The sequence below is a fragment of the Pseudomonas marginalis genome (assembly GCF_001645105.1).
In the GTDB taxonomy this organism is placed as follows: Bacteria; Pseudomonadota; Gammaproteobacteria; order Pseudomonadales; family Pseudomonadaceae; genus Aquipseudomonas; species Aquipseudomonas petroselini.
In genome coordinates this window covers 1-55,325 of sequence record NZ_LKEG01000057.1, presented here as the reverse complement: position 1 = coordinate 55,325, position 55,325 = coordinate 1, and the positions used below count along the sequence as shown (strand labels likewise).

General features: G+C 59.9%; 58 protein-coding genes and 3 pseudogenes (1 of these 61 running past the window's edge). 32 read left to right on the top strand and 29 right to left on the bottom strand.

Annotated elements, in window-relative coordinates:
- The 4 genes in view from AO064_RS27365 to AO064_RS27350 are tightly spaced (at most 29 nt apart) and all read left to right on the top strand, a layout consistent with a single transcriptional unit that may run on beyond the window.
- Positions 1 to 465 carry the final stretch of a GntT/GntP/DsdX family permease gene (locus AO064_RS27365; RefSeq protein WP_122256107.1) on the top strand. The gene continues 885 nt to the left of window position 1, outside the view, so the window shows 465 of its 1,350 coding nt (coding positions 886-1,350); the start codon falls outside the window, past its left edge; the stop codon is at positions 463 to 465.
- A 26-nt stretch (positions 466 to 491) separates the two neighbouring features.
- On the top strand, positions 492 to 1,352 hold the full coding sequence (locus AO064_RS27360) for a MurR/RpiR family transcriptional regulator (RefSeq protein WP_064055190.1): 861 nt from the start codon (positions 492 to 494) through the stop codon (positions 1,350 to 1,352).
- Between the two features lies 1 nt (position 1,353).
- The gene (locus AO064_RS27355) at positions 1,354 to 2,817 is read left to right on the top strand and encodes an N-acyl-D-amino-acid deacylase family protein (RefSeq protein ID WP_064055189.1); all 1,464 of its coding nucleotides are present in this window, start codon (positions 1,354 to 1,356) and stop codon (positions 2,815 to 2,817) included.
- Between the two features lie 29 nt (positions 2,818 to 2,846).
- Positions 2,847 to 3,215 carry a glyoxalase superfamily protein gene (locus tag AO064_RS27350; protein WP_010206499.1) on the top strand — a complete coding sequence of 123 codons (369 nt, stop codon included), beginning with the start codon at positions 2,847 to 2,849 and terminating at the stop codon, positions 3,213 to 3,215.
- Positions 3,216 to 3,338: 123 nt separating this feature from the next.
- Here AO064_RS27350 and AO064_RS31950 read toward each other — a convergent pair whose 3' ends face one another.
- Positions 3,339 to 4,202, bottom strand: coding sequence for a methyl-accepting chemotaxis protein (locus AO064_RS31950; protein WP_370636473.1), 864 nt, complete (start codon positions 4,200 to 4,202; stop codon positions 3,339 to 3,341).
- A pseudogene (locus tag AO064_RS31945) lies at positions 4,194 to 5,123 on the bottom strand (methyl-accepting chemotaxis protein); the annotation flags it as partial. The pseudogene AO064_RS31945 and the gene AO064_RS31950, both read right to left, overlap by 9 nt.
- A 387-nt stretch (positions 5,124 to 5,510) precedes the next feature.
- Between AO064_RS31945 and bamJ the strand changes: the two are divergent.
- Positions 5,511 to 6,128, top strand: a complete 618-nt coding sequence (gene bamJ / locus AO064_RS27340; protein ID WP_015885846.1) for a BamJ family beta-barrel-assembly machinery protein — start codon at positions 5,511 to 5,513, stop codon at positions 6,126 to 6,128.
- A gap of 192 nt (positions 6,129 to 6,320) precedes the next feature.
- Here the strand turns inward: bamJ and AO064_RS27335 are convergent, their stop codons facing one another.
- The 3 genes from AO064_RS27335 to AO064_RS27325 all read right to left on the bottom strand — a co-directional run bounded on the left by AO064_RS27335 (position 6,321) and on the right by AO064_RS27325 (position 8,176).
- Positions 6,321 to 6,578 carry a PA4570 family protein gene (locus AO064_RS27335; RefSeq protein ID WP_003194088.1) on the bottom strand — a complete coding sequence of 86 codons (258 nt, stop codon included), beginning with the start codon at positions 6,576 to 6,578 and terminating at the stop codon, positions 6,321 to 6,323.
- A gap of 158 nt (positions 6,579 to 6,736) precedes the next feature.
- The gene (locus AO064_RS27330) at positions 6,737 to 7,078 is read right to left on the bottom strand and encodes a zinc ribbon domain-containing protein YjdM (RefSeq protein ID WP_015885845.1); all 342 of its coding nucleotides are present in this window, start codon (positions 7,076 to 7,078) and stop codon (positions 6,737 to 6,739) included.
- Between the two features lie 129 nt (positions 7,079 to 7,207).
- On the bottom strand, positions 7,208 to 8,176 hold the full coding sequence (locus AO064_RS27325; protein ID WP_015885844.1) for a polyprenyl synthetase family protein: 969 nt from the start codon (positions 8,174 to 8,176) through the stop codon (positions 7,208 to 7,210).
- A 239-nt stretch (positions 8,177 to 8,415) separates the two neighbouring features.
- Between AO064_RS27325 and rplU the strand changes: the two genes are divergently transcribed.
- From rplU to AO064_RS27290, 7 genes are all read left to right on the top strand, one after another.
- Positions 8,416 to 8,730 (top strand): 50S ribosomal protein L21, encoded by a 315-nt coding sequence (gene rplU, locus AO064_RS27320; RefSeq protein WP_007950961.1) that lies wholly within the window; start codon positions 8,416 to 8,418, stop codon positions 8,728 to 8,730.
- A 34-nt stretch (positions 8,731 to 8,764) separates the two neighbouring features.
- Positions 8,765 to 9,022, top strand: a complete 258-nt coding sequence (rpmA, locus tag AO064_RS27315) for a 50S ribosomal protein L27 (protein WP_003176049.1) — start codon at positions 8,765 to 8,767, stop codon at positions 9,020 to 9,022.
- A 193-nt stretch (positions 9,023 to 9,215) separates the two neighbouring features.
- The gene (gene cgtA, locus AO064_RS27310; RefSeq protein ID WP_015885843.1) at positions 9,216 to 10,439 is read left to right on the top strand and encodes an Obg family GTPase CgtA; all 1,224 of its coding nucleotides are present in this window, start codon (positions 9,216 to 9,218) and stop codon (positions 10,437 to 10,439) included.
- A gap of 111 nt (positions 10,440 to 10,550) precedes the next feature.
- The gene (gene proB, locus AO064_RS27305) at positions 10,551 to 11,669 is read left to right on the top strand and encodes a glutamate 5-kinase (protein ID WP_026013771.1); all 1,119 of its coding nucleotides are present in this window, start codon (positions 10,551 to 10,553) and stop codon (positions 11,667 to 11,669) included.
- 15 nt (positions 11,670 to 11,684) lie between these two features.
- Entirely contained in the window at positions 11,685 to 12,149 is a 465-nt protein-coding gene (locus AO064_RS27300; RefSeq protein ID WP_015885841.1) for a CreA family protein, read from the top strand.
- 101 nt (positions 12,150 to 12,250) lie between these two features.
- Positions 12,251 to 12,733, top strand: coding sequence for a glutathione peroxidase (locus AO064_RS27295; RefSeq protein WP_043205883.1), 483 nt, complete (start codon positions 12,251 to 12,253; stop codon positions 12,731 to 12,733).
- Positions 12,734 to 13,006: 273 nt separating this feature from the next.
- Complete coding sequence (locus tag AO064_RS27290) at positions 13,007 to 14,110, top strand: NADH:flavin oxidoreductase (protein WP_046035191.1); 1,104 nt, start codon at positions 13,007 to 13,009, stop codon at positions 14,108 to 14,110.
- Here the strand turns inward: AO064_RS27290 and AO064_RS27285 are convergent.
- Both AO064_RS27285 and cysZ read right to left on the bottom strand, forming a co-directional pair.
- Entirely contained in the window at positions 14,079 to 15,281 is a 1,203-nt protein-coding gene (locus AO064_RS27285; RefSeq protein ID WP_015885838.1) for a glycosyltransferase family 4 protein, read from the bottom strand. The two genes, AO064_RS27290 and AO064_RS27285, sit on opposite strands and share 32 nt — an antisense overlap.
- A 54-nt stretch (positions 15,282 to 15,335) precedes the next feature.
- Positions 15,336 to 16,103, bottom strand: coding sequence for a sulfate transporter CysZ (gene cysZ / locus AO064_RS27280; RefSeq protein WP_064055188.1), 768 nt, complete (start codon positions 16,101 to 16,103; stop codon positions 15,336 to 15,338).
- 295 nt (positions 16,104 to 16,398) lie between these two features.
- On the opposite strand from cysZ, the gene trxB reads away from it, so the two are divergent.
- Positions 16,399 to 17,361, top strand: coding sequence for a thioredoxin-disulfide reductase (gene trxB / locus AO064_RS27275; protein WP_046035192.1), 963 nt, complete (start codon positions 16,399 to 16,401; stop codon positions 17,359 to 17,361).
- A 280-nt stretch (positions 17,362 to 17,641) separates the two neighbouring features.
- Here the strand turns inward: trxB and AO064_RS27270 are convergent, their stop codons facing one another.
- On the bottom strand, positions 17,642 to 17,983 hold the full coding sequence (locus tag AO064_RS27270) for a HopJ type III effector protein (RefSeq protein WP_064055187.1): 342 nt from the start codon (positions 17,981 to 17,983) through the stop codon (positions 17,642 to 17,644).
- Positions 17,984 to 18,188: 205 nt separating this feature from the next.
- On the opposite strand from AO064_RS27270, the gene AO064_RS27265 reads away from it, so the two are divergent.
- Positions 18,189 to 18,734, top strand: a complete 546-nt coding sequence (locus AO064_RS27265) for a hypothetical protein (protein ID WP_208602921.1) — start codon at positions 18,189 to 18,191, stop codon at positions 18,732 to 18,734.
- 43 nt (positions 18,735 to 18,777) lie between these two features.
- Here AO064_RS27265 and AO064_RS27260 read toward each other — a convergent pair whose 3' ends face one another.
- Genes AO064_RS27260 through AO064_RS27235 form a run of 6 tightly spaced genes read right to left on the bottom strand, consistent with a single transcriptional unit; the run spans position 18,778 to position 22,011 of the window.
- Positions 18,778 to 19,347 (bottom strand): hypothetical protein, encoded by a 570-nt coding sequence (locus AO064_RS27260; protein WP_082893994.1) that lies wholly within the window; start codon positions 19,345 to 19,347, stop codon positions 18,778 to 18,780.
- A gap of 46 nt (positions 19,348 to 19,393) precedes the next feature.
- The gene (locus AO064_RS27255) at positions 19,394 to 19,705 is read right to left on the bottom strand and encodes a DUF1244 domain-containing protein (RefSeq protein ID WP_064055185.1); all 312 of its coding nucleotides are present in this window, start codon (positions 19,703 to 19,705) and stop codon (positions 19,394 to 19,396) included.
- Positions 19,706 to 19,721: 16 nt separating this feature from the next.
- Positions 19,722 to 20,099, bottom strand: a complete 378-nt coding sequence (folX, locus tag AO064_RS27250; RefSeq protein WP_043205882.1) for a dihydroneopterin triphosphate 2'-epimerase — start codon at positions 20,097 to 20,099, stop codon at positions 19,722 to 19,724.
- Positions 20,100 to 20,101: 2 nt separating this feature from the next.
- Positions 20,102 to 20,662 (bottom strand): GTP cyclohydrolase I FolE, encoded by a 561-nt coding sequence (gene folE, locus AO064_RS27245; RefSeq protein WP_064055184.1) that lies wholly within the window; start codon positions 20,660 to 20,662, stop codon positions 20,102 to 20,104.
- A gap of 20 nt (positions 20,663 to 20,682) precedes the next feature.
- On the bottom strand, positions 20,683 to 21,393 hold the full coding sequence (gene folM, locus AO064_RS27240) for a dihydromonapterin reductase (protein ID WP_064055183.1): 711 nt from the start codon (positions 21,391 to 21,393) through the stop codon (positions 20,683 to 20,685).
- Positions 21,394 to 21,450: 57 nt separating this feature from the next.
- Entirely contained in the window at positions 21,451 to 22,011 is a 561-nt protein-coding gene (locus AO064_RS27235) for a putative antibiotic biosynthesis monooxygenase (protein ID WP_064055182.1), read from the bottom strand.
- Between the two features lie 302 nt (positions 22,012 to 22,313).
- On the opposite strand from AO064_RS27235, the gene AO064_RS27230 reads away from it, so the two are divergent.
- On the top strand, positions 22,314 to 23,183 hold the full coding sequence (locus AO064_RS27230) for a MerR family transcriptional regulator (protein ID WP_244159548.1): 870 nt from the start codon (positions 22,314 to 22,316) through the stop codon (positions 23,181 to 23,183).
- Positions 23,184 to 23,185: 2 nt separating this feature from the next.
- Here the strand turns inward: AO064_RS27230 and AO064_RS27225 are convergent, their stop codons facing one another.
- A complete protein-coding gene (locus AO064_RS27225) occupies positions 23,186 to 23,791 on the bottom strand; it encodes a hypothetical protein (protein WP_015885828.1) in 606 nt (201 codons plus the stop codon).
- A gap of 61 nt (positions 23,792 to 23,852) precedes the next feature.
- Positions 23,853 to 24,320, bottom strand: coding sequence for a PAS domain-containing protein (locus AO064_RS27220; RefSeq protein ID WP_015885827.1), 468 nt, complete (start codon positions 24,318 to 24,320; stop codon positions 23,853 to 23,855).
- Between the two features lie 129 nt (positions 24,321 to 24,449).
- Here AO064_RS27220 and AO064_RS27215 point away from each other — a divergent pair, with 129 nt between their 5' ends.
- From AO064_RS27215 to AO064_RS27200, 4 genes are all read left to right on the top strand, one after another.
- Positions 24,450 to 24,911 carry a flavodoxin gene (locus AO064_RS27215; protein WP_015885826.1) on the top strand — a complete coding sequence of 154 codons (462 nt, stop codon included), beginning with the start codon at positions 24,450 to 24,452 and terminating at the stop codon, positions 24,909 to 24,911.
- Positions 24,912 to 25,157: 246 nt separating this feature from the next.
- Positions 25,158 to 25,940, top strand: coding sequence for a class II aldolase/adducin family protein (locus AO064_RS27210; protein ID WP_064055180.1), 783 nt, complete (start codon positions 25,158 to 25,160; stop codon positions 25,938 to 25,940).
- Positions 25,940 to 26,845: an alpha/beta fold hydrolase gene (locus tag AO064_RS27205; protein WP_064055179.1), complete on the top strand. Its 906-nt coding sequence runs from the start codon at positions 25,940 to 25,942 to the stop codon at positions 26,843 to 26,845. The genes AO064_RS27210 and AO064_RS27205 overlap by 1 nt, the downstream gene beginning before the upstream one ends.
- Positions 26,846 to 27,018: 173 nt before the next feature.
- The gene (locus tag AO064_RS27200; RefSeq protein ID WP_064055178.1) at positions 27,019 to 27,930 is read left to right on the top strand and encodes an SDR family oxidoreductase; all 912 of its coding nucleotides are present in this window, start codon (positions 27,019 to 27,021) and stop codon (positions 27,928 to 27,930) included.
- Between the two features lie 161 nt (positions 27,931 to 28,091).
- On the opposite strand, the gene AO064_RS30840 is transcribed toward AO064_RS27200, so the two are convergent.
- Positions 28,092 to 28,244, bottom strand: a complete 153-nt coding sequence (locus AO064_RS30840; protein ID WP_156521581.1) for a hypothetical protein — start codon at positions 28,242 to 28,244, stop codon at positions 28,092 to 28,094.
- Between the two features lie 169 nt (positions 28,245 to 28,413).
- Between AO064_RS30840 and AO064_RS27195 the strand changes: the two genes are divergently transcribed.
- The 3 genes from AO064_RS27195 (at position 28,414) to AO064_RS27185 (ending at position 34,321) form a co-directional block, all read left to right on the top strand.
- The gene (locus AO064_RS27195) at positions 28,414 to 30,204 is read left to right on the top strand and encodes a DUF1302 domain-containing protein (protein WP_082893992.1); all 1,791 of its coding nucleotides are present in this window, start codon (positions 28,414 to 28,416) and stop codon (positions 30,202 to 30,204) included.
- A gap of 26 nt (positions 30,205 to 30,230) precedes the next feature.
- Positions 30,231 to 31,589, top strand: coding sequence for a DUF1329 domain-containing protein (locus tag AO064_RS27190; RefSeq protein ID WP_064055176.1), 1,359 nt, complete (start codon positions 30,231 to 30,233; stop codon positions 31,587 to 31,589).
- 230 nt (positions 31,590 to 31,819) lie between these two features.
- Entirely contained in the window at positions 31,820 to 34,321 is a 2,502-nt protein-coding gene (locus AO064_RS27185) for a helix-turn-helix transcriptional regulator (RefSeq protein WP_064055175.1), read from the top strand.
- Here AO064_RS27185 and AO064_RS27180 read toward each other — a convergent pair.
- Positions 34,318 to 35,193, bottom strand: coding sequence for a helix-turn-helix domain-containing protein (locus tag AO064_RS27180; RefSeq protein ID WP_064055174.1), 876 nt, complete (start codon positions 35,191 to 35,193; stop codon positions 34,318 to 34,320). The genes AO064_RS27185 and AO064_RS27180 overlap by 4 nt on opposite strands.
- Before the next feature lie 138 nt (positions 35,194 to 35,331).
- Between AO064_RS27180 and AO064_RS27175 the strand changes: the two genes are divergently transcribed.
- On the top strand, positions 35,332 to 36,234 hold the full coding sequence (locus tag AO064_RS27175) for a DMT family transporter (protein ID WP_064055173.1): 903 nt from the start codon (positions 35,332 to 35,334) through the stop codon (positions 36,232 to 36,234).
- Positions 36,235 to 36,337: 103 nt separating this feature from the next.
- On the opposite strand, the gene norR is transcribed toward AO064_RS27175, so the two are convergent.
- Positions 36,338 to 37,882, bottom strand: a complete 1,545-nt coding sequence (norR, locus tag AO064_RS27170; protein ID WP_064055172.1) for a nitric oxide reductase transcriptional regulator NorR — start codon at positions 37,880 to 37,882, stop codon at positions 36,338 to 36,340.
- Between the two features lie 147 nt (positions 37,883 to 38,029).
- Between norR and hmpA the strand changes: the two genes are divergently transcribed.
- From hmpA to ptaA, 8 genes are all read left to right on the top strand, one after another.
- Positions 38,030 to 39,211, top strand: a complete 1,182-nt coding sequence (gene hmpA, locus AO064_RS27165; RefSeq protein ID WP_064055171.1) for an NO-inducible flavohemoprotein — start codon at positions 38,030 to 38,032, stop codon at positions 39,209 to 39,211.
- A gap of 239 nt (positions 39,212 to 39,450) precedes the next feature.
- Positions 39,451 to 39,957: a disulfide bond formation protein B gene (locus AO064_RS27160; RefSeq protein WP_015885815.1), complete on the top strand. Its 507-nt coding sequence runs from the start codon at positions 39,451 to 39,453 to the stop codon at positions 39,955 to 39,957.
- A 792-nt stretch (positions 39,958 to 40,749) separates the two neighbouring features.
- Positions 40,750 to 41,691 (top strand): ubiquinol oxidase subunit II, encoded by a 942-nt coding sequence (gene cyoA, locus AO064_RS27155; protein ID WP_043205874.1) that lies wholly within the window; start codon positions 40,750 to 40,752, stop codon positions 41,689 to 41,691.
- 3 nt (positions 41,692 to 41,694) lie between these two features.
- Entirely contained in the window at positions 41,695 to 43,713 is a 2,019-nt protein-coding gene (gene cyoB, locus AO064_RS27150) for a cytochrome o ubiquinol oxidase subunit I (RefSeq protein WP_015885813.1), read from the top strand.
- A gap of 3 nt (positions 43,714 to 43,716) precedes the next feature.
- Complete coding sequence (locus AO064_RS27145) at positions 43,717 to 44,343, top strand: cytochrome o ubiquinol oxidase subunit III (RefSeq protein ID WP_010206435.1); 627 nt, start codon at positions 43,717 to 43,719, stop codon at positions 44,341 to 44,343.
- Positions 44,343 to 44,684, top strand: coding sequence for a cytochrome o ubiquinol oxidase subunit IV (gene cyoD, locus AO064_RS27140; protein ID WP_010206434.1), 342 nt, complete (start codon positions 44,343 to 44,345; stop codon positions 44,682 to 44,684). The genes AO064_RS27145 and cyoD overlap by 1 nt, the downstream gene beginning before the upstream one ends.
- An 11-nt stretch (positions 44,685 to 44,695) precedes the next feature.
- Complete coding sequence (cyoE, locus tag AO064_RS27135) at positions 44,696 to 45,583, top strand: heme o synthase (RefSeq protein ID WP_015885812.1); 888 nt, start codon at positions 44,696 to 44,698, stop codon at positions 45,581 to 45,583.
- Positions 45,584 to 45,742: 159 nt separating this feature from the next.
- The gene (gene ptaA, locus AO064_RS27130) at positions 45,743 to 46,837 is read left to right on the top strand and encodes a pyoverdine biosynthesis transaminase PtaA (RefSeq protein ID WP_064055170.1); all 1,095 of its coding nucleotides are present in this window, start codon (positions 45,743 to 45,745) and stop codon (positions 46,835 to 46,837) included.
- A 50-nt stretch (positions 46,838 to 46,887) separates the two neighbouring features.
- Here the strand turns inward: ptaA and AO064_RS27125 are convergent, their stop codons facing one another.
- The 4 genes and pseudogenes from AO064_RS27125 to AO064_RS27115 form a co-directional block, all read right to left on the bottom strand.
- Complete coding sequence (locus AO064_RS27125; protein ID WP_064055169.1) at positions 46,888 to 47,607, bottom strand: hypothetical protein; 720 nt, start codon at positions 47,605 to 47,607, stop codon at positions 46,888 to 46,890.
- A 15-nt stretch (positions 47,608 to 47,622) separates the two neighbouring features.
- On the bottom strand, positions 47,623 to 47,778 hold the full coding sequence (locus AO064_RS30835; protein ID WP_156521580.1) for a hypothetical protein: 156 nt from the start codon (positions 47,776 to 47,778) through the stop codon (positions 47,623 to 47,625).
- Between the two features lie 43 nt (positions 47,779 to 47,821).
- Positions 47,822 to 49,075, bottom strand: coding sequence for a 2-aminoadipate transaminase (locus tag AO064_RS27120; RefSeq protein WP_064055168.1), 1,254 nt, complete (start codon positions 49,073 to 49,075; stop codon positions 47,822 to 47,824).
- Positions 49,076 to 49,164: 89 nt separating this feature from the next.
- Positions 49,165 to 49,467: pseudogene (locus tag AO064_RS27115) on the bottom strand (LysR substrate-binding domain-containing protein); the annotation flags it as partial.
- A gap of 171 nt (positions 49,468 to 49,638) precedes the next feature.
- Between AO064_RS27115 and AO064_RS27110 the strand changes: the two are divergent.
- Positions 49,639 to 50,667 (top strand): amino acid ABC transporter substrate-binding protein, encoded by a 1,029-nt coding sequence (locus AO064_RS27110; protein WP_064055166.1) that lies wholly within the window; start codon positions 49,639 to 49,641, stop codon positions 50,665 to 50,667.
- A gap of 12 nt (positions 50,668 to 50,679) precedes the next feature.
- Here AO064_RS27110 and AO064_RS27105 read toward each other — a convergent pair whose 3' ends face one another.
- The 6 genes and pseudogenes from AO064_RS27105 to AO064_RS31415 form a co-directional block, all read right to left on the bottom strand.
- Positions 50,680 to 51,690 carry a sensor domain-containing diguanylate cyclase gene (locus AO064_RS27105; protein ID WP_064055165.1) on the bottom strand — a complete coding sequence of 337 codons (1,011 nt, stop codon included), beginning with the start codon at positions 51,688 to 51,690 and terminating at the stop codon, positions 50,680 to 50,682.
- 191 nt (positions 51,691 to 51,881) lie between these two features.
- Entirely contained in the window at positions 51,882 to 52,190 is a 309-nt protein-coding gene (locus AO064_RS27100; protein WP_064055164.1) for a helix-turn-helix domain-containing protein, read from the bottom strand.
- A 10-nt stretch (positions 52,191 to 52,200) separates the two neighbouring features.
- Positions 52,201 to 52,542, bottom strand: a complete 342-nt coding sequence (locus tag AO064_RS27095) for a type II toxin-antitoxin system RelE/ParE family toxin (protein WP_183143926.1) — start codon at positions 52,540 to 52,542, stop codon at positions 52,201 to 52,203.
- Positions 52,543 to 52,734: 192 nt separating this feature from the next.
- A complete protein-coding gene (locus AO064_RS27090) occupies positions 52,735 to 54,624 on the bottom strand; it encodes an alkaline phosphatase D family protein (protein ID WP_064055163.1) in 1,890 nt (629 codons plus the stop codon).
- A 111-nt stretch (positions 54,625 to 54,735) separates the two neighbouring features.
- Positions 54,736 to 54,942 (bottom strand): hypothetical protein, encoded by a 207-nt coding sequence (locus tag AO064_RS27085; RefSeq protein ID WP_064055162.1) that lies wholly within the window; start codon positions 54,940 to 54,942, stop codon positions 54,736 to 54,738.
- Between the two features lie 130 nt (positions 54,943 to 55,072).
- Positions 55,073 to 55,222: pseudogene (locus tag AO064_RS31415) on the bottom strand (MlaA family lipoprotein); the annotation flags it as partial.
- Positions 55,223 to 55,325 lie beyond the last annotated feature (103 nt).

Genomic DNA, 55,325 nt, shown 5'->3' with positions numbered 1-55,325 from the left:
GAGTCGATCCTCACGTTCACCAATGAATGCCTCGCGCCGACCGCGAGCATCACCTTGCTGGTGGGGGCGGGGGGCGGCTTGAACCGGATCCTGGTGGACGCCGGAGTGACTAACGAAATTCTTGGTCTGGCCCACGCGTTCCACTTGTCGCCGCTGGTGATGGGGTGGCTGTTTGCCGCGTTGATGCGGATCGCCACGGGCTCGGCCACCGTTGCCATGACCACCGCCTCTGGTGTTGTAGCACCGGTCGCCATGGGCCTGGGTTATCCACACCCCGAATTGCTGGTGTTGGCCACCGGTGCGGGCTCGGTGATCTTTTCCCACGTGAACGACGGCGGCTTCTGGCTGATCAAGGAATACTTCAATATGACGGTGATCCAGACCTTCAAGACCTGGACCGTGCTGGAGACGTTGATTTCTGTGGTGGCATTCGGTCTCACCTACGGCCTGTCTCTTGTTTTATGAGCCTCATTTTGTAACCCGGAGACCCCATGGACATCCTCTACCAGATCCGCGCCCGTCAGGATTCCTTCAGCGCCGGCGAAGGGCGTATCGCCAAGCTGATGCTCGATGATGTGGGCTTTGCCGCGTCGGCCAGCCTGGAGGCATTGTCCCAACGGGCCGAGGTCAGCACGGCCACCTTGTCGCGGTTCGCGCGCAGTGTGGGGTGTAGGGACTTGCGTGACTTGCGCCTGCAATTGGCGCAGGCCAGTGGGGTCGGCAGTCGCTTCCTCGACCCTGCGGGGTTACCGGAGCAATCGGCGTTTCATCGGCAGATCCTGGGGGATATCGAGGCGACGTTGCGCCAGCACTTGTCCGGGTTCAACCAGGCGAGCTTTGTTGATGCGGTCAACCTGCTGGGCAAGGCGCGGATGATCCATGCGTTCGGTATGGGCGGCCCGTCGAGCCTGTGCAGCGATGAGTTGCAGGTACGGCTGGTGCGTCTGGGCTATCCGATTGCCGCCTGTCATGACCCCGTGATGATGCGTGTCACGGCCGCGACCCTGGGGCCGGAGCATGCGCTGATCGTGTGCTCCTTGACCGGCCTCACCCCCGAACTGCTGGACGTGGTGGAACTGGCGCGCAACTACGACGCGCGCATCGTCGCCATCACCCTTGCGGATTCACCCTTGGCGCAACTGGCAGATGTGCTGCTGCCGCTGCAACCGGCCGAAACCAGCTTTATCTACAAACCCACGGCGGCGCGCTACGGCATGCTGCTGGCCATCGACCTGCTCGCTACCGAGCTGGCCTTGGCCCTGCCGGACGACAACCAGGAGCGCCTGCGCCGGATCAAGCTGGCCCTGGACGATTATCGCGGTGGCCCTGACAGCCTGCCGCTTGGAGACTGAAATGAAGTACGACACGTTGATACGCCAGGCGCTGATCATTGATGGCAGCAACACGCCCGGCTATGTCGCTGATGTGGGGCTGCGCGACGGGCGCATCGAAGCGATTGGCGATTTGTCGACGGCCATGGCCGAGCATGAAGTTGACGCCACCGGCCGCGTGTTGGCGCCGGGGTTCATTGACGTGCACACCCACGACGACACGGTGGTGATCCGCCACCCGCAGATGTTGCCCAAGCTCAGCCAGGGCGTGACCACGGTGATTGTCGGCAACTGCGGCATCAGCGCGTCGCCTGTGAGCTTGCGCAGCGATCCGCCGGACCCGATGAACCTGTTGGGCACGCGTGAGGCGTTTGTTTACCCGCGTTTTGCCGATTACCGGGCTGCAGTAGAAAGCGCACATCCTGCGGTGAACGTCGCGGCGTTGATCGGCCATACCGCGTTGCGCAGCAACCACATGGACGACCTGCACCGCACCGCCTCGGCGGATGAAATCGCCGCCATGCGCGTGCAGTTGCAAGAGAGCCTCGAAGCCGGCGCCCTCGGTTTATCCACAGGCCTGGCCTACGCCAGTGCATTCAACGCCGAGACCGACGAAGTGCTGCAACTGAGTGAGGCCCTCACCGCGTTCGGTGCGGTGTACACCACCCATTTGCGCAGTGAATTCGAACCGGTGCTGGAGGCGATGGACGAGGCGTTTCTGATCGGCCGACATGCCAAGGTGCCGGTGATCATTTCCCACCTCAAATGTGCCGGTGCCGGTAATTGGGGGCGTAGTCCGCAGCTGTTGGCGTCGCTGGAACGGGCGGCGAAAACCCATCCGGTGGGCTGTGATTGCTACCCCTATGCCGCGAGTTCTTCGACCCTGGACCTCAAACAAGTGACGGACGCGTTTCGTATCACCATTACCTGGTCGACGCCGTGCCCGGCGATGGGCGGGCGCGATTTGCAGGAGATTGCCGCTGAGTGGGACGTTTCGTTGATGGACGCCGCACGCCGGCTACAACCGGCAGGGGCGGTGTATTACGGGATGGACGAGGCGGATGTGCGGCGGATCCTGGCGCATCCGTTATCGATGGTGGGGTCGGATGGTTTGCCTGAGGATCCGTTCCCGCATCCGCGTTTGTGGGGCGCGTTTCCACGGGTGCTGGGGCATTTCAGCCGCGATGTGGGGTTGTTCCCGTTGCACACCGCTGTGCACAAGATGACCGGCTTGTCCGCGGCGCGTTTTGGCCTGGCTGATCGGGGTGAAATCCGCGAGGGACACTGGGCTGACCTGGTGTTGTTCGACCCGTTGCGCGTGCGTGATGTGGCGGACTTCAAGGAACCGCAGCGCGCGGCCGAGGGCATCGATGGGGTGTGGGTCAACGGCGTGTTGAGCTACAGCGACGGGCAGGCGAATGGCCAGCGGCCGGGTCGTTTCCTGGCACGCAGTGGGGATTTGCGTCGTGGGTTTTCGTCTCTATAGTGGGCGTTCTCATAAACGGAGCGGTCACCATGCACTTAGGAAAAGTCACCCCCATTCTGCGAATTTTCGACGAGGCCAAGGCCTTGGAGTTCTACGTCGACTTCCTGGGGTTCAAAGTGGATTGGCAGCATCGTTTCGAGGCGAATTTCCCGCTGTATTTGCAGGTGTCGCTGGGCGAATGTGTGCTGCATTTGACTGAGCACCATGGCGATGCCTCGCCGGGTGCGGCGGTGCGGATTCAAGCGCAAGGCGTGGATGCCTATCAGCAACAGTTGGCGGGCAAGGACTATCGGTATGCCAAGCCCGGGGTTGAAGAAACGCCTTGGGGATCGCGGGAGATGAGCATCAAGGATCCGTTTGGAAATCGGGTGGTGTTTGTCGAGGAAGGCGAGGGCTGAAGGGCAAATCGCAGGCAATAAAAAACCGCCTGGGTAGGGCGGTTTTTTTGCAATCCCCGTGAGTGGCTGGGGCTGTTTGCCTGTGGCGAGGGAGCAAGCTCCCTCGCCACAGGGATTGCGGTTTTATACCCGGAAGTGACTGACCATCTGCTGCAGTTGGCTACCCAACCGCGCCAGTTCCACACTCGACTTGGCCGTCTCATCGCTCGCCGTAGCAGTCTGCTCCGACACATCACGCACATTCACAATGCTGCGGCTGATCTCTTCCGCCACGGCGCTTTGCTGTTCTGCGGCGGCGGCGATCTGCTGGTTCATCGACTGGATGTTTGACACCGTACGGGTGATGTTCTCCAGCGATACACCGGCCTTGCGCGTCAGCTCAACGCTGCTGTCGGTGAGGCTGCGGCTGTTGTTCATCACGTTGGCCACTTGCTGGGTGCCGTTCTGCAAGCCGGCGACCAGGCCTTCGATTTCCTCGGTGGATTTTTGCGTGCGCTGGGCCAGGCCGCGCACTTCGTCAGCCACCACAGCAAACCCACGGCCGGCTTCACCGGCACGCGCCGCTTCAATCGCCGCGTTGAGGGCCAGCAGGTTGGTCTGTTCGGCCACAGCCTTGATCACGTCCATCACGCTGCCGATCTTGTTGCTCTCTTGTTGCAGGTGGGTCATGGCATCGGTGGAACGGGCCACTTCCGCGGCCAGGCGCTCGATCTGAGCGATGGCTTCAGCGACCACTTTGTCGCCTGCGCGGGCTTGACCATCGGCATCTGCGGCGGCCAGGGACGCCTGTTCGGCGTTACGCGCGACTTCCTGCACAGTGGCCGTCATTTCGTGCATCGCGGTGGCGACCTGATCGGTCTCGATCTTCTGGCTGTTCACGCCGGCGCTGGTTTGCTCGGTCACCGCCGACAACTCTTCAGCGGCGCTGGCAATCTGCGTCACGCCGTCGCGAATACCGCTGATCAATTCGCGCAGGGTAGTGCCCATGCGCTGGATGCCTTGTTGCAGCACGCCCAGTTCATCACGGCGCGTGACCTGGATGTTGTGGCTCAAGTCGCCGGAGGCAATGCGTTCTACCACGGCCAGGGTTTCCTGGATCGGTCGGGTGATCTGGCGGGTGATGACCCATGCGGCGATGACGCCAACCAGCAGCGCCAGCAAGGTGCTGATCAATTGCAGGCTACGGGCCTGGGCGCTTTCGGCATCGCGGCGGTTCAGTTGAATTTCGTACAGCTTGTCGCTGATGGTGACGATGTCGGCACCCTGTGTGGTCATCTCGGCACGGGCGGTGACGATGTTGGCGTTGGCTGCCTTGTAGTTCTGCACGGCCGTGCGGTAGGCGCCAAGGGCTGTTTCAAGCGCAGTCAAAGCGCTTTGCTCGCTCGCACCGAATACGGCGCTGAGACCTTTCAAGCCACTGATGGCTTTTTCAATTTGTGCGGCGGCACGGGCTTCGGTGTCCGGGCTGACGTTGGCGATGTAGCCCCGCACTTCATAGCGGGCCAACATGAACTCTTCTTTGGCTCGTGTCACGGCCTGGAATTGGCTGAAACGCTCCGGGCTTTCGGGCATCTGCTGCACTTTGGTGTCCAACGCTTCGATCTGTGCGTTGGCGATATCGGCCTTGTCGCCCATCACCTGGCGAGAGGCATTGCCGTTACGGTAGGCCTCACGCATTTTGTTCAGGGACTGTTGATAGGCGGTAATGACGCCTTTCTGCTCGTTGAGCAGCTTGAGGTTTTCCGGGCTCTTGAAGCTGTCCAGGAGTTTCTGTTGCTGGGCCGCGAAAGCATCCAGGCTGGTCTGTACATTCTGGGCCACGGCTTCGTCGCCGTTGGCGAGCATGTATTGCAGGCGCACGATTCGCAGTTTGGTCAACGACGCGTTGAGCTGGGTGATATCACTCATCCAGTTACTGCGGTCGATCAGGCCGCCGAGGCTGGTCCAGCCGGTGAGGGCCAGGATCGAGGTGAGGACGAGCACCAGGCCGAAGCCCAGGCCGAGTTTGAGGTTGACGCTGATGTTGCCGAACCAGCTGTTCATTGAATGCTCCGCAGGAAAAAATGGGGGTGTGCTGGACGGTTATTGATTTTGGAGCCAGCTGCTGTGTAGGGCTGTATCGGCGACAAGAGATGAATCTGAAATGCTATTTCGTCGCAGAGCGACGAAGGGGTGCCAGCGCAGTGGCTGACGGGGGAGGGGGCTGATCATGGGCGGGTCTTGTGTGCTAGTCTGCGGGCCCTTTTAGTTCTGGATGGCGCGGGAAACCGTGCTGTCCTACAGCGGAGCCTCTTCATGTCCGAAGTTAATCTGTCCACCGACGAAACCCGCGTCAGCTACGGTATCGGCCGTCAGTTGGGCGACCAACTGCGCGACAACCCACCACCGGGCGTCAGCCTGGACGCGATCCTGGCTGGCCTGACCGACGCATTCGCCGGCAAGCCAAGCCGTGTCGACCAGGAACAAATGGCCGCCAGCTTCAAGGTGATCCGCGAAATCATGCAAGCCGAAGCGGCCGCCAAGGCTGAAGCGGCGGCTGGCGCTGGCCTGGCATTCCTGGCTGAAAACGCCAAGCGTGATGGCATCACCACCCTGGCTTCCGGCCTGCAATTTGAAGTGCTGACTGCCGGTGACGGCGCCAAGCCGACCCGTGAAGACCAAGTGCGTACTCACTACCACGGCACGCTGATCGATGGCACTGTGTTCGACAGCTCCTACGATCGCGGCCAGCCTGCAGAATTCCCGGTGGGCGGCGTGATCGCCGGCTGGACCGAAGCCCTGCAACTGATGAATGCCGGCAGCAAATGGCGCCTGTACGTGCCGAGCGAACTGGCTTACGGCGCTCAAGGCGTTGGCAGCATCCCGCCGCACAGCGTTCTGGTGTTTGACGTCGAGCTGCTCGACGTTCTGTAAGACCTGCTGATTTCTGTGGGTGTTGGGCTTGTGTGGGAGCGGGTTTGTCGTGGCGAGGGCGCATGCTCCCGCTCGGCTGCGCAGCAGTCGTCGGCAGTCAGGGGCGCTTCGCACCCCAGCGCAAGCAAGCGTGCTCGCCACAACAAGCCCACTCCCACATAAGGCCCGTACTCACAGAATGTGCGTGGTGGTTCATGGATGGAACTTGCCATTCAGCTCCGTCGCCGGGCGCAACGCTCGGGCATAGCAGAACAGAAACAGATTACGTACCACCTCCTTCAGCACCCCAGGTTCACTCGAGCTCAGCCCGTTGACGTCCAGGTCGCCCTGGTCCTGCAGTTCATTCAGCGCTTCTTCTTCCAGTACCGCACAGACTTCACCGGTTTCCCGATGCAGGATCCGCAGGTAGGGGTGTGGGCGGTCCAGCCAGGCATCTATCAAATAAGTCATGGTCGTTCTCCTTGATGAGTTCAATGAGAATAATTCTTATTCGTAGAATAGCAAGTACCTATTGGCGATTTGTGTTTTTTTCTGTGTGGATATTGCGTTCGATCAACGGGGAGGGCGAAACGCCATCCCGCGGCGGGCGCGGGATGGAAGCAACAGGTTCAGACTTTACGCACGAACTCGGACTTGAGCTTCATCGGGCCGATACCGTCGATCTTGCAATCGATATCGTGGTCGCCGTCGCACAGGCGGATGTTCTTGACCTTGGTGCCGACCTTGACCACCAGGGAGGTGCCCTTGACCTTGAGGTCCTTGATCACGGTGATGGTGTCGCCGTCCTGCAGGACATTGCCCACAGAGTCTTTCTTCACGGTTTCGTCGCTGGCCGTGTCGGCCTCGCCGCTGGCGGACCACTCATGGGCGCATTCCGGGCAGATCAGCTGGGCGCCGTCTTCGTAGGTGTATTCGGAATTGCATTTCGGGCAGGGTGGCAACGTGCTCACTACAGCTCCTTGAAAGTCAGGATGGCTAAAAGTCGCACATTATATAGGGAATTGAGCCAAGGCAGGGCGTGGTCTTGGATAGGTAATGCAAACTAAATGCGGGAGGGGCTTGCCCCCTCCCACATTATTTTAGTGCGTACGCGCGACCGCAAACTCGCTCAGCTCAACCAGGGCGTCCCGGTATTCGCTGGCTGGAAGGGCTTCCAGGCACTTGATCGCACGGGCCACGTAATCGCGTGCCAGTTGCGCGGTGTACTCCAGGGAACCCGACGCTTCGACAGCGGCACGGATGGCCTCCAGGTCTTCGATCCCGCCTTTCTGGATCGCCTTGCGCACCAGGGCAGCCTGTTCCGGCGTCCCTTCGCGCATGGTGTAGATCAGCGGCAAGGTTGGCTTGCCTTCGGCCAGGTCGTCACCGACGTTCTTGCCCAGGGTCTCGGCATCGCCACGGTAGTCGAGCAGGTCGTCCACGAGTTGGAAGGCCACGCCCAAGTGATCACCAAAGGTGCGCAGGGCTTCGGCCTGTTCGACCGTTGCGCCGCACAGCGCGGCGGCGCTGTGGGTGGAGGCTTCGAAGAGCATCGCGGTTTTGCCGCGAATCACTTCCATGTAGGTTTCTTCAGTGGTGCTGGCGTCGCGGACCTTTGACAGTTGCAGCACTTCGCCTTCGGCGATGATGCGCGTGGCCTGTGAAAGAATCTTCATCACCGGCATCGAGCCGAGTTCAACCATCATTTCGAACGAGCGCGAGTACAGGAAGTCGCCCACCAGCACGCTAGGGGCGTTGCCCCACATGGCATTGGCGGTCTCGCGGCCACGGCGCATGCCGGACATGTCGACCACGTCGTCATGCAGCAGGGTCGCGGTGTGCAGGAATTCGATAGTGGCCGCCAGCAGGCGCAGGTCATCGCCTTCGCGGCCCAGGGCCTTGCCACACAGCAACACTAATAAAGGACGCAGGCGCTTACCGCCCGCCGACGTAATATAGTCGCCAATTTTGGAGACCAGCGGCACTTTAGAAGTCAGCTGCTTCTTGATGATGCCGTCGACGGCGCTAAAATCGTCCGCGACCGCGCGGTAGAAAGCTTGGGGTTGCATCAGCGACAGTCGCTCCAGAAGGGTTGCGCGGCATGCTAGGACCCAGGCCCCCGGGTGTCAAGGCGCGATAGACGGCCACTTGCAAGCCTCCCATAGCTTGCGTACAATCGCGCACCCTGAACTTCCTGGGCAGCACCTGCCTTACGCAATTGCATTCGGGACGTCCATCCCATGCAGCCATGCCAGCCAATACCTCTTCTTATAAAGCGCTGGGTGAGCAGGATTATCGGAGAAATACCATGTCGTACGCAGTAATTGTTACTGGTGGCAAGCAATACAAAGTCGCCCCAGGTGAATACCTGAAGATCGAAAAACTGGAAGTCGCTACCGGCGAATCCGTTACTTTTGATCGCGTTCTGTTGGTCGCCAATGGCGATGACGTGAACATCGGCGCTCCAGTTGTTGCTGGCGCTACCGTTGTGGCTGAAGTGATCTCCCAAGGTCGTCACGATAAAGTCCGCATCATCAAGTTCCGTCGTCGTAAGCACCACATGAAGCGTATGGGCCACCGCCAGTGGTACACCGAGATCAAAATCACCGGTATTCAGGCTTAATTTCAGCCTAATTCCTCACTAGGAGAATTGACTCATGGCACACAAAAAAGCTGGTGGTAGTACCCGTAACGGTCGCGACTCAGAAGCCAAACGCCTTGGCGTGAAGATGTATGGCGGCCAGAAAATCATTCCGGGCAACATCATCGTGCGTCAGCGCGGCACCCAATTCCACGCCGGTTACGGTGTTGGCATGGGTAAAGATCACACCCTCTTCGCGAAAATCGAAGGCGTGATCAAGTTTGAAGTAAAAGGCGCTTTCAACCGCCGTTACGTGAGCGTTGTCGCAGCTTAATTGCGAGATCGCTGGAAAAGCCCTGTCTTGCGACGGGGCTTTTTCGTTTGTGGGGTGAGTCTCTTGCAAAGCTGTTTGTAATGGGCTCAAGCGCTGGATTTGCGGTCGTTGATTGAGGTCGCTGCGCTCATTTTTGCAAGAGTCTTATGTCTTGGTTTCTTAAGCTCGTCCGTGCGGCGAGAGGCGTTTTGTTATGAAGTTCGTTGATGAAGTTTCCATCCGAGTAAAAGCAGGCGACGGCGGTAACGGTTGCATGAGTTTCCGTCGCGAAAAATTCATCGAAAACGGTGGCCCAAACGGCGGTGATGGCGGTGACGGTGGTTCCATCTACATGATGGCCGACGAAAACCTCAACACCCTGGTCGACTATCGTTACACCCGGCACTTTGATGCCGAGCGTGGCTCCAACGGCGGCAGCACCGACTGCACCGGTAAAAAAGGCGAAGACCTGGTACTGCGCGTGCCGGTCGGCACCACGATCATCGACTCCGCTACCCAGGAAGTGATTGGCGACCTGACCAAGGCCGGCCAGAAACTGATGGTTGTGCAGGGCGGCTGGCACGGTCTGGGTAACACCCGATTCAAGTCCAGTACCAACCGTGCACCGCGCCAGACCACGCCAGGCAAGCCGGGCGAGCAGCGTGACCTCAAGCTGGAAATGAAAGTGCTCGCCGACGTGGGCCTGCTGGGCCTGCCGAACGCCGGCAAAAGTACCTTCATTCGCTCGGTCTCGGCTGCCAAGCCAAAGGTTGCCGACTACCCGTTCACCACCCTGGTACCCAACCTGGGCGTGGTCAGCGTCGACCGCTGGAAAAGCTTCGTGATCGCCGACATTCCCGGCCTGATCGAAGGTGCCTCCGATGGCGCTGGCCTGGGCATCCGCTTCCTCAAGCATTTGTCGCGCACCCGTTTGCTGCTGCACCTCGTGGACATGGCGCCGCTGGATGACACCAGCGCACCGGACGCCGCCGAAGTGATCGTCAGCGAACTGACCAAGTTCAGCCCGGCCCTGGCCGAGCGTGATCGCTGGTTGGTGCTGAACAAGTGCGACCAGATCCTCGAAGAAGAACACGAGGAGCGCGTCAAGGAAATCGTCGATCGCCTGGAATGGACCGGCCCGGTCTACGTGATCTCGGCCATCGCGAAAGAAGGCACCGAGCGCCTGACCCGCGACATCATGCGCTACCTCGAAGACCGCGCCGACCGCCTGGCGGCCGACCCGGTATTCAAGGCCGAACTCGCCGAGCTTGACCAGCAGATCGAAGACGAAGCCCGTGCCCAGCTGCAAGCCCTGGACGACCAGCGTGCCCTGCGCCGCAGCGGCGTGAAGTCGGTCCACGACATCGGCGACGATGATTGGGACGAAGAAGACGTGGATGATGAAGACGGTCCGGAAATCATTTACGTGCGTGACTGATCCGTTGCGATAAACTTGAACGCCGCTCCTTATAGAGCGGCGTTTTAGTATCCGGGTTTAACGTTATGGGCGGCGCTGGGTCGCGCAACCCTCAATCTAAGGTTGAAGATGATGCGGAGCAAAGTGACAGGTGCGCAGCGCTGGGTCGTAAAGATCGGCAGTGCGTTGCTGACGGCGGATGGCAAGGGGCTGGATCGCGCAGCCATGAGCGTCTGGGTCGAGCAGATGGTGGCCTTGCATGAGGCCGGTGTTGAGTTGGTGCTGGTGTCGTCCGGGGCGGTTGCCGCCGGGATGAGCCGCCTTGGCTGGACCGCGCGACCCAGCGCGATGCACGAGCTGCAAGCCGCCGCCGCCATCGGCCAGATGGGCCTGGTGCAAGCCTGGGAATCCAGCTTTGCCGAGCACGGCCGCCACACGGCGCAGATCCTGCTGACCCACGACGACCTGTCCGACCGCAAGCGCTACCTCAATGCCCGCAGCACCTTGCGCGCGCTGGTGGAGCTGAAGGTGATCCCGGTGATCAACGAGAACGACACCGTGGTCACCGACGAAATCCGCTTCGGCGACAACGACACCCTGGCCGCCCTGGTTGCCAACCTGGTGGAAGCTGACCTGCTGGTGATCCTCACCGACCGCGACGGCATGTTCGACGCCGACCCGCGCAACAACCCCGACGCCCAGCTTATTTATGAAGCGCGTGCCGATGACCCGGCGCTGGACGCCGTGGCCGGCAGCGTTGGCGGCGCCCTGGGCCGTGGTGGCATGCAGACCAAGCTGCGCGCAGCGCGCCTGGCCGCACGCTCTGGTGCCCACACGATCATCGTCGGTGGGCGCCTGGAGCGCGTGCTGGATCGTCTCAAGGCCGGTGAGCGCATCGGCACGCTGCTGTCGCCGGAACGCGGCATGCTCGCCGCGCGCAAACAATGGCTGGCCGGTCATCTGCAAACCCGTGGCACCCTGGTGCTGGACGATGGCGCGGTATCGGCCTTGTCCCAGGGTAACAAGAGCTTGCTGCCGGTCGGCGTCAAGTTGGTGCAGGGCAGTTTCCGCCGTGGGGAAATGGTGGTGTGCGTGGCGCCGGACGGTCGTGAGATTGCTCGCGGCCTGGCCAACTACAGTGCCCTTGAAGCGCAGAAAATTATTGGACAATCGTCTGACGCGATTGTCGGACTATTAGGCTACATGGCGGAACCGGAACTGGTGCACCGCGATAACCTGATTCTGGTCTAACCAAAGGAATACACAATGCGTGTCATGAAGGGATTGCTCGGCCTGCTGCTGGCCATGCCGCTGCTGGCCTCGGCCGAAGAAATTGGCCAAGTGTCCACGGTGTTCAAGTTTGTCGGCCCCAACGACCGCATTGTGGTCGAAGCCTTCGACGACCCCAAGGTCGACGGCGTGACGTGCTACCTGTCCCGCGCCAAGACCGGCGGTGTCAAAGGCGGCCTCGGCCTGGCCGAAGACCGCGCTGAAGCCTCGATTGCCTGCCGTCAGGTGGGCCCGATCCGCTTCAAGGGCGAGCTCAAGGACGGTGACGAAGTGTTCAAGGAGCGCACCTCGCTGGTGTTCAAGACCATGCAAGTGGTGCGCTTCCTCGACAAGAAGCGCAATACGCTGGTGTACCTGGTCTACAGCGATCGCCTGATCGAAGGCAGCCCGCAGAACGCCGTGACGGCCATTCCGATTTTGCCCTGGCCGACCGCTCAGTAACCCGCAGGCGAGTTTTGCAATCGGCGTCTATGATTGCAGGCTTGCGGGTTGTAATCTCGAAGGGCCGCAATGCGAAGAACATGGGATATCTGGAGTTCGTCATGAGTGCTTTCCACGACCTGAAACTCAAAGCTTTGGACGGACAAGAGCTGCCGCTGGCGCCCTTCAAGGGGCAAGTGGTGCTGGTGGTCAACGTAGCCTCCAAATGTGGTTTGACCCCGCAATACGCTGCGCTGGAAAACCTCTACCAGCAGTACAAGGCCCAGGGATTTACCGTGCTCGGCCTGCCGTGCAATCAATTTGCAGGCCAGGAGCCGGGTACCGAAGAAGAGATCCAGCAGTTCTGCAGCCTGAACTACGGGGTGACGTTCCCGCTGGGCAGCAAGCTTGAGGTCAACGGCCCCGATCGTCATCAGCTGTACCGCCTGCTGGCGGGCGAAGGCGCCGAGTTTCCTGGGGATATCACCTGGAACTTCGAAAAATTCCTGTTGGGCAAGGATGGGCGAGTGCTCGCACGCTTCTCCCCGCGCACCGCGCCGGATGACCCCACGGTCGTCCAAGCCATCGAAAAAGCCTTGGCCTGAATACGTTCAGGAGGCTTTTGTGGTGAGCGGGCTTGCCCCGCGCTGGGTGGCGAAGCCGCCCTAAAATCAGACGCCGCATTTCTAGACAGAATGCGGCGTTTTTACTGGGGCGGCTTCGCCACCCAGCGCGGGGCAAGCCCGCTCACTACAGGTCAGCGGCAACCGGGCTATCCCACTTTTACCTCTTAATCACTCAGATCAATAGTGCTACCCAGCGCTTTGCGCTGCCCATATGATCCCCATCATAAACCCCGTCTCTCGTGGAGTGCTCCCATGCCCGTCCAGGCCTTGTTCAAACCCTTCCAGCTCGGTGCATTGCAACTGTCGACCCGCGTCGTCATGGCGCCCATGACGCGCTCGTTCTCCCCAGGCGGCGTGCCCAATTCCAAGGTGATCGAGTACTACCGCCGCCGCGCTGCCGCTGGCGTGGGCCTGATCATCACCGAAGGCACCGTGGTCGGCCATCAGGCGTCCAACGGCTACCCCAATGTTCCACACTTCTACGGTGAGGCTGCCTTGGCTGGCTGGAAGAAAGTGGTCGACGCCGTGCACGCCGAAGGCGGCAAGATCGTCCCGCAGTTGTGGCACGTGGGCAGCGTACGGCGTATCGGCACTGAGCCTGACGCCAGCGTGCCAGCCTACGGCCCGATGGAAAAACTCAAAGATGGCAACGTGGTCGTGCACGGCATGACCCAGCAAGACATCAAGGCGGTGATCGACGCCTTCGCCCAAGCCGCCAAGGATGCCCAGAGTATCGGCATGGACGGCGTGGAGATCCACGGCGCCCACGGCTATCTGGTCGACCAGTTTTTCTGGGAAGGCAGCAACCAGCGGACCGACGAATACGGCGGCAGCTTGGCCAACCGCTCACGTTTTGCCATCGAGCTGATCCAGGCCACCCGCGCCGCCGTTGGCCCGGACTTCCCGATCATCCTGCGTTTCTCCCAGTGGAAACAGCAGGACTACACCGCGCGCCTGGTGCAAACCCCCGAGGCGCTGGGTGAGTTCCTCAAGCCACTGTCTGACGCGGGTGTGGACATTTTCCACTGCTCCACCCGCCGCTTCTGGGAGCCTGAATTCGACGGTTCCGACCTCAACCTGGCCGGCTGGACCCGCCAGCTTACCGGCAAGCCGACCATCACCGTGGGCAGCGTCGGCCTGGATGGCGAGTTCCTGCAGTTCATGGTCAACACCGACAAGGTCGCGCAACCGGCGAGCCTGGAGAAGTTGCTGGAGCGCTTGAACAACGACGAATTCGACCTGGTCGCCGTGGGCCGCGCCCTGCTGGTGGATCCGGATTGGGCCGTGAAGGTGCGCGAAGGCCGCGAAGGCGACATCCTGCCCTTCAGTCGTGAGGCGTTGACGAGCCTGGTGTAAGCGGCGACAGGGCGGGCACCGGGTGCCCGTCCTTGCAGACCCCGCGCAGTTGGCGCTCGAACTGCTCGATAATCGCCGGCCAGCCCTGGCGGCTCGCATGCTGGCGTGCATTCAGGCGCATGCGGCGCAGGCTTTCGGCATCCTCCAGCAGCCAGTTGGCGGCATCGCAAAATGCATCCTCGTCCCCCGGCATCGCCAGCACGCCGTTGTAGCCATGGCGTATATGCTGGGTCGCTGCGGCCTGGTCATAGGCCACCACGCCCAATCCCGATGCCATCGCTTCGAGTACCACGTTGCCGAAGGTTTCGGTCAGGCTGGGGAATAGAAACACATCGCCTGACGCGTAATGACGTGCCAGTTCTTCACCGCGCAAGGTGCCGCAGAAGATCGCCTCCGGCAGTTCCTTTTCCATCATCGCGCGTTGTGGCCCATCGCCGACGACGACCAGTCTCATCTGACGCAGCGGGTAGCTGTCCTGCAAGGTCTCGAAGCAGCGCTTGAGCAGCCCCAAGTTCTTTTCCTGCGCCAGCCTGCCGACATAGAGCACGGCGGTTTGCTCACTGTTCAACCCCCAACTTTCCCGCAGCGCATTGTCGCGCTTGGCGGGATGAAACAGTTGGCTGTCTACCCCGCGCGCCAACATCCCCAGACGCTCGAAATGCCGGCGTTCCAGTTCCAGGCGCTGGCTGGCGCTGGGCACCAGGGTCAGGGTCGAACGATTATGAAACCAGCGAAGGTAGTGAGTGACCATCCGGCTCAGCAGGCTCAGGCCGTATTGGTTCGAGTACTGCTGGAAGTTGGTGTGAAAGCCGCTGACCACACTGATCCCCAAACGCCGCGCGGCGCGCAAGGCGGATAGGCCCAATGGCCCCTCCGTGGCGATGTACAGCACGTCCGGGCGCTGGCGTGTCCAGCGCCGCAGCAACTTGTGCATCGACGACTGCCCCCATTGCAGGCCCGGATAACCCGGTAGCGGCCAGCCGCGACACAGCAGCAATTCGTCATCGCTGGGACGGCTCTGATCGACGCCTTGGCGCGGGCGCACCAGTTCGACTTGGTGGCCACGTGAACGCAAACCCTCGCACAGGCGGCCAAGGGTATTGGCCACCCCGTTGATCTCTGGCGGGAAGGTTTCGGTAATGAGGGTGATGTGAAGCGAGGCTGTCGTCATGACCCACAGTGTCACTGTGGGCCATGTCGTCATTGTGTCATCGAGATGATGGATTTATGACCGGGTCACTTTTTGCTGCGATGCCATGGCCTCGGCGCCTTGTTCGCGCACCCAGAACAGTGTGGCCCCGGCCACCGCCGCCGGCATCATCAGCAGGTTGACCACCGGCACCAGCAGCACCAGGTAGACGATGCCGCCGAAACTCATGCTCTGCCAGCGCTTCTGGCGCAGCCAAGCGAGCATTTCGTTCCAGCCCAGCTTGTGGTTGTCGGCCGGGTAGTCGATGTATTGGATCGCCATCATCCACACGCCAAACAACAGCCACAGCGGCGCAGCGATCAGGTTGACCACCGGAATGAACGACAGGATAAACAGGCCGATGGCCCGTGGCAGGAAGTAGCCCAGTTTGCGCATTTCCCGCGCCAGCGTGCGCGGGACCATGGCGATCAACTCACCCCAGCTGAAGGCCGGGAAGTCATCGGTGCCGCGCACCACCACTTCCACTTTTTCCGAAAGAAAACCGTTGAACGGCGCCGCGATAATATTGGCCAGCATGGTGAAGGTGAAAAACACCATCAGCACTACCAGCACCACAAACAGTGGCCATAGCAGGTAATTCAGAAAGCTCAGCCAGCTCGGCAGTGTCGGCATCAAGTGGTCGACCCACAGGCTGAACTGATGGCCGGCGAAATAGATCAAGCCGACGAACAGCACCAGGTTGATCGCCAGCGGCAGCAGCACAAACAGGCGCAGGCCGGGGCTCAACACCAGTTTGAGGCCTTCACGCAGGTATTGCGGGCCGGAAAGAGCAGGGGCGGGCATGGAGAACTCCGAGCAAGGGGGACGAACGCGCCGACCTTACCGGCTTTAAACCTTGGGTGAAAGCGGCGACATCATAAGTAACATCTAGGCAAGAATCCTGTCGATCAACCTGGTCGACTGCATAGAGACCACCTATGAGCTGGATTGTTATTCCGTATTTCCTTAATCTTGCCCCCCTCGATACGCTGCACCCATTATTTTTCAGGGCCTGCGAGTTCAAGCCTTCCCCAAGTGCTTCGTAGTCCCTTTTTTATTCCAGCCGCCTTGTAGTCCGGGCGGTCGATAGGAGTGAGTCATGTCTGATACCCGTCATTCGCGAGTGATTATTCTCGGTTCCGGCCCTGCCGGTTACAGCGCTGCGGTCTACGCTGCCCGGGCCAACCTCAAGCCGCTGCTGATCACCGGCATGCAGGCGGGCGGTCAATTGACCACCACTACCGAAGTCGACAATTGGCCGGGCGACGTCCACGGTCTGACCGGCCCGGTGCTGATGGAACGCATGAAAGAGCACGCCGAGCGCTTTGAAACCGAGATCGTGTTTGATCACATCAACAAGGTCGACTTCTCCAAGAAGCCTTACAGCCTGACCGGCGACAGCGGTGTGTACACCTGTGACGCGCTGATCATCGCCACCGGCGCCAGCGCCCGTTACCTGGGCCTGCCATCGGAAGAAGCGTTCATGGGCAAGGGCGTTTCCGCCTGTGCGACCTGCGACGGTTTCTTCTACCGCAACAAGCCGGTCGCCGTGGTCGGTGGTGGTAACACGGCCGTGGAAGAGGCACTGTACCTGGCCAACATCGCCAGCACTGTGACCCTGGTTCACCGCCGCGAGACCTTCCGTGCCGAGAAGATCCTGATCGACAAGCTGCACGCCCGTGTCGCTGAAGGCAAGATCATCCTCAAGCTCAACGCCACCCTGGATGAAGTCCTGGGCGACAACATGGGTGTGACCGGTGCGCGCCTGAAGAACAACGACGGCAGCTTCGACGAGCTGAAAGTCGACGGCGTATTCATCGCCATCGGCCACACGCCGAACACTTCGTTGTTCGAAGGCGTGCTGGACGCCAAAGACGGTTACCTGGTGGTGCAGGGCGGCCGCGAAGGCAACGCCACTGCCACCAACATCGAAGGTATCTTCGCTGCCGGTGACGTGGCTGACCACGTGTATCGTCAGGCCATCACCTCGGCCGGTGCCGGCTGCATGGCGGCATTGGATGCCGAGCGTTACCTCGACGGCCTGCAGAACGCTTCGTTCTGAACTCGTTGAAATAAAAAAACCGGCTGAGAGGCTAATGCCCGTCAGTTAAGGGTGAGCACCGTACCTGTGGCGAGGGAGCTTGCTCCCGCTGGGTCGCGAAGCGGCCCCAGCTCTTTGTTTCAAAAGACTGGGACTGCTGCGCAGTCCAGCGGGAGCAAGCTCCCTCGCCACGGGTTACTTTTCGTTCTTGCTGCTTCTTAACTGACTGGCATTAGGCTGAGAGGCCGGTTTTTTTGTGGGAGGGGAAAAGCTCCCTCCCACATGTTGATCTGCACCTGACTCAGGACTTGCGGATCAGTGGCTGTGCAGTGAACTTAACGCCTGCCAGGCCATGCGCGATCAATGCGCGGATATTGCCATGGTCATTGCCCTCAGGCGTCGCCACCACCGAACGGTAATGCTCACCAAATGCCAACAGCGCTTCCTGGTCGCTCAAGCCTTCCAGCAGTGCCAGGCCCAAGGTCTTGCACGACCCTTCGTTCTGCCCCACCGCATTTTCTACATCACCATTGGTAAAGGCTTGGGGCTGGTAGTCATAACCTGCGGCAACAAACGCCAAGGTATCGGCAAAAACGTGTTCGCCGCTGTTGAGGCTGGCGCGCAGAGTGGTCAGGTCGGTCATGGGTATGGAGCCTTATTAACGTTCGGAATCAGTATTCATCAGCGTATGTGCACGCGCGCCCATGGTAACTTTTTTGCTTGTTGAGATCATTCCATGCCAGGATATTTTAAAGCGTTTGCGTTTTCGTCTTGGTGCTTCCTAGAATCCGTGCAGTCACTCGGCTCGGTTTAAGGAGTGCGGGGTTTGAATAACAGTAGGAGTTGCTGTGTTAAGGATAATGCTGTCTGCGGCGATTGCGGGGATCGTGTTAAGTGGTTGTTCAGTCGCTACCTACAGCCATAAGCTGGAGGACGTTCAGGGCGGCGAACGTGTCGGTGTGAGTTTTGATAACCGTAATATTGACTATGTTCGTGTTTACCCCAATACCGCTACGTGTATCAACCTGGATGACCCGCAAAATGGCTACACCAATAATGCGGTCGGTTTTCAGACGGCATTGAATAATAAAATCGAAGGGTTTCCCGAGATCCCTGAAACGCCTCCGCTACGCCGCGAGTTTTGGGTCAGTGCACAGCGAAATATTGCAGTGCGCATGATTACCGCTAATGGTTCGTACAGTACCGTTACATTCAGACCGGTCGTAGGCTCTTACTATTATGTGACCGGGCTCTTCGTTAATCAGTATGCACCGCGCAAGCTCACTGTTTATGAAGTCTATAAAACCGAGAAGGGCTACTACGATAAAAAGCCGGTCACCGACCTGGCCTTGAAAAACTGTGATGAGGGCACTTCAAGGTTGCAGAGGTTCTGATTCGAGCGTGGCAGGCAGCCGTTGCGGCTGCCTGCCCGCAGGATTACGTCAGCTTGTACCCCACAGCACGATTTTCGTACCAGGCATCCAGGGTGGAAAGCAGTTTTTTTGCCTGTTCTACCGTCAGCCCGAAGTAGCGATCCTTGCCATCGATGTGAATCACCAGCATCGGCACGCCCGCGCGGGTCTGAGTAAAGTCAAACTGATACTCGACCTCTCTGTTTTCGAAGAGATAGCCATAGGCGTTACCCGCAGGCCGTTTCATCGTTAAATGTTTGGCGGTGTGCGTATCGGCCTGCGCCCACAGTAGAAAGTCACGTACCGGTTTAACTTGTGCCGGGTAATCGTTTCGGATAAAGCCAAAGAAGCTGACATTGTCACTGGGGTTGATAAACTTCGCTAACGCAATTTTCTCTTTGTTGTCCGATATCTTTACGTCGAAAACACGTTGCTCGGCGCAATCGTTGAACGCCGGTTTGAATTCACAAGCGCCCAAGCCGCTCACCGAATAAATTTCGTAATAGCGTCCGCTGGCGTATTTGTCAGCGGTGGAGCAAGCGCATAACGATAACAGGCCCAGCGTTAAAGCGAGTGTGTATACAGAGTGCTTCACTTAACCTTCCTTTGGTTGTTTTAACGTTAATTCGCTATTGCCGAATTCAGCCTTTGACGGGCGCAGGGTCATTGACGCCTTTGGCGAACGCCGCCTGCTGGTCGGCACTGGCTTCTTTCTGGTACTGGGCTTTCCACTCGGCGTACGGCATGCCGTACACCACTTCACGGGCGTCATCGAGGCTGACGTCGATCTGGCGTTCATCGGCCGCGGCCTTGTACCACTTGGACAAGCAGTTACGGCAGAAGCCCGAGAGGTTCATGAGGTCGATGTTTTGCACATCCTTGCGGCTGTCCAGGTGGGCCACCAGCCGGCGGAAGGCGGCGGCTTCGAGTTCGAGGCGTTGTTGGTCGTTCATAGGGCTCACTGACAATTCAGGGGTGGCGGCTGGCTGCCAGGGTAATCGAAACCGATTCGGCAAAGCGCAGCGCATGGGGCTTGTCCACTTCGACTTCGGCGTACAGCACCGACTCATTGCTCATCACCAAATCCAGCAGCTCCTGGGTCAGGCGCTCCAGCAGGGCAAAACGGTTGCCCTCGACGTGGGCGATGATCGCCTTAGTGATGGTGCGGTAGTTCAGCGCGTGGTCGATATCGTTGTCGCGCACGGCTTCCTGGGCGGCATACAGGATCGTCAGGTTGATCAGCACATCCTGTTTGTTGAGGATCTCGTCCTCGTTGATGCCGATAAAGGTGCGCAGGCACAGGTCCTTGACCCGGATGCGCGCCATGCCTGGTTGAAGTTGTGGCATTGCTACTTGCTCCGTCCGATCAGTTGCAGGAACTCCATGCGCGTGGTGTTCGACTCGCGGAACGCGCCGAGCATCACCGAGGTGTTCATGGTTGAATTCTGTTTTTCCACGCCGCGCATCATCATGCACATGTGCTTGGCTTCGATTACCACCGCCACACCGGCTGCCTGGGTCACGTCCTGGATAGCATCGGCAATTTGCCGGGTGAGGTTTTCCTGGATCTGCAGGCGGCGTGCAAACATATCGACGATGCGCGCCAGTTTCGACAGGCCCAATACCTTGCCGGTCGGAATATAGGCCACGTGGGCCTTGCCGATAAAGGGCAGCAGGTGGTGCTCGCACAGCGAGTACAGCTCGATGTCCTTGAGGATCACCATCTCGTCATTGTCAGAGGTAAACAGCGCGCCGTTGACGATCTCTTCCAGGTTCTGCTCATAGCCATGACACAGGTATTGCATGGCCTTGGCGGCGCGCTTGGGGGTGTCGAGCAAGCCTTCGCGCTCGGGGTCTTCGCCCAAGCCCTTGAGGATCTCGCGGTAATGGTGGGGCAGGGATACGGTCATACAACATCCTCACAAACGGCTTACTTGATATGCCGCCCGCCGTTGACGGTCAGGGTGGTACCGGTGACATAGGGGTTGTCCAGCAGGTAGCGCACGCTCTGGTAGATCACCTCGGGCCCGGGTTCGATGCCCAGTGCCGACTTGGCCAGTACCTTGGCGCGGTAGGCTGCGTCGTCGCCGTCGTTGAACATCACCATGGCCGGCGCGATGCCGTTGACCTTGATCGACGGCGCAAACTGCGCGGCAAACGACAGCGTCAGGCTGTCGAGCCCTGCCTTGGTGGCGCAATAGGCGATGTGTCGGCGGCTGCCCTTGCGCACCACGTCATCGCTGATATGCACGATATCGGCGGGTGAAGAGCGTTGCAGCAAAGGCGAACAATGCAGGTTGATCAGGTACGGCGCAAGCATGTGTACGCTGAACATGTCGGTAAAAGCGCGGCTTTCGTCGCCAGGCGTTTCCGCGACCCAGGCCGAGGCGTTATGGATGATCGCGCGCAGACTGTCGGTCCGGGTCTTGAGCTCAGCGATAAACGCCAGAATCCCGGCCTCGCTGGAGAAGTCGGCATACACACCGATCGCGCCGCGTTCACGCAGGGCATGTACGCCGGGGCGCTCATTGCGGTAGCTGAAAATAACCGAGTGGCCCTCGTCCAACAGGCGCTGGGCGCAATGCAGGCCGACACGTTGGCCGGCGCCGGTGATCAGGATCGGGGCGTTTGGTGCGGTCATGGGGAGCTCGAATCGCTGGCAGATTGAAACTATACCAGCGACCGGCCGCCCCTGTATTCACGCCGCAGCTTCAGTGGCCTTGCGCGGTGCCGGGGCAGGATGCAGCCAGTTTGCCAACAGATGGGTCGACAACGGGATGAACCAATAAACCATCAGCGGCGTAAGCGCCAGGGTGCTGACCAGTACGCGCGGCGCCAGGTCAAGCCCGCCGAGCAGTGGTCCCAGCACAAAGTTGAACAGCAGCGACACCGGGAAAAACGCCAGCCAGATCGCCACGGCCTGTTTCCAGCGAGGAGGGCGTGCACCTGCCGCGCCGAACCAACCATCAATGCCGCGTACGCGGTGCTCGGAAGGGTCGGCAAACAGTTCACTGCCACGGCTCAGCCACGTACTGCGCGAGGCTGAAAACTCCCAGGCATGCAGGGTTTTTTCATCGGCGAAGCGGAAAATGATCTGGAATTCATCATCGTTGGGCGGCGGGGCAAGTACGCCTGAGCCCAGGTAGCCGGGAAAGTCCGTGGCCAATTGCTCGCCTTCGCGCAGCCAGGCCATGAGTTCTTCGTAGCGACCCTTGGCCACGCGACGCGCAACCATCAAGGTGACGGGAGAGGTAGACATTGTGTATCTCCAAGTATTCGGGTGCGCTGGGCCGGGTAGGGGGCGCACAAACATAGCGGCGGGGTGTTGCCGCTACGTAAAAACAGGCAAGGATTATTCCCGTTTTGTAGAAATACACCAGAGGCATTGGTCCGAATAAGCAGGGACCTTGAAAAAGACAGGTCTAAAGGCGTTAAATGAGGATCCAATTTTCGTTGGTCTTTTGGTCTCTCATACCCGTGATTACTGCCTCAAGTGATAGCAATTTGCATCTAGAATCGCTCGATTCGGATGAGCTGTTTCCGATTCGTGAAGTCTCGAGAATGACAGGCATCAATCCAGTCACCCTGCGTGCCTGGGAGCGGCGTTATGGTCTGATCCAGCCCGTGCGCACCGAGAGTGGGCACCGGCTCTACTCCAAGGCCGATATTGCGACCGTTAATCGCATCCTCGATTGGATCGAGCGAGGTGTATCGGTGAGCAAGGTCGGCAAGATTCTCGCCCGCGACGATTTGCAGGCCAGCGTGGTTCGCGCTGGGCACGATGTGATCGAGGAAGGTGACTTGCAACAATGGCGGACGCGGCTGTTACACGCCGTCAGCGCCTTTGACGACCGCCAACTGGAGAGCCTGTACGGCCAGATTTTTGCGCTCTACCCCATCAGCGTGGCGTTCCAGGACATTCTTATGCCCTTATGGAACGAGCTGTTGCGTCACCAGGGGCGTTTTGGCCAAGCCAGTGAGTGGCTGTTCTTCGACGCCTTCCTGCGTATCCATACCTTCCAGCGCCTGCAAACCGCGACCCTGTCGCCTGCGCCCCGTGTATTGCTGACGGCCATGCCTGGCGAGTGCCGCAAATTGGAGCTGCTGGTGGCGGCGCTGTTGATCAGTCGGGATGATCTGGCTGTTAAGGTGCTGGGCATGGGCCAGCCTTTTGATGAATTAACCCTGGTCTGTGAAAAGACTCGCCCCCAGGCACTGATCATCTTTTCCAACCACGCACATAACCATGACCTGCCTGGGCGCCTCAATCGCCTGGCATTGACCCTGGATTGCCCGCTGTTCCTGGCGGGTGCTGCGTCAGACCTGGCGCAGAAAGAGCTGGCAGGTTCGTCGATCGGTTGCCTGGGCAGTGAAGGGCGCCTGATGCAGCGCCGCTTGCAGCAGTTTCTCAGCGGTAACCTGGATACCTGAAATCAGGCGTGCGCCTGCGGGTGCACCATGCGGTGCTGATGCAGAATGAATTGGCGCAGGCGCTCGATTTCATCTGCATCACTTTGGCTCAGGCGGTAGGCAAACAAGCCCCGGGCGGTTTCCCGCTCCAGTGTCCCGCGCAATGCGATGCGCTCGTAGCCGGATGGGCTGAACCAAAGCGAAAAGGTCTTCGGCGGCTTGACCCGACCACGAACTTCCACCAGTACGCCCTTGAATGACACTTCGTGCACCCACAGTGCGCCGGCGATGCCGTTGACGTTTTCCAGTGCCACCGGGGCCTCAAGCGCGAGACGCCACGGACGGATCATGGGCCCGTCTTCGAAGATACTCGGCACCCCCAGGCGAAGGTGCACGGCGTGAAACTCATCTTCCACCAGGTGCAGCGGGAAGGTCAGTTGCTGGTTATCGAACTGCGCCTGGATAGTGAGATGGTCGTGGGCGGCGAGTCGCGTGAGCAAATCGCGAATCTGTGCACCACCGTTGACTGTCAGGCTCGACGAAGTATCCCGCAGGTTGAGCTGCGGGTTGTGCTGCATATTCTGAATGAAATCCAACTCATCCTGGGTCAGAAGCGCGTCGCGTTGCATCGCTCTTGCTCAATGGTAGGAGGTGTTAAAATGCCATTATCGCCTCTAATGATGACATCTCCTAAATTTTGTTGAATCCGCTCGTCGCTTTGAGCGCAGCCAGTTCGGCTTTTACCTGGTTCAGTTCGGCTTCCAGTTGACCCACCCGCTGCTGGGCCTTGACTTGCAAGGTGACGTCTTTCTGTACACCCACAAAATACGTCTGCTTGTCGGCTTCGTTATACACCGTGGAAAGCGACAGTTCGTTCCAGAAATGGCTGCCGTCCTTGCGGTAATTGCGCAGGATTTCCCGGCATGCGCCACCGCTCTCCAGTGTTTCCCGAATTGCCATCAGGGCCGGCTGATCGCGGTCGCCCGATTGCAGGAAGCGGCAATCCTGGTAGAGGATTTCATCCAGGGTGTAGCCGGTCAGGCGTTCGAATGCCGGGTTGACATAGATCAGCGGCTTGTCCTTGCCTTCGCGTTCGGCGACGACGATGCCGTCGTTGGAAGCGTTGATGACCAGTTGCATCAGCTTGGCGTTAATCATTGAGCGGTCCATGGCTTGTGATTGGAGTTGGCAGTTTATGACATGCTCTGAATGTTGCACGGGGTGCGCCGAAATATTTGCGTCAGCTGTTAATATCCCAGGCTTTCGCTCAACTACAGGATCAGATTGATGAAAGTCGCCATCCTTTCCGGCTCGGTCTACGGCACCGCTGAAGAAGTCGCCCGTCACGCTGCCGACCTCCTCAAAGAGGCCGGCTTCGAAGCCTGGCATAACCCCCGTGCCAGCCTGGCGGATGTACAGGCGTTTGCCCCGCAGGCCTTTCTGGCGGTGACCTCTACCACCGGCATGGGCGAACTGCCCGACAACCTGCAACCGCTGTATTCGAGCATTCGCGACCAATTGCCCGCCGCCTGGCGCGGCCTGCCCGGTGCGGTGATCGGCCTGGGCGACGCCAGCTATGGCGATACCTTTTGTGGTGGCGGCGAGCAGATGCGCGAGCTGTTCGGCGAACTGGGCGTGCGTGAAGTGCTGCCGATGCTGCGCCTGGATGCCAGCGAAAGCGTCACCCCGGAAACCGACGCCGAGCCCTGGCTGGCTGAGCTGGTCACTGCACTGCGCGCTTTAGCGTAAGTTCGCTTGATTCTCAGGCATCCAGTGCGGTTGCTGGCGGTGACGGTGCCCATGGAAACCGCCCGCGCCGCGCCTTTATTGGCGGCACTTCTCTGACGCCGCTTGTGAGGATTTAAACTATTCTCAACGCTGACCCGCACGGTCATCAAGCTGGCTGCCAAGGCAACTCCTCCAGCCACGACCTCTGACTAGACTGGCCCATCAGTCAAAAAAACAATAAGAAAATGCGCCAAGGAGGTCATTATTGTGAGTCTAGCCCCGGTCCTATCGTCATTGAGTCTCAAAGATCAGGTCAGCGCCGCCGAGTGGCAAACCCGCGTCGACCTGGCCGCCTGTTATCGCCTGGTGGCGATGCATGGCTGGGATGACCTGATCTTCACCCACATCTCGGCGAAGGTGCCGGGTACCGATGATTTCCTGATCAACCCCTATGGGCTGATGTTCCACGAAATCACTGCGTCGAGCCTGGTCAAGGTCGATCAGGCCGGCAACAAGCTGATGGACAGCCCCTACGAGATCAACCCTGCGGGCTACACCATCCACAGCGCCATCCATGAAGTGCGTCACGACGTGACCTGCGTGCTGCACACCCACACCGCAGCCGGTGTCGCGGTGGCGGCGCAGAAACAGGGCGTATTGCCGATCAGCCAGCAGTCGATATTTGTCTTGTCGAGCCTGGCCTATCACGCCTACGAAGGGGTGGCGCTGAACCACGAAGAGAAGGCCCGTTTGCAGGCCGACCTGGGCGACAACAATTTCCTGATGCTGCACAACCACGGTCTGCTGACCTGCGGCGACACCATCGCCGACACCTTTTTGATGATGTTTATCTTCCAGCGCGCCTGCGATATCCAGGTGCTGGCGCAAAACGGCGGTGCCGAATTGATCGCCATCGGGCCGCAGATACTCGCCGGTGCCAAGGTGATGGCGGCGGCGGTCACCAAGAGTGCTCAAGGTATGGGGGGCGCGCTGGCCTGGCCGGCGTTGCTGCGCAAATTGGACCGCGTCGATCCTGAGTATAAAACCTGATGCCACTCGCCGAGATCCCCCTCAGTGTCTGGCGCAAACGCAGCCAGACCTTCGACTTCCATGGCCGCACCATCCGTTACTGGGTGGCAGGGCAAGGTGAGCCGTTGCTGTTGATCCATGGTTTTCCCACCGCCAGTTGGGACTGGCATTACCTGTGGCAACCGCTGGCCCAGCGCAACCTGGTGATCGCCTGCGACATGCTCGGCTTTGGCGATTCCGCAAAACCCCTGGACCACGGTTATTGCCTGTTGGAACAGGCGGATTTGCAACAGGCGCTGCTGGAACACCTGCGCGTCAAGCAACCGGTGCACGTGCTGGCCCACGACTACGGCGACAGCGTCGCCCAGGAGTTGCTGGCTCGGCACTACGAGGGCCGTTTTCACATGGCCAGCTGTGTGTTTCTCAATGGTGGGTTGTTCCCTGAAACTCATCGCACCGCGCTGGTGCAAAAGCTTTTGCTCAGCCCGCTGGGTTGGATGATCGGCCGAGCCTTCGGGCGTAATGCCCTGGCGGACAGCTTCAGCCAGATCTTCGGCCCCAATACCCGCCCGAGTGAGAGCGCCCTGGATGACTTCTGGAGCCTGATCAATAGTCACGAAGGCACGCGCATCCTGCACAAACTCATCGCCTACATCCCACAACGGCGCCGCTTGCGTGAGCGTTGGGTGCAGGCGATGCAACGGGATGACGTGCCGCTGCGGGTGATCGATGGCGAGATCGACCCGATCTCCGGTGCCCATATGGTCGAGCGTTACCGCGAATTGGTGCCCCACGCGGATACGGTGCTGCTGTCCAATATCGGTCACTACCCGCAGATCGAGGCGCCGGTGCAGGTGCTCAAGCACTATCTGGCGTTTCGTGAGCGCATTGCTGGCCCAGTGTGGGGTGTGGCTTGCCTGCGATAGCATCGCGGCGGTTCAACTGAAAGACCGAGGCGCTTGCATCGCAGGTACGCCTGCGCCCGCATGATCATCCCTCTGCCTTATCGAGCACCATTCAGGCTCAGTCGTGGTTATTGTGACCATGACCCCTGTGCCTGACACTCAACCCATTCCCATTGTCGCCATTGGAGTTTGGTATGAGTGATTCAGTGCAGTTCCAGGATAAGGTCGTGATCGTCACCGGTGCCGGCGGCGGATTGGGCCGGGCCCATGCGCTGTTGTTCGCCAGGCATGGCGCCAAAGTGCTGGTCAACGATCTGGGCGGCTCCACCCAGGGCGAAGGTGCCAATGCTTCGGCCGCCGACCGTGTGGTGGCTGAGATTCGCGAAGCCGGCGGTATCGCCGAAGCCAACCATGACTCTGTCACCGACGGTGACAAGATCGTGCAGAACGCCCTCGACGCCTTCGGCCGTGTCGACGTGGTGGTCAACAACGCCGGTATTCTGCGTGACAAGACCTTCCACAAAATGGACGACAGCGACTGGGACCTGGTTTACCGGGTGCATGTCGAAGGCGCCTACAAAGTCACCCGCGCCGCCTGGCCGCATCTGCGCGAGCAAGGGTACGGGCGGGTGATCTTCACCGCGTCCACCTCGGGCATCTACGGCAACTTCGGTCAGTCCAACTACGGCATGGCTAAGCTTGGGCTGTATGGGTTGACCCGCACCCTGGCGCTGGAAGGGCGCAAGAACAACATCCTGGTCAACGCCATTGCCCCAACAGGCGGCACGCGCATGACCGAAGGCCTGATCCCGCCGCAAGTGTTCGAGCGCCTCAAGCCGGAGCTGGTCAGCCCATTGGTGGTGTACCTGGGCAGTGAGGCGTGCCAGGAAACTTCGGGCCTGTTTGAAGTGGGCGGCGGCTGGATCGGCAAGACCCGCTGGGAGCGCAGCCTGGGTGTAGGCTTTGATCCAGAGGCGGGTTTTTCACCCGAGGATGTGGCGGCGCACTGGCAGCAGATCTGCGACTTCGAAGGGGCGGCACACCCCAAGGACAACATCGAGGCCTTGAAGGAAATGATGGCCAATTTGCAGAAGTACAGCCTGTGATCATTGCTTGAAAAAGCTTTAATCCTACGGGGCGCTGATGGCGCCCCGTTTTATTTTTGACAAAAAAAAGCCGCTGCAAAGGCAGCGGCTGAAGTAAGACGTTGGATCAAGGAGCGACAAATCAACGTCCGTTAACACAGGTAACAGATTGAATAGAGACATCAATCCATCTTGAGGCTGGCTTTTCTTCCGGAGGCGGAAGCGAGCGGTTTGCCCTGAAAGCCCGGCAAGAATAGCTGCTTGTAACAAAATGAGTAATGCCGATTCATGACAAGGACTGTTGCTGAATCGGCAACAGTCACGCTGCGCTCCATCCATTCTCCTGATAACCCCCCATCCACCCGACGCATGCGTGCGCCCAGACCCCGGCCAGAGCGCCCTGTCATCCTTTTGAGCGACAACACGAATCCCTCCTTGGTGCGCTTATCGCTCCCGATAGTCGGCAGTAGGGTGGGGCCTTCTGTCACTCACCGGGGAAGACGCATGACAAAAACAACAATGCGCGCCATCTTCAAGCCACAGGCGCTGGCCGCTGCGGTTGCGTTGGGTTGCTGTGCGCAGGCACAGGCTGTTTCGTTCAACATTGGCGAGATCGAAGGGCAATTCGATTCCTCGCTGTCGGTGGGCGCGAGTTGGGGCATGCGCGATGCGGACAAGAAGCTGGTGGGCACCGTCAATGGCGGCACCGGGCAAGCGTCCACCGGGGATGACGGCCGGCTGAACTTCAAGAAGGGCGAAACCTTTTCCAAGATCTTCAAGGGCCTGCACGACCTTGAATTGAAGTACGGCGATACGGGCGTGTTTGTGCGGGGTAAATACTGGTACGACTTCGAGCTCCAGGACGAAGACCGCGAGTTCAAGCCGATCAGCAACCACAACCGCAAGGAAGGCGCCAAGTCCAGCGGCGCGCAAATCCTCGACGCCTTCGTCTACCACAACTATTCGCTGGGTGATTTGCCGGGCACTGTGCGTGCGGGCAAGCAGGTGGTGAGCTGGGGCGAAAGCACCTTCATCGGTAACTCCATCAACAGCATCAACCCCATCGACGTCTCGGCATTTCGTCGGCCGGGCGCCGAGATCAAGGAGGGGTTGATTCCGGTCAACATGCTGTTCGCTTCCCAGAGCCTGACCAACCAGTTGACCTTGGAAGGCTTCTACCAATTGGAGTGGGACCAGACGGTGCTGGACAACTGCGGCACCTTCTTTGGTGGCGATGTGGCGGCGGACGGCTGCACCAACAACTACACCGTGGGGAACCCGGCGATTGCGCCTTTGCAGCCGGTGGCAGCGAACTTTGGCCAAGGGTTCAGTGTGACCAATGAGGGGGTAATCGTGCGCCGCGCCGGCGACCGTGACGCACGCGACTCCGGCCAATTTGGTGCCGCCCTGCGTTGGTTGGGCGATGACACCGAGTACGGCGTGTACTTCATGAATTACCACAGTCGAACGCCCACGGTAGGCACGATTACCAACAACTCTAACGCGACGACGATGACTTCCATCCGTAACCTTGCCAACTTCCTGCGGCCGGGAACCGGGGACGGTTTGGTCACCAGCACTATGCTCGGCCGTGGCCAGTATTACCTTGAATACCCGGAAGATATCCGCTTGTTTGGCGCCAGCTTCTCCACCACCTTGCCCACCGGTACGGCGTGGACTGGCGAGATCAGCTACCGGCCAAACGCACCGGTGCAACTGAATACAACCGACCTCACCCTGGCCCTGATCAACCCCACTTCCGGCCAACTGGCCTCACCCATTCGCAGCAATTTCGGCGACGACAACAAAGGCTACCGCCGCAAGGAAATCACCCAGATCCAAAGCACCATGACCCAGTTCTTCGACCAGGTCCTGGGCGCCGAGCGCCTGACGTTGGTGGGCGAAGCGGCTGTTGTGCATGTCGCCGGCCTGGAAGATAAATCCAAGCTGCGTTACGGCCGAGACTCGGTTTACGGTGCCTACGGTTTTCAGGGTGATACCGACGGCTTTGTCACCTCTACCTCTTGGGGATACCGCGCACGGGCGATCCTGGACTACAACAACGCAATTGCCGGGGTGAACCTCAAGCCCAACCTCTCCTGGTCCCACGACGTTGCCGGCTACGGCCCCAACGGCCTGTTCAACAAAGGCGCCAAGGCCATCAGTGTTGGCGTGGATGCGGACTACCGCAACACCTACACCGCGAGCCTCAGCTACACCGACTTCTTTGGTGGCGACTACAACACCCTGACCGACCGTGACTTCCTCGCCCTCAGCTTCGGCGTGAACTTCTGATCTGGCTTAAAGAAGGACAAGACTCTATGCGTAAGATATTTGCGGTAATGGCCCTCAGCCTGCTGGCAGCCAACGTGATGGCCGCCGTGTCACCGGAAGAAGCCGCCAAGCTCGGCACCACCCTGACCCCGGTAGGCGCCGAAAAAGCCGGCAACGCCGACGGCTCGATTCCGGCCTGGACCGGCGGCATTCCGAAAAACGCCGGTGCGGTGGACAGCAAGGGTTTCCTGGCCGATCCGTTTGCCAGTGAAAAACCGCTGTTCGTGATCACCGCCGCCACCGTCGACAAGTACAAGGACAAACTCTCCGACGGCCAGGTGGCGATGTTCAAGCGCTACCCCGAGACCTACAAGATCCCGGTGTACCCGACCCACCGCACGGTCAACCTGCCGCCAGAGATCTACGAATCGATCAAGCGCAGTGCGCTGAACGTCAAGCCAATCAACGACGGCAACGGCCTGGAGAACTTCACCGGCAACCGCTACTACGCGTTCCCGATTCCGAAGAATGGCGTGGAGGTGCTGTGGAACCACATCACCCGTTATCACGGCGGCAACCTGCGGCGCATCATCACCCAGGCCACGCCTCAGACCAACGGCAGCTACACGCCGATCCGCTTCGAGGAAGAAGTGGCCGTGCCGCAACTGATCCCCGACATGGACCCGGCCAAGGCCGCCAACGTGCTGACCTTCTTCAAGCAGTCGGTGACCGCGCCGGCGCGCTTGGCGGGTAATGTGTTGCTGGTGCATGAAACCCTCGACCAGGTGAAAGAGCCGCGCCTGGCCTGGATCTACAACGCCGGCCAACGCCGCGTACGCCGTGCGCCGCAAGTGGCGTATGACGGGCCGGGCACCGCCTCGGACGGCCTGCGCACCTCCGACAACTTCGACATGTTCTCCGGCGCCCCGGACCGCTACGACTGGAAGCTGGTGGGCAAGAAGGAGATGTACATCCCCTACAACAGCTACAAGCTCGACCAACCGACGCTCGAGTACGACGACATCATCAAGGCCGGCCACATCAACCAGGACCTGACCCGCTATGAGCTGCACCGCGTGTGGGAAGTGGTGGGCACGGTCAAGCCGAGTGAGCGGCATATCTACGCCAAGCGCCACATGTACATCGACGAGGACAGCTGGCAGGTGGCGCTGGTGGACCACTACGACGGCCGTGGCCAACTGTGGCGGGTTGCCGAAGGTCATGCGCAGTTCTACTACAACCACCAGACCCCGGCGTACACCGTGGAAACCCTCTACGACATCATCGCCGGGCGCTACATCGCGCTGGGCATGAAGAACGAGGAGAAGAGCAGCTTTGTGTTTGGTTTCAATGCCAAGGCGGCGGACTACACGCCGGCTGCGCTGAGGGCTGAAGGGGTGCGCTGATCCGGATCGAAGCAGGGTCAAACAGGTGGGAGGGGGCTTGCCCCCGATGAGGGCGTGTCAGTCAATGGATGGGTCGACTGATACACCGCCATCGGGAGCAAGCCTGAACTCCCACATGGGGTTTTATGCATGGCTGGAAATCACCCCGCTGAATACTTCTTCAACAACCGCCAACCACAGGACTAGGGTAGGTGCCTGGTTGCATAACAATAAGAACGCAGGATGCAGCAATGACCGCCATGACACGCTGCCTGGACCGTCCTGGATTCATGCCTCGGCTATCCGCCCACCATCTGCTGCGCCCACGCCTGGCCGAGCCTTTGCTGGCGGCGCAGGTCAGGGTCAAATTGCTGTGCGCCCCGGGTGGCAGCGGTAAGAGTGCGTTGCTGGCCGAGTGTGCATTGCAGGCGCCGGTGGGGTGCCAGGTGTACTGGCTGCCGTTCAACGGTGTTGCCTTAAGCCCGGTCGACGTTTGCCGACGCCTGGCGCAGAACCTCGGCCTGTCATTCACCGATGAAGCGACGTTGCTGCTGGACCTCACTCAGTGGCAGACGCCGGCGTGGGTGTTTCTCGATGACTTCTGTCGCTTGCCCACCCCCGACACCGACGCGTTGCTCGACCGCTTGCTCACCGTCAGCAGCCCGGCGTTGACGTGGTGGCTGGGGGCGCGGCGCCGGCCGATGTGCAATTGGCCACGGTTGCTGCTCGACGATGAGTTGCTGGAGTGCGGTGCCGATCTGGCGTTCAGTCCTGAGGAGATTCAGCAACTGCTCAATCCGGCGCTGGGGCTTTCTGTCGACAGCGTGCTGCAGTTCAGCGGCGGTTGGTGTGCCGGTGTGCGTATCGCTTTGCTCGGGGAAGGGCATCCGGAAAAGACCTTGCTCGACTACTTGCAGCACGAACTGTTCAGTACCTTGCCGCCGGAACTGGCAGAAGCCTGGCGCGTGCTCGCCCATCTGCCGCGCTTCAACACCGGATTGTGCGAGCACCTGTTCGGCTTTGGCGACGGTGACTACTACCTGCGCGACCTGCAGGCCCTTGGTGCGTTTATCCAGCCTTGGGAAGACACCGACTGGTTACAGGTTTTTCCACCGCTCGTCCAATTGCTGCGCGATGAACCCTGGCCGGCCAAACGTTCCTGGCACCGTCGCGCCTGCCAGTGGTTCACCACCGAGCAGGACTGGCAGGCTGCGTTTGAACACGCGCTGCTGGCCGAAGAATATGAAGTGGCGGTGAGCCTGTTACAGCATTTCAGTTTCGAGGACTTGTTCCGTCAGCAGAACGCGGTGTTGCTGTTGCGCCTGCATGAACAGCACGGCGACGAATTGATGCTCGGCTCGGCGCAACTGGTGGGGCTGGTGACGGCGGCGCTGCTGTTCGCCGGGCGCTTCGACCAGGCCGCGCAATGCATCGACCAGTTGGCGCGCTTCGCTCCGCAACCGACGGCGGCACTGCAGCGGCATTTACTCGCGCGCTGGCAAGCGCAGTGGGGCTGGCTGTTGCACTTGGGCGGTGACGCCGAGCGTTCCCGCGAGCATTTCCTTGAAGCGTTGCAAGCCTTGCCCGACAGCGCCTGGACCTCGCGGTTGATGTGCCTGTCGGGCCTGACCCAGCAAGCCTTGCTGCGCGGCGAGCTGGACGTTGCCCAGGCCCTGAACCGTGAAGCGCTGTGCCTGGCGCGCGCCCAGGGTTCATTGTTGCTCGAGGCCCTGCTCGAACTGGATCACGCACAGTTGCTGGAACAGCGCGGTGCACCCTATCGGGCACAGAGTTTGTTGGAAAACGTGCAGGCGATGTTGCTCAAGCAGCGGCTCAAGGCCGGGCCATTGGTGGGGCGTATTGCCCTGCGGCGCGGGCACTTGGCATTGCGCCAGGGGCAAGATAGCCTGGCGGACGCCTGTTTCCAGGCAGGCTTGAAAATGTGCCTGCACAGCCAGGATAAGCGCGTCCTTTATGGTTTTCTCGGCCTGGGCCTGCTGGCCGCCAACCGTGGCGACTACGCCCAGGCCTTTGTGCAGCTGCGCGACGCGGAACGGCTGATGCAGCAACGCCAGGTGCCCGAGACGGTGTACCGTGCGGTGCTGCTGTTGGTCAGCGGGCATTTCTGGCTGCAGCAAGGTCGCGCCGAACTGACGGCAGAAGCGGTGCGCCGTGTGCTCCGCCACTTCCGTGGGCCCCTGGCCAAACAGGCGCCGCCGGCCACCCTGGAATTGATTCCGCGCCTGGAATACTTGCTGGTGCTGGCAGAGGTCAAACTGGGCTGCGCCGAGCAACCGGTGGCGCGGCTCAGTGCCTTGCTGGAAACCACCCACCAGCGCGGCATGCTCTGCCTGGAAACCGAGCTGCACCTGGTGTTGGGTGAAGTGGCCTGGCAATTGGGCGACGCTGCCCTGGCGCGTCGCTCGCTGCAAACCGGCTTGGAACTGGCCGGTCGTTGTCAGGTGCAGCAGGCGATTCGTGAACTGCGTTTGCGTTCGCCGGGGTTGTTGAGTGAGCTGGGGATGGAGCCGCAGGCGTCAACGCCGGGCGCGGTGGACAACCCCCTGAGCCAGCGCGAATTGGAAGTGCTGCAGTTGATCGCCCTTGGTAACTCTAACCTGGAAATCGCTGATCGTCTGTTTATCTCCCTGCACACTGTCAAAACCCATGCGCGGCGCATCCACAGCAAGTTGGGTGTGGAGCGACGTACACAAGCGGTGGCCAAGGCCAAGGCCCTGGGGTTGATGACCTAAGTGCCGAGCGCCTGGCGGTATTCGCCGGGCGTGGCGCCCATGGCTTGGCGAAAACGATGGGTGAAGTGGCTGGCGCTGGAGAAACCGCACAACAACGCGATCTCGCCCAGGGGCAAGGCGCCGCTGCGCAGTAGCGCCTGGGCGCGGGTCAGCCGCCGTGCCAGCAGGTATTGATGGGGCGGCAGGCCGAAGCTTTGGCGGAACATCCGCGCGAAATGGTACTCGGACAACGCGCACATCCCGGCCAGTTGGCCCAGGCTGATCGGGTCTTCCAGGTGCTGGTCGATGTACTCCACCAATCGCCGCCGTTGATGCGCCGCCAGCCCGCCTTTCAAACGCAGCCCCTCGCGCGCGCCTACCTGGCTGAGCAAGGTATGGCTGAGCATTTCATGGGCCAGGCTGCTGGTCAGCAGGCGCTCGGCGGGTTCGTGCCAGTTGAGGGCGATCAACTGGTGAAAGCGTCGGGCCTGGCTGGCGTCCTCCAGAAAGGTGCTTTCCCGCAGTTGCAATGCGCGGGGCTCGCGGTCGAGCAGAGTGACGCAACCGAGGGCAAATTGCTCCGGGCTGAAATACACATGGGCCAGGCGAATCTCGCCATTGATCACCCACGCCGACTGATGCTCGGCGGGCAGGATGCACAGCTTGTCCGGCCCACCCTTGGTGCCGGGCTGGTCGCGCCGGAACGTGCCGGTGCCGCCGCCGATGTAGCACGACAGGGTGTGATGGCTGGGCGCCTGGTAATCCTGCGAGTCGTGGTGGTTGCTCCACAAAGCTGCAGACAAACCGTCACCGAGCTCGGCGCAGGCTTCGAGCCGTGCGTTGGGTGAGCGGTTAAGCGCTTGAAAGACTTGCAGGGATTCCAGATCTGGCATGGTGAATACTCTCCGACGCCTTGCATCCTACTCCGCGATGCTGGCGCTGTGCCCCCGCTGCCCGACAAAAGCGCAAGATTGTGCAAGACCCTTCCACGGGGGCAGGGTGACACTGGGGCTCAATCACCGGAGCCCGTCATGAACCTTTCCCTCTACTTACTCACCGTGCTGATCTGGGGCACCACCTGGATTGCCCTCAAATGGCAGCTGGGCGTGGTGGCGATTCCTGTGTCTATCGTGTATCGCTTCGGCCTGGCGGCGCTGGTGCTGTTTGCGCTGTTGCTGCTGAGTCGCAAGTTGCAGGTGATGAGCCGCCGCGGGCACCTGATCTGCGTCGCCCAGGGCTTGTGCCTGTTCTGCGTTAACTTCATGTGCTTCCTGACCGCCAGCCAATGGATCCCCAGCGGCCTGGTGGCGGTGGTGTTTTCCACGGCCACGTTGTGGAACGCACTCAATGCCCGGGTGTTTTTCGGCCAGCGGGTCGCGCGTAATGTGTTGATGGGCGGCGGCCTGGGGTTGGCCGGGTTGGGCTTGTTGTTCTGGCCGGAAGTGGTGGGGCATACCGCTAGCCCGCAGACCCTGCTTGGCCTGGGCTTGGCATTGTTGGGGACGATGTGTTTCTCGGCCGGCAATATGCTCTCGAGTCTGCAGCAGAAGGCTGGGCTCAGGCCGTTGACCACCAATGCCTGGGGCATGGCGTATGGCGCGGCGATGTTGGCAACGTATTGCGCGGTGCGCGGGATCCCGTTCGAGATGGACTGGAGTGCACGGTATGTCGGGGCGTTGTGGTACCTGGTGATTCCAGGGTCGGTGATCGGGTTCACGGCGTACCTGACGCTGGTGGGGCGCATGGGGCCGGAGCGTGCTGCGTATTGCACGGTGCTGTTCCCGGTGGTGGCGTTGAATGTGTCGGCGTTTGCCGAGGGCTATCAGTGGACCGCGCCGGCGTTGGCGGGGTTGGTGCTGGTGATGGTGGGGAATGTGTTGGTGTTTCGTAAGCCTAAGGTTACTGGCCCGGTTTTCGAGGCGAAGGCCGTCTAGTGTGGGAGGGGGCTTGCCCCCGATGGCGGTGTGACAGCCGGCTTATCTTTGATTGGTTCACCGCCATCGCAGGCAAGCCCCCATTTAGATGGGGTGCATCCTTTTATTTCATCCCCAGGCGCTTGGCCATGCGGCCGAGGTTGGCGCGGTCCAGGCCCAGCTCGCGAGCGGCGCTGGCCCAGTTGTGCTGGTGGCGTTCCAGGCAGGCGCTGATGACTTGGCGTTGGTATTGCTCGGTGGCCTGGCGCAGGTCGCCGGTGACGGCGAGGCCGGTGTGGACCGGCGCTTCGACCACCGGCGCGCTGACATCGGGCAGGTCGAGGTCCTGTGCACTCAGGCTGAGAATCTTCGGACGCTCGCGACAGTTGCCGAGGGCTTTCAGCGCGCTGCGTCCGATCAAATGTTCCAGCTCTCGTACGTTGCCTGGCCAGTTATAGGCCAACAGTGCCGCCTGGGCATCGCTGGTCAGGCGCAGGCTGCCCAGGCCCATGCGTGAGCGGTTCTGTTCAAGGAAGAAACCGGCCAGCAGCAACACATCGCGCCCGCGCTCGCGCAGCGCCGGCACTTGCAGCGGGTACACACTGAGGCGGTGGTAGAAGTCGGCGCGGTAGCGGCCGTTGCGTACTTCGTCAGCGAGGTCGCGGTTGGTGGCGGCGATCAAGCGCACATCCACCTGATGCTCCTTGTCCGACCCCAGGCGCTGCAACTGGCCGCTTTGCAGCACCCGCAGCAGCTTGGCCTGTACCGTCAACGACAGCTCGCCCACTTCATCCAGGAACAGCGTGCCGCCATTGGCCAACTCGAACTTGCCCCGGCGTTCGTTCAGCGCACCGGTAAAGGCGCCGCGTACATGGCCGAACAGCTCGCTTTCCACCAGGGTTTCCGGCAGGGCGGCGCAGTTGAGGCTGATCAGCGGTTTGTCCGCGCGATGTGAGGCGGCGTGAATGGCCTGGGCCACCAGTTCCTTGCCCACGCCGGTTTCACCAGTGATCAGCACGGTGAGGTCGCTGCCGCCCACCCACTTGATTTCTTCCACCAGGCGTTTGTGGGTTTTGCTCTGGCCGATCATTTCCTTGTGCTGCTGGCCGCTGGCTTGGCGGTAGATCTCGGCACGCTGGTGTTCGTCTTCGGCACGCAGGGCCAGGCGCTCGATGCGCTCGGCGACGTTGACGGTGGCGGCGGCGAGGCTGGCGAAGGCTTGCAGGGCATCCAGCTCAACGCGTTCGAAACGTTCGGTGTCGAGCGCGTCCAGGGTCAGCAAGCCCCAGGGATGGTCGTCGACAAACAGTGGGCAGCCCATGCAGTCGTGCACTTCCAGGTGGCCGTGCAGGCCATCGACCAGGCCGTCGTAGGGGTCGGGCAATTCGCTGTCGCTGTCGAAGCGCGTGGGGCCGGGGCTGCTCAGCAACACGGCAAAGCGCGGATGTTCACTGACCTTGAAGCGCCGGCCCAGGGTATCGGCGCTCAAACCGTCGACGGCGAGCGGCACCAGCGAGTCGCCGTCCAGGCGCAACAGCGCGGCGGCGTCGCAGGGCAGCAGGGCGCGCATGGCTTGCAGCAGGCGGCGGTAACGCTCGCCTTCGGGCAGTTCGCGGGACAGGTCGGCGACCAAGGGCAGCAGGGTGGTGAGCAGTGATTTCGCAGTCATAATGACTCCTTGTAGTCCTTATGACTATAGATCGTAGGAAGTCATATTGACTACTAGTCATTTAAACCATTGAAAAATATCGGTTTATAAGTTGGCACGAATACTGAGTGCGTCAGGGTAATCAGTGAAGAAGCCCAGGAGGCTCCCATGCTTAGTGCCCAAGACCGTGCCATCGTCAAATCCACCGTGCCGCTGCTGGAAAGCGGTGGCGAAGCGCTGATCACCCATTTCTACCGCATGATGCTCTCTGAGTACCCGGAGGTTCGCCCGCTGTTTAACCAGGCGCACCAGGCGAGCGGCGACCAACCTCGCGCCCTGGCCAACGGCGTGTTGATGTACGCGCGGCATATCGACCAGTTGGACCAGCTTGGCGATTTGGTGGCCAAGATCATCAACAAGCACGTGGCGCTGCAGATCCTGCCGGAGCACTACCCGATCGTCGGTGCCTGCCTGCTGCGCGCCATTTCCGAAGTGCTCGGCAGCGAGATCGCGACCCCCGAGGTGATGAATGCCTGGGGTGCAGCCTACGGCCAATTGGCGGATATCCTGATTGGCGCCGAGGCGGCGATCTATGAAGAGAAAGCCCAGGCCCCCGGCGGCTGGCGCGGTGCGCGGCCGTTCACGCTGGTCAAGCGCGTGGAGGAGAGTGCTGAAATCACCTCCTTCTATTTCGCCCCGGTGGATAACGGCCCGGTCCTCGCCGCCGCGCCTGGCCAGTACATCGGCATGAAGCTGGTGCTGGAGGGTGAAGAAGTACGCCGCAACTATTCGCTGTCGGCCCTTACCGATGCGGGCCAGTACCGCATCAGCGTCAAGCGCGAAGCGGGTGGGCGGGTGTCCAACTACCTGCACGACCAACTGCACGTCGGGGCGACCATCGACCTGTTCCCACCGTCGGGCGAGTTCACCCTGGCGGCCAGCGACAAACCGTTGGTGCTGATCAGCGGCGGGGTAGGCATCACGCCGACCTTGCCGATGCTCGAAGCGGCCTTGGCCACTGAGCGCCCGGTGCACTTTATCCACTGCGCACGTAATGGCGCCGTGCATGCGTTCCGCGACTGGGTGGATGCCCTGGCGGCCCAGCACCCGCAACTCAAGCGTTACTACTGCTACGCCGAAGACGACGGCGTGAGCCCCGCAGCGGACAACGTCGGCCTGCTGAGCCAGGAACAGCTGGCCGCCTGGTTGCCCGAGCAGCGCGACATCGATGCCTACTTCCTCGGCCCTAAAGGCTTCATGGCCGCGATCAAGCGCCACCTCAAAGCCTTGGGTGTCCCCGAAAAACAAAGCCGCTATGAATTCTTCGGCCCAGCGGCGGCCCTGGAATAGGTACACATAACCTGTGGCGAGGGAGCTTGCTCCCGTTGGACCTGGCTGGCGCTCCAGTGCGCAGCGCTCCCATCTTTTTAGGGCCGCTTCGCAGCCCAACGGGAGCAAGCTCCCTCGCCACAGGTCCGCCACAACATTTCTCCAGATTAATCCCCCGTTAACCCCCTCTGTTTAAACACTCCCTGTGTGTAAACTTGCGGCCATACGCCACAACCATAATCAGGCAAAGGGAAACGGAGATGAGTGACGAATTGCGTTTAGGCAGGGAGCGGCGCTTTCTGGTGTTGCTGGGCATCATCTGCCTGGCGCTGATCGGCGGTGCGCTCTACATGCAGGTCGTACTGGGCGAGGCCCCATGCCCGCTGTGCATCCTGCAACGCTACGCCTTGCTGTTGATCGCGATCTTCGCGTTCATCGGCGCAGCCATGCGCACCAAAGGCGCCCTCACGCTGTTTGAAGGCCTGGTGATACTCAGCGCCCTCGGCGGGGTGGCCGCCGCCGGCCATCATGTGTACACCCAGTTCTTCCCTCAGGTGAGCTGCGGCATCGATGTGCTGCAACCGATTGTCGATGACCTGCCCCTGGCCAAGGTGTTTCCCCTGGGCTTCCAGGTCGACGGCTTCTGCAGTACCCCTTATCCACCCGTACTCGGCCTGTCCCTGGCGCAGTGGGCATTGGTCGCCTTCGTGCTGACGGTGATCCTGGTACCGCTGGGCATCTACCGGAATCGCCAGCACACAGCCTGAGCCCATCACCCAAACGCCCCGGTCTTTCTTAGCGGAAGGCCGGGGCGTTTTTGCGTGTGGGGATTTGTGAACAGAACGTGACGCCGGACAATTTCAGGTGCGCGCAGCGTGCGACATGTTGTCACACGGAAGCGTCCGCAGGACGTTTCTGACCGGCCAAACGGCTGCTTAAATTTGCATCAAGCGGCCAAGATGTGCTGTCAGTTTGTGGTTGCGCCAATGCCACGCACCTCACGCCGAACCAGCGATTCGGTGATGTCCGAATGCCTTGTTTTATGGGGGGTTGCATCGGTTTGGCATGCCCTTACGCGCTGTAAGGGCTGTGGTGGATTGCCCTATAACACGGCAATTTTTGTGGTTTTTGTTGAGAATTGAACGCGATAAGATCGCGAACCGTTGCAATAATGGTGAAGGATTATTGCTGTAATCGATAAAAATTATTTCTTTATAAGACATGGTTTATACATCGCTAGCTAACTACAATCGCCCGCACTGAATGTCCTGTGCTGTTCAATATTTGAGCACTGGAGCGGTCGAGGGGCAGATGGATGGCTCTGTGCGACCCCAAGGTTCCGGCAGCCTTTCAACTATCCGCACCAAATGGAATTGGTCTGTAACAAGGCCTTTAACCACGAAATCGAATAAGAACTCACCGCAGGTCCGTGAAACGTACAGTTATGGCGTGACGGGCAGGCTCTTATTCAATCGAAGAGAAATGCCAACCCTTGGCAGGGTGAAGTGTTGGCGATCAAAACCCAACTGCATTGCGCAAGCTGCTTTAGAGGTCGTGAGATGAGTAAAAACAGGTACCCCCGATTACTAGGCTTTTTGCCGCTGCTGGGCATGATGTTAATGCTGGGAGGCTGCAAGTGGACCTTGATGGACCCAAAAGGACAGATCGGTCTGGATCAACGAAACCTGATCATCACCGCCACCCTGCTGATGCTGTTGGTCGTGGTGCCTGTGATCATCATGACCTTCGCCTTCGCCTGGAAATACCGCGCGTCGAACACCAACGCGACCTACGCGCCGAAGTGGTCGCACTCCACCAAGATCGAAATCGCGGTGTGGCTGGTTCCGATCCTCATCATCATCGCCCTGGGTTACATCACCTATAAGTCGACCCACGAGCTGGACCCGTACCGTCCGCTGGAGTCCGACGTCAAGCCGATCAACATCGAAGTGGTCGCGCTGGACTGGAAGTGGCTGTTCATCTACCCGGACCTGGGTATCGCCACCGTTAACCAGATCCGCTTCCCGGAAAACACCCCGCTTAATTTCCGGATCACCTCCGACGCCGTGATGAACTCGTTCTTCATCCCTGCCTTGGGCGGTCAGATCTACGCGATGGCAGGCATGCAGACCCGACTGCACCTGATCGCCAACGAAAAAGCTGAAATGGAAGGCATCTCCGCGAACTACAGCGGCGCTGGCTTCACCGGCATGAAATTCAAAGCCATCTCGACGAGCCAGGAAGATTTCAACGCCTGGGTAGCCGAAGTCAAGGCCGCACCTAAACAGCTTGATCAAGCTGAATACGACGCCCTGACCAAACCAAGCCAGAACAACCCAGTCGCCCTGTACTCCACGTATGAGCCGAACCTGTTTCAGAAAATCGTCGACAAGTACGAAGGCATGAAACCAGGCAAGCCGGTCAAGCACGAGAAGAAAGAAGTGGCCGCGGTTGAAGGTTCTGACACGGGCTCGCATTCAACTGCTGGGGCAGAGGAGTAAACGATGTTTGGTAAATTAAGTTGGGATGCGGTCCCGTTCCACGAGCCGATTGTGATGATTACCATCGCCATGATCGCGCTGGGTGGTCTGGCACTGTTTGCAGCAATCACTTATTTCAAGAAGTGGACCTACCTGTGGACCGAGTGGTTGACGTCGGTCGACCACAAGAAAATCGGTGTCATGTACGTCATCGTGGCCATGGTCATGCTGCTGCGTGGTTTTGCCGACGCCATCATGATGCGTACCCAGTTGGCCATGGCCACCGAGGGTTCGCCTGGCTACCTGCCACCTGAACACTATGACCAGATCTTCACCGCCCACGGTGTGATCATGATCATCTTCATGGCGATGCCATTCTTCACCGGCCTGATGAACCTTGCCTTGCCGCTGCAGATTGGCGCCCGTGACGTTGCCTACCCGTTCCTGAACTCCCTGAGCTTCTGGCTGCTGGTTTCCGGCGTTGTGCTGATCAACGTGTCCCTTGGTGTCGGCGAATTCGCCAAGACCGGTTGGGTTGCGTATCCACCATTGTCGGGCCTGCAATACAGCCCTGGCGTGGGTGTGGACTACTACATCTGGGCGCTACAGTTATCAGGACTCGGGACGACACTGACGGGGGTCAACTTCCTGGCCACCGTCCTGAAAATGCGCGCCCCTGGCATGAAACTGATGGACATGCCGATCTTCACCTGGACCTGCACCTGGGCCAACGTCCTGATCGTGGCTTCGTTCCCGATCCTGGCCGCTACCATGGCGCTGCTGTCGCTTGACCGTTACCTGGATTTCCACATTTTCACCAACGAACTTGGTGGCAATCCAATGATGTACGTGAACCTGTTCTGGGCATGGGGTCACCCTGAGGTGTACATCCTGATCCTGCCAGCGTTCGGTATCTTCTCCGAAGTGATCTCGACCTTTACCGGCAAGCGCCTGTTCGGTCACCACTCGATGGTTTACGCATCGGGCGCAATCTCCGTACTGGGCTTCATGGTGTGGCTGCACCACTTCTTCACCATGGGTTCGGGGGCCAGCGTCAACGCCTTCTTCGGCCTGGCGACGATGCTGATTTCCATCCCGACGGGGGTGAAGCTATTCAACTGGCTGTTCACCATCTACCACGGCCGTCTGCGCATGACCAGCCAGGTCCTGTGGACCCTGGGCTTCATGGTGACCTTCGCCATTGGCGGCATGACCGGCGTACTGCTGGCCATCCCGGGTGCTGACTTCGTCCTGCACAACAGCCTGTTCGTGATCGCTCACTTCCACAACGTGATCATCGGTGGTGCGGTATTCGGTTACATCGCTGGTTTCAGCTTCTACTTCCCGAAAGCGTTCGGCTTCAAGCTGCACGAAGGCTGGGGCAAGGCTGCATTCTGGTTCTGGATCTCGGGCTTCTTCGTCGCGTTCATGCCGCTCTATGCACTGGGCTTCATGGGCATGACCCGTCGTCTGAACGCCACCACCAACCCTGAGTGGGTGCCGTACCTGTACGTCGCCATGTTCGGTGCAATCATGATCGCTGTGGGTATCGCCTGCCAGTTGATCCAGCTGTACGTGAGCATCCGTGACCGTAAGCAGAACGCTTGCGACTCCGGCGACCCATGGAATGGCCACACCCTGGAATGGTCGACCTCGTCGCCACCACCGTTCTACAACTTCGCCGTGATCCCGACTGCGAACACCATTGATGCGTTCACCGAAGCCAAGGAAGACGGTACTGCGTACCAGCGTCCTAAGCACTACGAACCGATCCACATGCCAAACAACACCGCCACTGGCGTGGTGATGGGTGCGCTGTTGACCGTGTTCGGTTTCGCGATGATCTGGCACATCTGGTGGCTGGCGATCGTGGGCCTGGTGGGCACCATCGGTTACTTCATCGTCCACGCTGCACGTGATGATCAAGGCTACATGGTGCCGGTCGAAACGATCGAACGCATCGAAGCCGAGCAACACGCTCGCCTGGTCGCCGAGAAGAAAATCCCGGCCAACCGTGTAGAAACCTCGTTGGAACAGGCTTAAACCATGTCGAACTTAGTGACCAATGCTGGACACGCCCATGTCGATGACCATGGGCACGATGACCATCACCACGACTCGGGGCCGATGACCGTTTTCGGTTTCTGGCTCTACCTGATGACCGACTGCATCTTGTTTGCGTCGATCTTCGCGGTGTACGCGGTACTGGTAAACAACGTAGCGGGTGGCCCGTCGGGCCACGACATCTTCGAACTGCCTTACGTGCTCGGCGAAACTGCCTTGCTGTTGTTCAGTTCGATCACCTACGGCTTCGCCATGTTGGCCTTCTACAAGGGCAACAAAAAAGGCGTACTGAGCTGGTTGGCACTGACCTTCCTGTTCGGCCTGGGCTTCATCGGCATGGAGATCAACGAGTTCCACCTGCTGATCTCCGAAGGCTACGGCCCGCACCGTTCCGGTTTCCTGTCGGCGTTCTTCACGCTGGTCGGCACCCACGGTCTGCACGTAACGGCCGGCCTGCTGTGGATGGCGGTGATGATGTATCAGGTCAATAAACACGGCCTGACCAACACCAACAAGACTCGCCTGAGCTGCCTGAGCCTGTTCTGGCACTTCCTGGACGTGGTCTGGATCTGCGTCTTCACCGTTGTTTACCTGATGGGGACTCTGTAATGGCTAATGCACACTCCCATGACCATGACAGCCATGATGCGAGCCACGGCAGCGTTAAGTCTTACGCTATCGGCTTCATCCTGTCGGTAATCCTGACGCTCATCCCGTTCGGTCTGGTGATGTACCCGACCCTGCCGAAGTCGATCACCTTGATGATCGTACTGGCGTTCGCGGTGATTCAGGTGCTGGTTCACCTGGTGTACTTCCTGCACTTGGACCGCTCTAAAGAGCAGCGCGATAACGTGATTGCGTTCGTGTTCGCAGGCTTAGTAATCCTGCTGCTGGTTGGCCTGTCGATATGGATCATGTTCAGCATCCATACGTTCATGATGGCGAAGTGAGGTAAGACCCGATGTCGCTTAAGCACTTTATCCAAATCACCAAACCGGGGATCATTTTCGGTAACGTGCTTTCTGTGGCGGGCGGTTTCTTCCTGGCCTCCCAGGGACATGTCGATCTGGCCATCTTCCTGGCTGCGATGATCGGTACGTCCCTGGTGGTAGCTTCCGGTTGTGTATTCAACAACTGCATCGACCGCGACATCGACATCAAGATGGAGCGCACCAAGAATCGCGTGCTGGTCCAGGGACTGATCTCCCTGAAGCTGGCACTGATCTTCGCGACCGTCCTGGGTGTTGCCGGCGTGGTGTTGTTGTACAAGGTGGCCAATCCGTTGGCGGCGTTGTTTGCCGTGATCGGCTTTGTCATCTACGTCGGCCTCTACAGCCTGTACCTCAAGCGCAAGTCGGTTCACGGCACGCTGGTGGGCAGTCTGTCGGGGGCGATGCCGCCGGTGATTGGTTATGTGGCTGTGACCAATAGCTTCGACATGGCTGCGCTGGTGCTGCTGGTGATGTTCAGCCTGTGGCAGATGCCGCATTCCTACGCCATCGCGATCTTCCGTTTCAACGACTACCTGGCTGCGTCGATTCCGGTATTGCCGGTCAAGCGTGGCATCCAGGTCGCCAAGAAACACATCCTGCTGTACATCCTGGCCTTCCTCGTGGCGACCTTGATGTTGACCTTCAGTGGCTACGCCGGCATGAGCTACCTCGCCGTCGCGGCGGCCATGGGCATGTACTGGTTGTACATGGCCTGGACCGGCTACAAGGCGGTGGACGACACCGTCTGGGCCCGCAAGCTGTTCGTGTTCTCGATCTTCACCATCACCGCGCTCAGCGTGATGATGTCCCTGGATTTCCAAGTGCCGAAAGAGCTGTTGCTGACCTACGCTCACTGAGTGGTCTGGCAGTGAAAAAGCCCCGCCTTCGAGAGAAGCGCGGGGCTTTTTCTTGGGCGCGGGTTTAAATCTGCGCAGGTTTATCTCGTCATACCCCTCTGTACGAGTTGTGCGAATCCATCACCCGTCTACAAGGACGTCTTTACAAGGAGTAGCCCTATGGTCACCGTCAGTCGCCGGTCTCTTCTCGCCCTGGGCGCAGCCCTGCCACTGCTGGGGCGCTTGGATTGGGCCGTTGCCAGCCCACCGCCGACCAAGACTGATAAGGTGCTGCTCAACTACAACGAAAGCCCCTACGGGCCCTCACGCGCCGCCCGTGACGCAATGCAGCATGGGATCGCCACGTCCGGGCGTTATCCCTACAAACACATGTACGCCCTGGCCGGGTTGTTTGCCCAGCAGCAAGGCATTGCCGAGGAGCAAGTGGCCGTTTTCGCAGGCTCGATGGCCGCGTTGCGTTATGCCGTGCTGGCATTCACCAGCGAAACCCGCGGCCTGGTAATGCCCACGCCGTCTTACGAAGTGCCGCGCCAGGCCGCCGAGTCGAGCAGGGCGCCGGTGAAGGAGGTCAGCCTGAACGCCGACCACGCCCACGACATCCCGGCCATGCTCGCCGCCGATCCACAGGCCGGCATGCTCTACCTGTGCAACCCCAACAACCCCACGGGCACCGTGACTCCCATCGACGCCATCCGCCAAGCCTTGGCGGATAAACCCAAAGGCAGCGTGCTGGTGGTGGACGAGGCCTATATCGACTTCGCCGACGTGCCCAGCGTCGTCAGTTGGGTCAAGGACCACGACGACCTGCTGGTGCTGCGCACCTTCTCGAAAATCTACGGCATGGCCGGCGCTCGCTTGGGCTTGGCGATCGGCCACCCGGCGCTGTTGGAGCGGCTGGCCGTGTTTGGCGGCGACAACGTCCCGGCGGGCTGTACCCTGCTTGGCGGCCTCGCCAGCCTTGAAGATGTGAAACTGCTGCCGCAACGCAAGGCGCTCAATAACCAACTGCGCGACGAGACGGTCGCCTGGCTGAAAGGGCGTGGGTTCACCTGCACGGCCTCCCAGGCGAACTGTTTCATGATCGACGTGAAACAACCGGCGGCGCAGGTGATCGAGAAACTGGCCGCGCAAGGCGTGCTGATCGGGCGGGTGTGGAAAGACTGGCCGCAGTGGGTGCGGGTGACAGTAGGGAACAAGCGGGAGATGGAGCGGTTTCGCGAAGTGTTTGCGGCGCAGATCGAACCGATCAACTGACACAATTCAAGCTGTGGGAGGAGGCTCCCACAGTTACTCCATAGTGTCAGTTACTGCTGCGCGATGCTGTACCCCTCAAACGCCGTCTGCTGCTGCAACGCAGTGATCACGCTCTTGCGGCTCAACGGCTGCTCGGCGCCGGCGTTATCCACAAAGCTCTCCACCTCCAGCTCCGCTTCATCGCCTTCACCCACAAAGCTGAAGCCCAAAAACTCGAACGCCTCACGGTCAACGTTCAGCTTCGAGCGCGGCGTGCGCAGCGGCAGGGTGACGCTGATGCCATCCTTGCTGATCACAAACACCTCGGCTTCTTTCTTGGGCCGTGACGCCTTGCTCTTGCCGGCGCTCGGGTTGCTGATGGCCTGGTGGCTCTGGTTCAGCACCTTCAACGCCAAACCGTAGACCAACTCCTGAAACTCGGGGTCGTCCTTGAAGCTGGACAGGATGCGACTGATGGAAAACTGGCTGCTCAGGTTTTCCAGGGCGGCGTTGTCCGCGGCTTCTGCATCCTTGAGTTGCTTGAGCTGGCCCATCAGGTCATAGGCCTTGTCGTCGTCGAAGGCGTCGTGGGCCTGGCGGATCGCCACGCGCAGCTCGCGGATCTGGTCGCTTTCCTTGGAGGTGTGGAAAGCGTCCAGCACCATCTCGCTGATGATCTTGGCGGCCGGCACATGCTGTGAAAGATTGATGGCGTTTTCGTACTCGGCTTTGGACTGCAAGGCGATTACGGATTCTTCGGGGGCGGATTTTTCGGTGTAAGAATCGGACATTGAAATTTCACTACTTCAGTAAACGAGGACAAAAAAGCGTCGCGCATTTTCAGCGCGCAGGGGGATCAGGTCAAGGCAGCACAATGCCCTCAACTGGCGGGCGACGGCATCGCCTGCCACACCGCCAAGCAACCCAAGGCGATGGCCGGCGGTTTGCCGATCGGCGTTCATGAGACATTCCTGTCGGGCAGGGCGGCAAACCCGTCGATAAGCGTTATGAGTCCAACTGCTTGAAGCAGGCCTCGAGGATATCCAGGCCTTCCTCCAGCACTGCCGGCTCGATGGTCAGCGGTGCCAGCAAACGGATGATGTGCCGCGCCTTGCCGCTGGGCATCAGCAGCAACCCGGCGTCCCGCGCCAGGCTCAATAATTGAGCCAGCTGTTTTGGCGCTGGGGTGCCATCGGCGTTGGCCAGCTCGATACCGCGCATGGCGCCGACGCCGGTGAGCCGGCCGAGGTAGGGTGTCAGGCCCTGTGCGCGCCAGGTTTCATAACGGCGGACGATGGCCTCTTCCTGTTGCGAGCCCCAGGTTTTCAAATGCTCATCGGTCATTGCATCCAGCGTGGCCAAGGCCGCCGCACAGGCGATGGGGTTGCCGGAATAGGTTCCGCCCAGGCCGCCTTTGGGCAGGTTGTCCATCAGCGCCTTGCGTCCGACGACTGCGCCCAGCGGCACACCGCCCGCGATGCTTTTACCCAACAGGATCAAGTCCGGTTCGATACCCAGGCGCGAGAACGCGAAACGTTGGCCGGTACGACCAAAACCCGACTGGATTTCATCGGCAATCAGCAGGATGTCGTGCGCATCGCAAAAGCGCCGCAGGGCCTGGGCGAACGCGATGTCCAGCGCAAGGAAACCCCCTTCGCCCTGCACCGGCTCGATAATGAAACACGCTACGTCGTTGACGTCGATTTCCACGCTGAACAAACGGTCCATGGCCTTCAGCGCTTCGGCGCAGGTCACGCCGTTGTCGGCGCTGGGGTAGGGCAGGTGATACACCGGGCCCGGCAGTACACCGACCTTTTGTTTGTAGGGCGCCACCTTGCCGTTGAGGTTGAGCGTGGCCAGGGTGCGGCCATGGAAGGCGCCGTCAAAAGCGATCACCGCCGTACGGCCGGTGGCGCCGCGCACAATTTTCAGCGCGTTTTCCGCCGCTTCCGCGCCGCTGTTGGTGAGCATGCCGCTGACCGCGTAGTCCACCGGGATGAACGCCGTCAGGCGATCCATCAGCTCGAGGTAGGGCGTGTGAGGCGCGGCGTTGAACGCGTAATGGGTCAGCCGGGTCGCCTGTTCACGAATTGCCTCGACCACGCCAGGGTGACAATGGCCGAGGTTGAGCACGCCGATACCGCCGACAAAATCGATATAGCGTTTGCCCGAAGTGTCCCAGACCTCGGCGTTTTTACCGTGGCTGAGGCTGATGGGGTGAACGATGGAAATCGACTGGCTGATGGTTTCGCGGCTCATGAATCGGGGACTCGGCTGTGACGGGTTTGTTTTTATCTAAGCCGGGTGCCCGCCCTTGTCGCAAACGAAATAAAATCGCCGGGTCATTATTAAAAGTCGGGATGTGCTCGGGTGTATTCCACCATCCAGTTCAGGAAAGCGTTCACCTTGGGAATCTCACCGGCATGTTCGGCATGCGCAATAAAGTGCGCGCCGAAAGCATCGCTGCGCTCGGCGACAAAACCCGGTGCACACACCGGCACCACCGCCTCACGGAACAGCTCGATGCAAGTCGCCCCCGGCCATGAGCCCTGGCCGAAGAAAAACGCGATATCGGCCTTGGCCTGCAACACGTCAAAAGGCTCCAGCTCGTTGCGCACATCCAAGTGAATGTTCGGATGTTTCGCCGCAAAACGAAGGGGTCAAGCGTTTTGAAATCATGCAGTTCATTCCAAATCGGAAGGAGCCTTTGCCTAAAGGTCGTTTGTGGCAGCGGTATAAGCCGTTGATACTGCCCGGCAGCACTATAAACCGGCGCGGGCTGTGGGGCGCCGAATAATAAGGAATGACAGGGAGAGCCTTGCATGAACCCATTCAAAACGACGTTGGCCGCGATCGGTGCCACCGCCGCCCTTAGCCTGGCGAGCACCGCTCAGGCAGGCGTGACCTTGGACGCCATCCAGAAAAAAGGCTTCATCCAATGCGGCGTCAGTGACGGGCTGCCGGGCTTCGGCGTACCGGACAGCAATGGCAAGATGACCGGCATCGATGTGGACGTGTGCCACGCGGTGGCGGCGGCGGTCTTCGGCGATGCATCGAAAGTGAAGTTTACCCAGTTGACCGCCAAGGAGCGCTTCACTGCGCTGCAGTCCGGTGAGATCGACGTGATCTCACGCAACACCACATGGACCAGCTCCCGTGACTCGGGCATGGGCCTGGTGTTTACCGGTGTGACTTACTACGACGGCATCGGCTTTCTGGTGAACAACAAGTTGGGCGTCACCGGTGCCAAGCAATTGGACGGCGCGACGGTGTGCATCCAGGCGGGTACCACCACCGAACTCAATGTCTCCGATTACTTCCGTACCAATGGCATGAAGTACACGCCGATCACCTTCGACACGGCCGACGAAAGCGCCAAGGGCCTGGAGGCCGGGCGGTGTGACGTGCTGACCACCGACCAGTCGGGCCTGTACGCCCAGCGCATCAAGATGGCCCACCCTGACGAGTTCGTGGTGCTGCCGGAAGTGATCTCCAAGGAGCCGTTGGGGCCGCTGGTGCGTAAAGGCGATGACGAGTGGTTCAGCATCGTCAAGTGGACCCTGTTCGCCATGCTCAATGCCGAGGAAATGGGCATCACCTCGCAGAACGTCGAAGAGCAGGCCAAGACCACCAAGAACCCTGACATTGCACGCTTGCTGGGTGCCGACGGCGAATACGGCAAAGACCTGAAACTGCGCAAGGACTGGGTGGTGCAGATCGTCAAGCAAGTGGGCAACTACGGCGAAGTGTTCGAGCGCAATATCGGCCAGGGCAGCGTGCTGAAGATCAAGCGCGGGCTCAATGCGCTGTGGAACAACGGCGGCATCCAGTACGCGCCGCCGGTTCGATAGCCTTGCGGGGTGTTACACCGACACCCCGTCCTTTCCCGCAGCCTTTGCGCGATACAGCGCCTGGTCGGCGCGCATCATCAGGGCGGCGGGGGCTTCATGCGTTTTTCGCTGGGCCACGCCCAGGCTCAGGGTGACCTTGAAGTCACCACTCGGGATGTTCTTCAACGTTTGCCGAATGCGCTCTGCCAATGCTGTTGCAACCTCCAGCGAGGTCTTTGGCAGGACCAGCACAAACTCATCGCCACCCCAGCGGGCCAGTAGGTCATCGGGGCGAATAGCGTGTTCCAGGCATTCCACCACCCGTACCAGCGTCTGGTCGCCCACGCCATGACCGTAACGGTCATTGATCGGCTTGAAATCATCGATATCCATCGCAATCAGTGAAAGCGGCAGGCGAAAGCGCTGGGCACGGTCACATTCTTCCAGCAGCATTTTTTCCAGGCGATAGCGGTTGGCGACCAGGGTCAGTGCATCCCGCTCGGCCATTGAGCGGTTCTCGTCCAACTGAAGTTGCAACTGCTGATTGACCCGCGACAGCTCGTGCGTGCGTTCTGCCACCAGCGCTTCGAGGGATTGATTGCGTCGTTCCAACTGTTCGACGGAACATTTTCTGAGATGAATGTCGCGGTGGGCGCCCACCATGCGCGCCACGGAGCCGTCAGCATTACGGGCAATCACGTAGCCTCGATCTTCGATCCACAGGTAGCTGCCATCTTTTTTGCGGCAACGGTACTCGGCTTGATAGTGGGGCGCCCGACGGTGAATGTAATCGTCAAACAGCTTCATCACCTGAGGATAGTCCTCCGGGTGAATCACGTTTTCCCAAGTGAACACGCTGTTCTCCAGCGCATGGCGGGGATAGCCGAGCATTTCGTACCACCCTGGGTTGCGATAGACGAACCCGGTATTGGCGTTCCAATCCCAGATCCCATCGCTGACCAACTCCAGGACGGTGTGCAGCATGTCGGCGTTGAAGTGAGAGAAATCTTGCCTCAACGGAGTGTTGTCGGAGGTATCGTCCATCTGCGCATTCCTTGCGTGGGCAGGCGTCAAGGCCTGCCATTGTTGACGCCGATACTCCGTGGCTGGCGCTACTGTACAACGGGGCTTGGATGCTTTGAATAGGGCAGATGTACGGCTAAAGGTTGATGGCTTTTGGCTATTGCTGCATTTTTGTAGATGTGTTTCCCGATATCCAAGGGTCACGCAGTGTTTCAGTTTATCGAGAGCCTTGCGTCTGAATCAGGTACAAGCCGAACTTCTACCCGTTGGCCCAGTGCCCGTGCTGCACTTGCCAGAGTGGCCAATGTCATGCCTGCATCGTTCTGATCGAGTGCGCGATCTACGGCGGTGCGGCTGGTATGCATACGTTCAGCCAGCGCTTTTTTGCTGATTTTCTGCGCCTTCATCGCTTCAGCCAACTGCCAGGCGATAACACGTTTCAACGCTCCGGCGGATACTTCCTCAATGAGCCCGTTGTCGTTGAGAAAATCGTCGAAGTTGGAGCCGATATGTTTGTTCATGTGGTTTTCCTCATAGCTTGTTTTTACGACGCCGCGCGGTATCCAGCTCTACCACAGGCGTTTTCTGGCTCTTTTTAATGAAGCCGTGCAGCAGCACGATCTCACCGTCAACCAGCGTAAAAATCACCCGTGCGATATGCCCCCCAAGATCGGTTCTGACCTCCCAAAGCCGGTGCTCCAGCTTTCGAACCAGAGGCATTCCCTGCGGCCATCCGATCTGGACGGATTTGATGTCGATACCTATGAGTTTTCTGGCTTCCCTAGGTAGCTCCATTAACCATTCGCGTACCGGCTCGTTACCCGCATCGGTTCGATAGAAAACAACGTTCAGCACGAAATGTAGGTCGTTCACTGGAGAGTGTACCAAAAAAGGTTCATTTGACCATCGGCGATTGATAAGGCTTATCGCGAGGAGAGGTCAGAGCCTGGCACTTTTTTTGAATGAAGACGGGGTTGAATTTTTTCAAATAAATTCAACTAAAACAGATGCTTGTGAAATTTCCACAAGCTTGGTGTGAACGTGCTTTCATATCTGTGGGAAGGGTTACTTCGGCGCCACCATCCTCGTCGGCCCCTTGCCATCCGCGTTGTGCTGGTAAATCGCTTCAGGCTGGCCTTGTAGGTTGAAAAACACCTGGCCAATCCCTGCCGAATTCCATAATCGTTCGCCCGCTTCGGCATGTTCCGGAATATGCGGCACCACCTGCATGGTGCGTCGGCGGGTGAACCAGTTGAGGGGCGAGCGCGGCGAGTAGAGCCAGCGGTTGAGGCGGTCGAACCATTCCAGCAAGCGTGGAGGGAATTCGTTCTTGATGCCGCTGCTGGTGATCTGCCAGATCCGGGGGCCGGCGTTGCGATGACGGATCAGCACTTCGTAGACGAACGAGTAATGCACGTCACCTGACAGGATCACGTAGTTACCCGGCGTTCGCGAGTGGCGGAATATATTGAGGATCACCTGGGCTGCGCCGCGATGGGCCATCCAGTTCTCTGCGTCCACCAGCAAGGGGTGGCCGCACCAGCTGAAGATTTTCTGCACCGTCTCGATCAACTTGACGCCAAAGATCGGCGCGGGCGAGACGATGATGGCTGAAGGGTGGTCGAGCAGTTCCTGTTGCAGTTCGCTCAAGGCTTCCCAGTCGAGCAGGCCGGAAGGTTGCTTGAAGGTGAACTCGCTGCGCCAGCGGCGGGTGCGAGTGTCGAGCACCACCAGCGCAGGGGTGGTGGGCAGTACGTAGTGCCAGTGCTGGAACGTGAGCAGCGCTTCGAGCAATTCATTCTGCGCGGCGGCATCCAGGTGGTTGGCCTGGGGCTGGTGGGTGAGCGCCTGGCTTTGCTTTATCAGCCCGTCAAACACATCCGGCTGGTTGCCCCAACCCTGGCACAGCAGATAGGCCAGCAGGGCGTTGCCGATGATGCGTTTGGAGAACGGGTGACCGTAGGCGGTTTCTTCCCACTGTGCGCTGAGGTTCCAGTCGTCGGTGATGTCGTGATCGTCAAAGATCATCAAGGTGGACAGGTGGGCGAAGACCCGCGCTACGCCCGGCAGGCCGTCGCGGAATGTATCGACCTGCACCTGTTCGCGGGCATAGCGCTGCTGTTCTTCTGTGTTCAGTTGCGGCGTTTGCGGTGCGATCAACGTCCAGGGCGTGGGCGACCACACCAGCAAGTACATCGCGATGACTTCAGCGAAGGTCACCAGGTGATTGTCGGCGGTGCTGCTGGTGAAGATCGGTTTTTTCACGCCACCAAAAAACCGCTCGCGCAGGGTTTCGTTGCTGTCCAGTGCGGGCAGCAAGTCGGCGCGATGGTAATAACTGGCGCGATGCCCATAGAGGCTGGCGCTGTCATCCACCACGGCGCCCTCCAGGTATTCGTCGAAGAGGCCCAAGCGCGTGATCAACGCATGTATCGCCCGTAGCATCGGGCCGGCGACATCGTCGGCGTAGACTTGGTCGCCACTCATCATCAGCAGGGCTGGGCGGTCGGCCGGGGTACGGGCGTCGGCCAGCAGGCGGTCGACGCACAGCAGGCCTTCGTCGGCGCTGTGATGGGGTTTGCGGCAGGAGCCGTGCACCAACTGATGGATACGGCTGTGCAAAACGAAACTGGGCAGTTGGGCGTCGGCGTACAGCAGGTGCGGTGCCCAGTCGGCGATGCCGGTGTTGTCGAACAACAGGTCGTAGCTGATGACCACGTCGAGGGGCAGGGCATCGCTCAACGGCACATCGATCAGGTGGATAAAGGCATGGCGCCCCACGGGGATGACCTGGCACTGGTCGAGGCGTATCTCCACCGTCTGCGCGGGCAGGTGCAGCTTCAGCGTCAACGCCAGTGCTCGACTTCCCACCAGCCACATAACCAGGCGCCGAGGTTCGAGGCGTCGCAGCAGTGGGCCGGCCAGTACGGCGGGCAGTGTATCGGTGTGCGGCATGCAGTTATGGATTCCAGACTGGATAGAACCGGCAAGATTAATCCAGTGAATGTCATGGTTTTGTTAAGGGCGAGTACGAAGGGCCGTGCACTGCCCTTCGTATAAGGCGGTTTAAAGGATGTTGCCCTGACCCAGGCTGTCTAGCCCGCCGCCGTTCTTGCGGGGTCGGTCGTTGGCTGCCGTGTGGGTGGAGTCGGCAGTGTGCGGTTGCGTGTGCATTGCATCAGTGCTGCGCTTCTTGCGCTGGGGCTCTGCATCATCCTGCTGCAGGGGAGTGTATTGAATATTGCCCAGTGAGTGGTTGATAGCGCTAAGCATGGATGTTTCCTTCTATTGAGCAGAGGGTTACTTCGCCTGTCGGAGCGAAGTGAGGCCAAACTTATAGAGGCCAAAGCGTGCCGGCTATAAGCACGCTGCTGCAAGATATGACAGCCCTGCGGGGTTCGAATCAGAAGTCATCCGCGCGGCCCTTCGCGCAGCCGTCCAGCCCGGGAGAGGTCGCGCCTTCTTTACCCTCCTGCACAAAGGCCAGCCGATTTTCCGCCACCACATTGCGTAACGCGCTGTAGTAATCCGGTAGCTTTTGCAGGCTGTCGGATTACGGGCACACCGAGCGTGGGGGCATGTACGGGACAACCACATGGGTTACAAAAAAGTACCTTTACATAGGTAACACTTTTATCGACACGTACCCGTTCTTT

Coding starts and splice junctions, on each gene's coding strand:
- AO064_RS27360 (WP_064055190.1), top strand. CDS start 492: ATGGACATCCTCTACCAGATCCGCGCCCGTCAGGATTCCTTCAGCGCC.
- AO064_RS27355 (WP_064055189.1), top strand. CDS start 1,354: ATGAAGTACGACACGTTGATACGCCAGGCGCTGATCATTGATGGCAGC.
- AO064_RS27350 (WP_010206499.1), top strand. CDS start 2,847: ATGCACTTAGGAAAAGTCACCCCCATTCTGCGAATTTTCGACGAGGCC.
- AO064_RS31950 (WP_370636473.1), bottom strand. CDS start 4,202: ATGGGCACTACCCTGCGCGAATTGATCAGCGGTATTCGCGACGGCGTG.
- bamJ (WP_015885846.1), top strand. CDS start 5,511: ATGTCCGAAGTTAATCTGTCCACCGACGAAACCCGCGTCAGCTACGGT.
- AO064_RS27335 (WP_003194088.1), bottom strand. CDS start 6,578: ATGACTTATTTGATAGATGCCTGGCTGGACCGCCCACACCCCTACCTG.
- AO064_RS27325 (WP_015885844.1), bottom strand. CDS start 8,176: ATGCAACCCCAAGCTTTCTACCGCGCGGTCGCGGACGATTTTAGCGCC.
- rplU (WP_007950961.1), top strand. CDS start 8,416: ATGTCGTACGCAGTAATTGTTACTGGTGGCAAGCAATACAAAGTCGCC.
- rpmA (WP_003176049.1), top strand. CDS start 8,765: ATGGCACACAAAAAAGCTGGTGGTAGTACCCGTAACGGTCGCGACTCA.
- cgtA (WP_015885843.1), top strand. CDS start 9,216: ATGAAGTTCGTTGATGAAGTTTCCATCCGAGTAAAAGCAGGCGACGGC.
- proB (WP_026013771.1), top strand. CDS start 10,551: ATGCGGAGCAAAGTGACAGGTGCGCAGCGCTGGGTCGTAAAGATCGGC.
- AO064_RS27300 (WP_015885841.1), top strand. CDS start 11,685: ATGCGTGTCATGAAGGGATTGCTCGGCCTGCTGCTGGCCATGCCGCTG.
- AO064_RS27295 (WP_043205883.1), top strand. CDS start 12,251: ATGAGTGCTTTCCACGACCTGAAACTCAAAGCTTTGGACGGACAAGAG.
- AO064_RS27290 (WP_046035191.1), top strand. CDS start 13,007: ATGCCCGTCCAGGCCTTGTTCAAACCCTTCCAGCTCGGTGCATTGCAA.
- AO064_RS27285 (WP_015885838.1), bottom strand. CDS start 15,281: ATGACGACAGCCTCGCTTCACATCACCCTCATTACCGAAACCTTCCCG.
- cysZ (WP_064055188.1), bottom strand. CDS start 16,103: ATGCCCGCCCCTGCTCTTTCCGGCCCGCAATACCTGCGTGAAGGCCTC.
- trxB (WP_046035192.1), top strand. CDS start 16,399: ATGTCTGATACCCGTCATTCGCGAGTGATTATTCTCGGTTCCGGCCCT.
- AO064_RS27270 (WP_064055187.1), bottom strand. CDS start 17,983: ATGACCGACCTGACCACTCTGCGCGCCAGCCTCAACAGCGGCGAACAC.
- AO064_RS27255 (WP_064055185.1), bottom strand. CDS start 19,705: ATGAACGACCAACAACGCCTCGAACTCGAAGCCGCCGCCTTCCGCCGG.
- folX (WP_043205882.1), bottom strand. CDS start 20,099: ATGCCACAACTTCAACCAGGCATGGCGCGCATCCGGGTCAAGGACCTG.
- folE (WP_064055184.1), bottom strand. CDS start 20,662: ATGACCGTATCCCTGCCCCACCATTACCGCGAGATCCTCAAGGGCTTG.
- folM (WP_064055183.1), bottom strand. CDS start 21,393: ATGACCGCACCAAACGCCCCGATCCTGATCACCGGCGCCGGCCAACGT.
- AO064_RS27235 (WP_064055182.1), bottom strand. CDS start 22,011: ATGTCTACCTCTCCCGTCACCTTGATGGTTGCGCGTCGCGTGGCCAAG.
- AO064_RS27230 (WP_244159548.1), top strand. CDS start 22,314: ATGACAGGCATCAATCCAGTCACCCTGCGTGCCTGGGAGCGGCGTTAT.
- AO064_RS27225 (WP_015885828.1), bottom strand. CDS start 23,791: ATGCAACGCGACGCGCTTCTGACCCAGGATGAGTTGGATTTCATTCAG.
- AO064_RS27220 (WP_015885827.1), bottom strand. CDS start 24,320: ATGATTAACGCCAAGCTGATGCAACTGGTCATCAACGCTTCCAACGAC.
- AO064_RS27215 (WP_015885826.1), top strand. CDS start 24,450: ATGAAAGTCGCCATCCTTTCCGGCTCGGTCTACGGCACCGCTGAAGAA.
- AO064_RS27205 (WP_064055179.1), top strand. CDS start 25,940: ATGCCACTCGCCGAGATCCCCCTCAGTGTCTGGCGCAAACGCAGCCAG.
- AO064_RS27200 (WP_064055178.1), top strand. CDS start 27,019: ATGAGTGATTCAGTGCAGTTCCAGGATAAGGTCGTGATCGTCACCGGT.
- AO064_RS30840 (WP_156521581.1), bottom strand. CDS start 28,244: ATGGAGCGCAGCGTGACTGTTGCCGATTCAGCAACAGTCCTTGTCATG.
- AO064_RS27195 (WP_082893992.1), top strand. CDS start 28,414: ATGACAAAAACAACAATGCGCGCCATCTTCAAGCCACAGGCGCTGGCC.
- AO064_RS27190 (WP_064055176.1), top strand. CDS start 30,231: ATGCGTAAGATATTTGCGGTAATGGCCCTCAGCCTGCTGGCAGCCAAC.
- AO064_RS27185 (WP_064055175.1), top strand. CDS start 31,820: ATGACCGCCATGACACGCTGCCTGGACCGTCCTGGATTCATGCCTCGG.
- AO064_RS27180 (WP_064055174.1), bottom strand. CDS start 35,193: ATGCCAGATCTGGAATCCCTGCAAGTCTTTCAAGCGCTTAACCGCTCA.
- AO064_RS27175 (WP_064055173.1), top strand. CDS start 35,332: ATGAACCTTTCCCTCTACTTACTCACCGTGCTGATCTGGGGCACCACC.
- norR (WP_064055172.1), bottom strand. CDS start 37,882: ATGACTGCGAAATCACTGCTCACCACCCTGCTGCCCTTGGTCGCCGAC.
- hmpA (WP_064055171.1), top strand. CDS start 38,030: ATGCTTAGTGCCCAAGACCGTGCCATCGTCAAATCCACCGTGCCGCTG.
- AO064_RS27160 (WP_015885815.1), top strand. CDS start 39,451: ATGAGTGACGAATTGCGTTTAGGCAGGGAGCGGCGCTTTCTGGTGTTG.
- cyoA (WP_043205874.1), top strand. CDS start 40,750: ATGAGTAAAAACAGGTACCCCCGATTACTAGGCTTTTTGCCGCTGCTG.
- cyoB (WP_015885813.1), top strand. CDS start 41,695: ATGTTTGGTAAATTAAGTTGGGATGCGGTCCCGTTCCACGAGCCGATT.
- AO064_RS27145 (WP_010206435.1), top strand. CDS start 43,717: ATGTCGAACTTAGTGACCAATGCTGGACACGCCCATGTCGATGACCAT.
- cyoD (WP_010206434.1), top strand. CDS start 44,343: ATGGCTAATGCACACTCCCATGACCATGACAGCCATGATGCGAGCCAC.
- cyoE (WP_015885812.1), top strand. CDS start 44,696: ATGTCGCTTAAGCACTTTATCCAAATCACCAAACCGGGGATCATTTTC.
- ptaA (WP_064055170.1), top strand. CDS start 45,743: ATGGTCACCGTCAGTCGCCGGTCTCTTCTCGCCCTGGGCGCAGCCCTG.
- AO064_RS27125 (WP_064055169.1), bottom strand. CDS start 47,607: ATGTCCGATTCTTACACCGAAAAATCCGCCCCCGAAGAATCCGTAATC.
- AO064_RS30835 (WP_156521580.1), bottom strand. CDS start 47,778: ATGAACGCCGATCGGCAAACCGCCGGCCATCGCCTTGGGTTGCTTGGC.
- AO064_RS27120 (WP_064055168.1), bottom strand. CDS start 49,075: ATGAGCCGCGAAACCATCAGCCAGTCGATTTCCATCGTTCACCCCATC.
- AO064_RS27110 (WP_064055166.1), top strand. CDS start 49,639: ATGAACCCATTCAAAACGACGTTGGCCGCGATCGGTGCCACCGCCGCC.
- AO064_RS27105 (WP_064055165.1), bottom strand. CDS start 51,690: ATGGACGATACCTCCGACAACACTCCGTTGAGGCAAGATTTCTCTCAC.
- AO064_RS27100 (WP_064055164.1), bottom strand. CDS start 52,190: ATGAACAAACATATCGGCTCCAACTTCGACGATTTTCTCAACGACAAC.
- AO064_RS27090 (WP_064055163.1), bottom strand. CDS start 54,624: ATGCCGCACACCGATACACTGCCCGCCGTACTGGCCGGCCCACTGCTG.
- AO064_RS27085 (WP_064055162.1), bottom strand. CDS start 54,942: ATGCTTAGCGCTATCAACCACTCACTGGGCAATATTCAATACACTCCC.